49 protein-coding genes and 1 pseudogene (2 of these 50 only partly in view) are annotated in these 57,671 nt (G+C 64.0%); 22 read left to right on the forward strand and 28 right to left on the reverse strand.

The window, feature by feature from the left end:
* The 5 genes from ACSION_RS10680 to ACSION_RS10700 form a co-directional block, all read left to right on the forward strand.
* Positions 1-981: the 3' portion of a PepSY domain-containing protein gene (locus ACSION_RS10680; RefSeq protein ID WP_277726205.1), read on the forward strand. The gene continues 846 nt to the left of window position 1, outside the view; the window shows 981 of its 1,827 coding nt (coding positions 847-1,827); its start codon lies beyond the left edge, outside the window; the stop codon is at positions 979-981.
* A gap of 114 nt (positions 982-1,095) precedes the next feature.
* The gene (locus ACSION_RS10685) at positions 1,096-1,659 is read left to right on the forward strand and encodes an RNA polymerase sigma factor (protein ID WP_277726204.1); all 564 of its coding nucleotides are present in this window, start codon (positions 1,096-1,098) and stop codon (positions 1,657-1,659) included.
* Positions 1,656-2,597, forward strand: a complete 942-nt coding sequence (locus ACSION_RS10690; RefSeq protein WP_054665510.1) for a FecR family protein — start codon at positions 1,656-1,658, stop codon at positions 2,595-2,597. Before ACSION_RS10685 ends, ACSION_RS10690 begins: the two co-directional genes overlap by 4 nt.
* Before the next feature lie 98 nt (positions 2,598-2,695).
* Complete coding sequence (locus ACSION_RS10695; protein ID WP_312771568.1) at positions 2,696-5,734, forward strand: TonB-dependent receptor; 3,039 nt, start codon at positions 2,696-2,698, stop codon at positions 5,732-5,734.
* Between the two features lie 26 nt (positions 5,735-5,760).
* Positions 5,761-6,591: a DUF4198 domain-containing protein gene (locus ACSION_RS10700; RefSeq protein WP_049395152.1), complete on the forward strand. Its 831-nt coding sequence runs from the start codon at positions 5,761-5,763 to the stop codon at positions 6,589-6,591.
* Positions 6,592-6,695: 104 nt separating this feature from the next.
* On the opposite strand, the gene ACSION_RS10705 is transcribed toward ACSION_RS10700, so the two are convergent.
* Genes ACSION_RS10705 through ACSION_RS10720 form a run of 4 tightly spaced genes read right to left on the reverse strand, consistent with a single transcriptional unit; the run spans position 6,696 to position 13,118 of the window.
* Complete coding sequence (locus ACSION_RS10705) at positions 6,696-9,836, reverse strand: efflux RND transporter permease subunit (protein ID WP_312771564.1); 3,141 nt, start codon at positions 9,834-9,836, stop codon at positions 6,696-6,698.
* A complete protein-coding gene (locus tag ACSION_RS10710; RefSeq protein ID WP_312771562.1) occupies positions 9,833-11,347 on the reverse strand; it encodes an efflux RND transporter periplasmic adaptor subunit in 1,515 nt (504 codons plus the stop codon). Before ACSION_RS10710 ends, ACSION_RS10705 begins: the two co-directional genes overlap by 4 nt.
* A complete protein-coding gene (locus tag ACSION_RS10715) occupies positions 11,344-12,702 on the reverse strand; it encodes a TolC family protein (RefSeq protein WP_312771560.1) in 1,359 nt (452 codons plus the stop codon). The genes ACSION_RS10710 and ACSION_RS10715 overlap by 4 nt, the downstream gene beginning before the upstream one ends.
* A 20-nt stretch (positions 12,703-12,722) precedes the next feature.
* Complete coding sequence (locus ACSION_RS10720) at positions 12,723-13,118, reverse strand: hypothetical protein (RefSeq protein ID WP_277726199.1); 396 nt, start codon at positions 13,116-13,118, stop codon at positions 12,723-12,725.
* Between the two features lie 392 nt (positions 13,119-13,510).
* Between ACSION_RS10720 and ACSION_RS10725 the strand changes: the two genes are divergently transcribed.
* Positions 13,511-14,851, forward strand: a complete 1,341-nt coding sequence (locus tag ACSION_RS10725; RefSeq protein ID WP_019183731.1) for an ISL3-like element ISStma11 family transposase — start codon at positions 13,511-13,513, stop codon at positions 14,849-14,851.
* Between the two features lie 82 nt (positions 14,852-14,933).
* On the opposite strand, the gene merA is transcribed toward ACSION_RS10725, so the two are convergent.
* Genes merA through merT form a run of 3 tightly spaced genes read right to left on the reverse strand, consistent with a single transcriptional unit; the run spans position 14,934 to position 17,280 of the window.
* Positions 14,934-16,628: a mercury(II) reductase gene (merA, locus tag ACSION_RS10730; protein WP_435305931.1), complete on the reverse strand. Its 1,695-nt coding sequence runs from the start codon at positions 16,626-16,628 to the stop codon at positions 14,934-14,936.
* 10 nt (positions 16,629-16,638) lie between these two features.
* Positions 16,639-16,917 (reverse strand): mercury resistance system periplasmic binding protein MerP, encoded by a 279-nt coding sequence (gene merP, locus ACSION_RS10735; RefSeq protein WP_012480190.1) that lies wholly within the window; start codon positions 16,915-16,917, stop codon positions 16,639-16,641.
* Between the two features lie 12 nt (positions 16,918-16,929).
* Positions 16,930-17,280 carry a mercuric ion transporter MerT gene (gene merT, locus ACSION_RS10740; RefSeq protein WP_019183730.1) on the reverse strand — a complete coding sequence of 117 codons (351 nt, stop codon included), beginning with the start codon at positions 17,278-17,280 and terminating at the stop codon, positions 16,930-16,932.
* A gap of 74 nt (positions 17,281-17,354) precedes the next feature.
* Between merT and merR the strand changes: the two genes are divergently transcribed.
* On the forward strand, positions 17,355-17,762 hold the full coding sequence (gene merR, locus ACSION_RS10745; RefSeq protein WP_012480188.1) for an Hg(II)-responsive transcriptional regulator: 408 nt from the start codon (positions 17,355-17,357) through the stop codon (positions 17,760-17,762).
* A 290-nt stretch (positions 17,763-18,052) separates the two neighbouring features.
* Here merR and ACSION_RS10750 read toward each other — a convergent pair whose 3' ends face one another.
* Positions 18,053-18,424 (reverse strand): hypothetical protein, encoded by a 372-nt coding sequence (locus tag ACSION_RS10750; RefSeq protein WP_056878756.1) that lies wholly within the window; start codon positions 18,422-18,424, stop codon positions 18,053-18,055.
* A 351-nt stretch (positions 18,425-18,775) separates the two neighbouring features.
* Between ACSION_RS10750 and ACSION_RS10755 the strand changes: the two genes are divergently transcribed.
* Genes ACSION_RS10755 through ACSION_RS10775 form a run of 5 tightly spaced genes read left to right on the forward strand, consistent with a single transcriptional unit; the run spans position 18,776 to position 23,334 of the window.
* Complete coding sequence (locus tag ACSION_RS10755; protein ID WP_277726197.1) at positions 18,776-19,303, forward strand: hypothetical protein; 528 nt, start codon at positions 18,776-18,778, stop codon at positions 19,301-19,303.
* Positions 19,304-19,333: 30 nt separating this feature from the next.
* The gene (locus tag ACSION_RS10760; RefSeq protein ID WP_277726196.1) at positions 19,334-21,451 is read left to right on the forward strand and encodes a 2Fe-2S iron-sulfur cluster-binding protein; all 2,118 of its coding nucleotides are present in this window, start codon (positions 19,334-19,336) and stop codon (positions 21,449-21,451) included.
* Complete coding sequence (locus tag ACSION_RS10765) at positions 21,452-22,138, forward strand: hypothetical protein (RefSeq protein WP_054665526.1); 687 nt, start codon at positions 21,452-21,454, stop codon at positions 22,136-22,138.
* Positions 22,135-22,938 carry a multiheme c-type cytochrome gene (locus ACSION_RS10770; RefSeq protein WP_054665529.1) on the forward strand — a complete coding sequence of 268 codons (804 nt, stop codon included), beginning with the start codon at positions 22,135-22,137 and terminating at the stop codon, positions 22,936-22,938. The genes ACSION_RS10765 and ACSION_RS10770 overlap by 4 nt, the downstream gene beginning before the upstream one ends.
* Before the next feature lie 12 nt (positions 22,939-22,950).
* The gene (locus tag ACSION_RS10775) at positions 22,951-23,334 is read left to right on the forward strand and encodes a DUF1622 domain-containing protein (RefSeq protein ID WP_054665533.1); all 384 of its coding nucleotides are present in this window, start codon (positions 22,951-22,953) and stop codon (positions 23,332-23,334) included.
* A gap of 113 nt (positions 23,335-23,447) precedes the next feature.
* On the opposite strand, the gene ACSION_RS10780 is transcribed toward ACSION_RS10775, so the two are convergent.
* On the reverse strand, positions 23,448-23,651 hold the full coding sequence (locus tag ACSION_RS10780) for a heavy-metal-associated domain-containing protein (RefSeq protein ID WP_162407209.1): 204 nt from the start codon (positions 23,649-23,651) through the stop codon (positions 23,448-23,450).
* 205 nt (positions 23,652-23,856) lie between these two features.
* Here ACSION_RS10780 and ACSION_RS10785 point away from each other — a divergent pair.
* The 5 genes and pseudogenes from ACSION_RS10785 to ACSION_RS10805 form a co-directional block, all read left to right on the forward strand.
* Positions 23,857-26,175: pseudogene (locus ACSION_RS10785) on the forward strand (heavy metal translocating P-type ATPase); the annotation flags it as partial.
* Position 26,176: 1 nt separating this feature from the next.
* The gene (gene cueR, locus ACSION_RS10790) at positions 26,177-26,650 is read left to right on the forward strand and encodes a Cu(I)-responsive transcriptional regulator (RefSeq protein ID WP_284448507.1); all 474 of its coding nucleotides are present in this window, start codon (positions 26,177-26,179) and stop codon (positions 26,648-26,650) included.
* A gap of 338 nt (positions 26,651-26,988) precedes the next feature.
* Positions 26,989-28,869, forward strand: a complete 1,881-nt coding sequence (locus ACSION_RS10795) for a copper resistance system multicopper oxidase (RefSeq protein ID WP_162407212.1) — start codon at positions 26,989-26,991, stop codon at positions 28,867-28,869.
* Between the two features lie 17 nt (positions 28,870-28,886).
* A complete protein-coding gene (locus ACSION_RS10800; RefSeq protein WP_435305932.1) occupies positions 28,887-29,912 on the forward strand; it encodes a copper resistance protein B in 1,026 nt (341 codons plus the stop codon).
* Positions 29,913-30,038: 126 nt separating this feature from the next.
* Positions 30,039-31,619, forward strand: a complete 1,581-nt coding sequence (locus ACSION_RS10805; RefSeq protein ID WP_054665548.1) for an ABC1 kinase family protein — start codon at positions 30,039-30,041, stop codon at positions 31,617-31,619.
* 62 nt (positions 31,620-31,681) lie between these two features.
* On the opposite strand, the gene ACSION_RS10810 is transcribed toward ACSION_RS10805, so the two are convergent.
* The 7 genes from ACSION_RS10810 to ACSION_RS10840 form a co-directional block, all read right to left on the reverse strand.
* Complete coding sequence (locus ACSION_RS10810) at positions 31,682-33,346, reverse strand: DUF3141 domain-containing protein (RefSeq protein ID WP_435305933.1); 1,665 nt, start codon at positions 33,344-33,346, stop codon at positions 31,682-31,684.
* A gap of 180 nt (positions 33,347-33,526) precedes the next feature.
* Entirely contained in the window at positions 33,527-35,053 is a 1,527-nt protein-coding gene (locus ACSION_RS10815; RefSeq protein WP_277726191.1) for a thymidine phosphorylase family protein, read from the reverse strand.
* Positions 35,050-36,405, reverse strand: a complete 1,356-nt coding sequence (locus ACSION_RS10820; RefSeq protein ID WP_081420139.1) for an MBL fold metallo-hydrolase RNA specificity domain-containing protein — start codon at positions 36,403-36,405, stop codon at positions 35,050-35,052. The genes ACSION_RS10815 and ACSION_RS10820 overlap by 4 nt, the downstream gene beginning before the upstream one ends.
* 11 nt (positions 36,406-36,416) lie before the next feature.
* Positions 36,417-37,418 (reverse strand): ribose-phosphate pyrophosphokinase, encoded by a 1,002-nt coding sequence (locus ACSION_RS10825; protein WP_054665556.1) that lies wholly within the window; start codon positions 37,416-37,418, stop codon positions 36,417-36,419.
* Positions 37,415-39,367, reverse strand: a complete 1,953-nt coding sequence (locus tag ACSION_RS10830; RefSeq protein ID WP_164490769.1) for a heavy metal translocating P-type ATPase — start codon at positions 39,365-39,367, stop codon at positions 37,415-37,417. The genes ACSION_RS10825 and ACSION_RS10830 overlap by 4 nt, the downstream gene beginning before the upstream one ends.
* Positions 39,368-39,501: 134 nt before the next feature.
* Positions 39,502-40,167: a methyltransferase family protein gene (locus ACSION_RS10835; protein WP_435305934.1), complete on the reverse strand. Its 666-nt coding sequence runs from the start codon at positions 40,165-40,167 to the stop codon at positions 39,502-39,504.
* On the reverse strand, positions 40,157-40,402 hold the full coding sequence (locus tag ACSION_RS10840; RefSeq protein WP_054665565.1) for a DUF2933 domain-containing protein: 246 nt from the start codon (positions 40,400-40,402) through the stop codon (positions 40,157-40,159). The genes ACSION_RS10835 and ACSION_RS10840 overlap by 11 nt, the downstream gene beginning before the upstream one ends.
* A gap of 219 nt (positions 40,403-40,621) precedes the next feature.
* Here ACSION_RS10840 and ACSION_RS10845 point away from each other — a divergent pair, with 219 nt between their 5' ends.
* The 4 genes from ACSION_RS10845 to ACSION_RS10860 all read left to right on the forward strand — a co-directional run bounded on the left by ACSION_RS10845 (position 40,622) and on the right by ACSION_RS10860 (position 43,674).
* Complete coding sequence (locus ACSION_RS10845; protein ID WP_054665567.1) at positions 40,622-41,056, forward strand: hypothetical protein; 435 nt, start codon at positions 40,622-40,624, stop codon at positions 41,054-41,056.
* 185 nt (positions 41,057-41,241) lie between these two features.
* Entirely contained in the window at positions 41,242-41,922 is a 681-nt protein-coding gene (locus tag ACSION_RS10850; protein ID WP_054665569.1) for a heavy metal response regulator transcription factor, read from the forward strand.
* Positions 41,915-43,327 carry a Cu(+)/Ag(+) sensor histidine kinase gene (locus tag ACSION_RS10855; protein ID WP_162407215.1) on the forward strand — a complete coding sequence of 471 codons (1,413 nt, stop codon included), beginning with the start codon at positions 41,915-41,917 and terminating at the stop codon, positions 43,325-43,327. The genes ACSION_RS10850 and ACSION_RS10855 overlap by 8 nt, the downstream gene beginning before the upstream one ends.
* 146 nt (positions 43,328-43,473) lie before the next feature.
* Positions 43,474-43,674, forward strand: a complete 201-nt coding sequence (locus ACSION_RS10860; protein WP_155944466.1) for a hypothetical protein — start codon at positions 43,474-43,476, stop codon at positions 43,672-43,674.
* 271 nt (positions 43,675-43,945) lie between these two features.
* Here ACSION_RS10860 and ACSION_RS10865 read toward each other — a convergent pair whose 3' ends face one another.
* On the reverse strand, positions 43,946-44,353 hold the full coding sequence (locus tag ACSION_RS10865; RefSeq protein WP_162407216.1) for a MerR family transcriptional regulator: 408 nt from the start codon (positions 44,351-44,353) through the stop codon (positions 43,946-43,948).
* A gap of 100 nt (positions 44,354-44,453) precedes the next feature.
* Between ACSION_RS10865 and ACSION_RS10870 the strand changes: the two genes are divergently transcribed.
* The gene (locus ACSION_RS10870) at positions 44,454-45,092 is read left to right on the forward strand and encodes a cation transporter (RefSeq protein ID WP_162407217.1); all 639 of its coding nucleotides are present in this window, start codon (positions 44,454-44,456) and stop codon (positions 45,090-45,092) included.
* Here the strand turns inward: ACSION_RS10870 and ACSION_RS10875 are convergent.
* The 11 genes from ACSION_RS10875 to ACSION_RS10925 all read right to left on the reverse strand — a co-directional run.
* Positions 45,089-45,454 (reverse strand): lipid-A-disaccharide synthase N-terminal domain-containing protein, encoded by a 366-nt coding sequence (locus ACSION_RS10875; RefSeq protein ID WP_407073747.1) that lies wholly within the window; start codon positions 45,452-45,454, stop codon positions 45,089-45,091. The two genes, ACSION_RS10870 and ACSION_RS10875, sit on opposite strands and share 4 nt — an antisense overlap.
* A 5-nt stretch (positions 45,455-45,459) precedes the next feature.
* Positions 45,460-46,194, reverse strand: coding sequence for a glycosyltransferase family 2 protein (locus tag ACSION_RS10880; protein WP_056881663.1), 735 nt, complete (start codon positions 46,192-46,194; stop codon positions 45,460-45,462).
* A 70-nt stretch (positions 46,195-46,264) separates the two neighbouring features.
* On the reverse strand, positions 46,265-47,968 hold the full coding sequence (locus ACSION_RS10885; protein ID WP_081420486.1) for an ArnT family glycosyltransferase: 1,704 nt from the start codon (positions 47,966-47,968) through the stop codon (positions 46,265-46,267).
* A gap of 63 nt (positions 47,969-48,031) precedes the next feature.
* Positions 48,032-48,772, reverse strand: a complete 741-nt coding sequence (locus ACSION_RS10890; protein WP_155944762.1) for a hypothetical protein — start codon at positions 48,770-48,772, stop codon at positions 48,032-48,034.
* Positions 48,773-48,794: 22 nt separating this feature from the next.
* Positions 48,795-49,166 carry a diacylglycerol kinase gene (locus tag ACSION_RS10895; RefSeq protein WP_056881660.1) on the reverse strand — a complete coding sequence of 124 codons (372 nt, stop codon included), beginning with the start codon at positions 49,164-49,166 and terminating at the stop codon, positions 48,795-48,797.
* 108 nt (positions 49,167-49,274) lie between these two features.
* Complete coding sequence (locus tag ACSION_RS10900; RefSeq protein ID WP_162108749.1) at positions 49,275-50,993, reverse strand: phosphoethanolamine transferase; 1,719 nt, start codon at positions 50,991-50,993, stop codon at positions 49,275-49,277.
* On the reverse strand, positions 50,986-51,882 hold the full coding sequence (locus ACSION_RS10905) for a cation diffusion facilitator family transporter (RefSeq protein ID WP_056881658.1): 897 nt from the start codon (positions 51,880-51,882) through the stop codon (positions 50,986-50,988). Before ACSION_RS10905 ends, ACSION_RS10900 begins: the two co-directional genes overlap by 8 nt.
* 81 nt (positions 51,883-51,963) lie before the next feature.
* Positions 51,964-55,152: an efflux RND transporter permease subunit gene (locus ACSION_RS10910; protein ID WP_056881657.1), complete on the reverse strand. Its 3,189-nt coding sequence runs from the start codon at positions 55,150-55,152 to the stop codon at positions 51,964-51,966.
* A gap of 11 nt (positions 55,153-55,163) precedes the next feature.
* Positions 55,164-56,201, reverse strand: coding sequence for an efflux RND transporter periplasmic adaptor subunit (locus tag ACSION_RS10915; protein WP_056881656.1), 1,038 nt, complete (start codon positions 56,199-56,201; stop codon positions 55,164-55,166).
* Between the two features lie 10 nt (positions 56,202-56,211).
* On the reverse strand, positions 56,212-57,480 hold the full coding sequence (locus ACSION_RS10920; protein WP_056881655.1) for a TolC family protein: 1,269 nt from the start codon (positions 57,478-57,480) through the stop codon (positions 56,212-56,214).
* Positions 57,481-57,534: 54 nt separating this feature from the next.
* Positions 57,535-57,671, reverse strand: the 3' portion of a protein-coding gene (locus ACSION_RS10925; RefSeq protein ID WP_056881654.1) for a hypothetical protein. The gene runs 268 nt beyond the window's last position; the window shows 137 of its 405 coding nt (coding positions 269-405); its start codon lies beyond the right edge, outside the window; the stop codon is at positions 57,535-57,537.

Here is a 57,671-nt window from a genome sequence, read left to right on the forward strand (position 1 = left end):
GTGCGCTTCCGCGGCGCGGCACCCAAAGCCACCGCGGCCGATCGCGCCCACCTAGGCGCGAGCAAGGTCAAGATGGGCTATCGCCTGGCCTGCAACCTGGCCGTGACGGAAGACACCGATGTCGAGGTGGCTGGCGGGGCTAGTCTGTGGACCGAGTATGGCGCCACCGTGGAGCAGGTCACGGCCGTGACGCCTTTCCTGCGCGAGATCGTGCTCAAGCCCGATGAGGCCCCCGGGCCGGAATATCAACCTGGCGCTTACTTGCAGGTGCATGTGCCCAACTACGAGGTACCGGTGAACAAGCTCGTGCGGCCCGAGCACCACCATCAGGAGTGGGCGGGCGTGGACCTGCCCGAGAAGTTGGTCAACCGCGAACCGGTTCGTCGGGCGTATTCGCTCGCCTTGCCTGTCGATCAGGCACAGGGGCGACTGACCTTGCTGGCCCGCTTCAGTCCTGGACGATCGGACAAGAAACGCCATCCTCCTGGCAGGGGCTCAACCTACCTGTACACGCTCTCGCCCGGAGATCGGGTCTGCTTCAGCGGCCCCTTCGGCGACTTTGCGCTCAAGCCTCACGGACGGGAGAAAGTGTTCATCGGTGGCGGCGCCGGCATGGCTCCGTTGCGCGCGATGATTCGGACGCTGTTGGCGGGGCAGGGCTGTGAACGGATCCATTTCTGGTATGGCGCGCGCAGTCTCAAGGAAGCGCCCTACATCGAGGAGATGGAGCGCCTGGCCCAGCAGCACGAGAACTTCAGCTGGCATCTGGTGCTGTCGGATGAAGCGCAGAACGACGATGCGTTATTGCGGGGTCTGGTGCATGAGGTGGCGCATGACCGCCTGCTTAAGGCCCATCAGGCCTTGGCCGATTGCGAGTTCTACTTGTGCGGACCGCCGGCCATGCTTAAGGCCACACGCGAGTTGCTGACCCGGCTGGGTGTACCCGACAGCCAGGTGGCTTTCGACGACTTCAAGATCTGAAGTAGCCCCGCCGGCCGAACGTGCCGGCGGGCGGCGTGTACCGGATTTTTCCCCTGCACTCGTCCCAGTGAGTGGACGTGCTTGAGCCTGCCTGATGAATCAGCGAGTAGCCCGGTGACCACGGCGCTGGATGAGTGGTTCATATCCCATGTCCTGCCGCTGGAAGGCTTGATCCATGCCTTCCTGCGCCGGCATGGACATGAGGACAGCGAGATTCCTGATCTTAGGCAGGACGCTTACGCACGCATCTATGAAGCCGCGCGACGGGGCTTGCCCGCGCAGACCAAGCCCTTTGTCATGACCACCGTACGTAACCTGCTCATCGATCGTATCCGCCGCTCTCGCATTGTGTCCATCGAAGCGATGGCCGATGTGGAGCAAGCGGTCATGCAAAACGATGAGGTCACGCCTGAGCGACATCTAAGTGCCCGTGATGAACTGCGCCGCTTGCAGCAAGGCTTGCAGAAACTGCCCCACAAATGTCGACAGATCGTGGAACTTCGCAAGATCTACGGCCTATCCCAGCGCGAAGTGGCCGGACGGTTAGGGATCGCCGAAGATACGGTGGAGCGTCAGACCCTGTTGGGCATGCGGGCCTTGGCCGACTTCATGCTCGGCGGTACCGGCAAGATTCAGCGTCCGTCACGGCGCTTCAACAAGGAACGTTCGCAGCCATGAGCCCACACAAGGACATCGAACAGGTCGCGGCGCAATGGATCAACCGTGCCGAGTCCCCGCAATGGACTGCACAGGACCAGATGCAGCTGCAAGCCTGGCTGGAACAGGACACCGCCCATCGTGTGGCCTGGCTTCGTTTGAAGTCGGTGTGGACGCGCGCAGACCGGTTGGCGGCGGTACGCGCCGTGCAGCCGCCACGCATACACCGTTGGCGAGAGCCGATGCGCTGGGCCATTGCCGCCAGTGTTGCCATGCTGGCGGTGCTGTTCACCCTCACGGGGTGGGGCCCTGGCACGCGCTACAGCACCGAGGTTGGCGGCCGGGAGGTGATCGCCCTGTCGGACGGTTCCCGCCTGGAGCTCAACACGCACACGCAGCTGCGCGCGCAGGTGGACCCCTCGCTGCGCCACGTGTGGCTGGACAAGGGCGAGGCATTTTTTGATGTGAAGCCCGATCCCGCGCACCCGTTCGTCATCCACGCCGGCGAGCATCGTGTCGTGGTATTGGGAACAAAGTTCTCGGTCAGGCAGGAACGCGAACGCCTGGAAGTGGCCGTGCTGGAAGGCAAGGTGCGCGTTGAGCCGCTGGTGGCCAAACCGGGACGGCCGCCGGTGATCGTGCAGGGCGGGGGGCTGCTGTATAGCAAGCCGGCGGGCACGCTGGTGGCGGTCAACGCCCAGGACAAGGTGCGCCGGTCCTTGAGCTGGCGCCATGGCACCCTGGAGTTCGATCAAACCACGTTGGCGGATGTGGCGGCCCAGTTCAATCGCTACAACGATAAGCAGTTGGTACTGATGGATCCGGAAACGGCCCACATGCGTGTGGGCGGCAGTTTCGATGCCACAGGTGTGGATGCCTTCGCACGTCTGCTGGCCACCGGCTTCAACCTGCGCGTGGAGACGCAGGGTGATCAGATTCGCGTGTCCCAACCGCACTGAGACGCCAGCAGACATAAATCTGAAATATTTCATACCGGAAGCGTGCCGTCCTCTCGTCACAGATATCAGGCCGATTCGCGCCGACCTGGGGAAAATGCATGGCACGTACGAAAGTGGCGAGGACAGCGTTGGCTGTCATGTGTGGTCTGGTCATCGCGGCCTCCGCCGCTGCACAAACGAGCAGTTTTGATATTCCAGAAGGGGATCTGAAAGTCGCGCTGGAAGCCTATGCCCGGCAATCGGGTGTTCGTCTGGTCTACTTGAGCGAAGATGTTCGTGATCGACGCACCGCAGGCGCGCGTGGGGACATGTCCCAGGATGCAGCGCTGAACCGCCTGCTCGCCGGAACCGGACTGACGGTCAAGCGCGATCAAAGCGGCGCGCTGGCGATCGTGCGAGAAGGTGCCAACACGCCGACGCCTACGCGCAACGCACCGACCTCCGGTGTAGGGCAAGCCGGTCCCGATGCCTCCTATAGCGCCTCCCTCTCCGGCGGCGCCGACGCCTCAACGCCGTCGGCCGCTTCACCCACCACCTTTGATGCGGTCCAGGTGACCGGCAGTCACATCAAACGCGCCCAGATGTCTGGAGTGGGCCCCACCACGGTCATTGATGCCGAGACCATCCAGAGCTCCGGTGCCGTCTCGGTCGAGACGCTGCTGCAGCGCTTGCCTGCATCGGCCGGTGCAGCCGGCTCGCAATCCAACAACTTCTGGACGGGTAACGGTAACGGCACCACCCAGATCAACCTGCGTGGCTTGGGCGTCAACCGCACCTTGGTACTGCTCAACGGCCGACGCGTGGTCAACGGTGGTACCGGCGCCAACAATTCGGTGGATCTGAACGTGGTGCCCTTGGCCCTGGTTGATCGCATCGAGATCCTGAAGGACGGCGCATCGGCCATCTACGGCGCCGATGCCGTGGCCGGCGTGGTGAACATCATCACGCGCAAGGAAATGGATGGCGTGGAGCTATCCACCCGCTATGGTCAGACTTTCCAGGGCGATGGCGAGATCGGCTCCTTCAACCTGGCCTTCGGTACCACCGGCGAGCGCAGCTCAATGTCTGGCGCCCTGACCTATGCCGAAAGCGGCACGATCACCATGGCTTCGCGGGCACCGTGTCCGTTGGGTGTGGTGGCCGGCACCCTGCAGTGCGTGGGCAACTCGTCCACCATCGGTGGGCGAGCCCGGCTGGCCGATGGTCGCGTGGTCAACTTCAACCAGGACCCCAACGGGGATCCACGCTCCTACGAGCTCTATGATCCGGCCAAGCACAATTACAACTACAACTTGTTGCTCAATGCGGTCAGCCCGATCAAGCGAGTGGGCTTGAGTGGCTTTGGTCAATTCGACCTGACCGAGAACACCCGTCTGTTCACGGAACTGATGGCGACCAATCGCCAGTCCAATCAGCGCGCTTCGCCCAACACCTTGGGGGTGTATCGCACCATCCGGATCGCCGCCACCAATCCCACCAATCCCACCGGCCAGAACCTGACCCTGGAACGTCGGCGTCTCGAAGAAGCCGGGGCGCGCATCACCGAGCAGGAGGTCGATACGTTCCGCACCGTGCTAGGGCTGGAAGGGCAGTGGGGCGATAACTGGGCATGGAATGTGGCGTTGAACTGGGGGCGCAATTCGGCCACCGACAGCTCGACCAACATTGCCAACCTGGACCGGGTGGAAAACACTCTCAATACCAGCCTGTGCAGCAACACCCCGGGCGCGGCCATTCCTTGCGGCAACTATCTGGGCTACGGCAATCTGACGCCTGAAGTGCTGGACTACATTCTGTTTACCCAGCGTGGCTCGGGTGGCAACAGCCAGCAGGGCTTTAGCGGCACCATTTCCGGCGCCCTGTTCGATCTGCCCGCCGGCAGCGTCGCCTTCGCCTCGGGCGTGGAGTTTCGCAAGGAACGCGGTTGGCTGTATCCGGACCCGCTGGTGGTCAACGGCAGCGCCAACATCGTGCGTCAAGATCCGATCGAAGGCGAGTACTCGGCCAAGGAAGCGTTTGTCGAGTTCGCCGTCCCGCTGTTGCAGGACATTCCGCTGGTGGACTACGCCACCTTGAACCTGGCCGGCCGCTATTCGGACTACGACCTGTTCGGCAGCGACACCAACTACAAGGTGGGGTTGGATTGGCAGGTGGCCGAACCTCTCAAGATCCGTCTCAACTACGCCACGGCTTTTCGCATCCCCAGCATTCCGGAGTTGTTCGGTGGCATCGGCCAAGGCAGCTTGACTACGCTGGATCCGTGCAGCAACTGGAGCACGTTACCGGCCGACTCGGTCATTCGGGCCAACTGCCAAGCCGCGGGCGTGCCGACCAACTTTCGTCAGTTGGGCAACACCATCCTCACCACGACCGGCGGCAATCCCGACCTCAAGCCTGAAGATGCGCGGACCTTCACGGCAGGCTTTGTGTGGACCCCAGGGTTTGCGCCGGGGCTGACGCTCACGGCCGATTACTACCGTATCCGCATCGAGAATGCGATCCGTAGCATTGAAGGCTCGGTCAAGCTGCGTGCGTGCTACACCACACCGAACTTGGCCCATCCGTTCTGCTCACCGGCCAACTTCACCCGTGATTCGGTCACCGGTGAGGTCAACTACCTCTCGTCCCAGCAGGTCAATGCGGCCAGCGAGGAATCCGAAGGTGTTGATATCGGCGTGCTGTATCAGTTCGATGTGGCCGGCTGGCAGGCCAGCGCGAGTCTGGACGCCTCGTATCTGGAGCGTTACGACGTCACTCCCTTCGCCGGTGCCACCACCATTGAGTACGCCGGCAAGATCACCAGCGGCTTGGGTAGCTACACCCAGTGGCGTGGCTTGGGCTCACTGCGCATGGGCAAGAACCGTTGGACTGGCGTCTATTCGGCGCAGTACATCGGCAGTGCGGACGACATCATCGCCGTGCCCGGAACGATCGGCTCGCATGTGTCCAGCGTGGTGTACCACAACCTGCAACTGAGCTACGGCATCAAGAAGAAATGGGACATCTCCGCCGGCGTTGAAAACGTGCTCGATAAGAAGGCGCCGTTCGTGCAGAACAACCCCAACGCCAACACCGACACCATGACGTACGACTTGCTGGGTCGTCGCTGGAATGTCCGCTTTGGTTACCACTGGTAAGCCACGATCCCAAGGAGCTACACATCATGAGAAACACGCAACTATCCGCCGCACTACTGCTGTTCGCGGTGGCCGGCAGCGCCGGCGCGCACGACCTGTTTGTCGCGTTTTCCAAGCCCGGCACCGCAGCGGGCGAGGCGAACACAGCGTTGGTGAACAATGGCACCTTCGATGAAAGTGCAGGTGCAGTCACCCGAGCGCGTCTACAGGACGTTTCGCTGAGTCAGGGCGGCGCTAAGGCTGCACCGGACTTGGCCAGTTGGAAAGAGGTCGGCAAGCAGAGCCAGCTCACCGTGCATCCGGCGGGCGAGGGCACCTATCTGCTGGGGGTCTCGACGATGGCCTCCACCAGCACGCGTACGGCCAGCGAGTTCGGCAAGTACCTGGAGTTGGAAGACTTGCCCGATACCCTGGCCACCTATGATGCGAGCAAGTTTCCCAAAGGGGTCACCTATAGCTATACCAAGCATGCTCGTGCTATTGGACAGGTGGGCACAAAACTGACCGACGATTTCGCTGCCTCGCTGGGCTATCCGCTGGAGATCCGCTTGGCCCGCAATCCTGGAAGCGTGAAGGTCGGCGAACAGCTGTCGTTCCAGGTGCTGCAGCAGGGCACGCCAGTGCCCAACCTACGCGTGTACGTCGGTCATCGTGCTGACGCACCGGTCAAGGGTGGGCACGGTAGCGCTACGCTCCTGCGCACCGATGCCCAAGGCCAAGCCAGTTTCCAGGTGACCACCGCCAAGACCTGGTACATCCACACCAATCACATGGTGCCCTCTACACAAAAGGGTTTGGATTTTGTGTCGGATCGGGCGTCGCTGAGCTTTGAGATTTCCCCGCACGCCGGGCACTGATAAGTAAGCATGTAGGCGGTACTCTCCCCTTTGACGCCAGTCATGACTTCTTCCATGACTGGCGTCTTTTTGTGGGGACTTACCTCAAGTGCTCAGTCTGTCTCTCATTGGTCGCCCCGCGCCGCGCGCAATCCACGTCGCCGCACTAGATAGAACGCTGCGGGAATCACCACCATAGAGAGCACCGGTGCGGTGAGCATGCCACCCAGCATCGGCGCGGCGATACGTTGCATGACCTCCGAGCCGGCACCGGCACCGACGAAAAGCGGAAACAACCCGGCCAGGATGACGGCTACCGTCATCGCCTTCGGGCGCACCCGTTGCACGGCGCCTTCGTAGATAGCCTCTTGCAGGGTAGACACATCTTCCGGCGCACCGCTGGCCAAGCGCTGCTCCCAGGCATGACGCAGGTACAGCAGCATGATGACGCCGAACTCAGCCGCAACGCCGCCCAGGGCGATGAATCCGATCATGCTGGCCACCGAAATCGCATGGCCCAGCCCCCAGATCAACCAGAAACCGCCCACCAACGCCAAGGGCAAGCTGAGCAGGATGATGGATACATCGCTGAGCCGGCGGAACACCATCCAAATGACCAGGAAGATGATCGCCAACGCCGCGGGCACCACCCACTGCAGGCGTGCCAATGCCCGTTGCAGATACTCGTACTGCCCCGACCACGCCACACCATAGCCGGCAGGCAAACTCACCTGGGTCTGCACCGCGGCTTGCAGGTCCTGGACCACCGATCCCAAGTCGCGATCGGCCACATCCACGTAGATGTAGCCCACCAACCGGCCGTTATCGCTCTTGAGCATCGGCGGGCCTGGGCTGATTGACAGCTCCGCCACCTGGCTCAAGGTCAGTTGCACACCGCCTGGCGCGATCAGCGGCAGATCCTGCAAGGCCTGCAACGAGTCACGCTGGTCACGGGGGTAGCGCAAGACGATGGGATAGCGTTCGCGCCCCTCGATCGTTTCCCCGATTGGATCACCGCCAACGACCGTGGCAATCAGTTGCTGGAGTTGGCCTTGAGTGAATCCGTAACGTGCAGCGATTTCCGGGCGCACCTGTACATCGACATAGCGCCCACCCGTGACGCGTTCGGCCAGTGCCGAACTCACGCCGGGCACAGTCTTGGCCACCTGCTCGATCTGCTGGCTCAGGCGCTCGATCTGCTCCACATCCGGTCCGGAAACTTTGATCCCAATCGGGCTTTTGATGCCGGTGGCCAACATGTCGATGCGATTGCGAATGGGCGGGACCCATAGGTTGGTCAGACCGGGAATCTTGACCGCTGCGTCCAACTCCTGGCGTAGCTTCTGAGGGGTCATGCCCGGGCGCCATTGATCCCGCGGCTTGAAGGTCACGGTGGTCTCAAACATTTCGATAGGCGCCGGATCGGTCGCACTCTCGGCACGGCCGGCCTTGCCGAACACGTGTTCGACCTCCGGTACAGTCTTGATCATCCGGCCCGAGAGCTGAAGCAACTGGCGCGCTTTGTCAGCGGACAGGCCTGGCAGGGCCGTGGGCATGTACAACAGGCTGCCTTCTTCCAAGGGCGGCATGAACTCACTGCCCAGCCGGCTGAAGGGGATCAACGTGAGCACCAGCAGCAGGCCGCTGAGCAGTAAGGTGACACCTGGATGTTTGAGGACCCACAGCAGGATGGGCCGGTATCCGGCGATCAGGATGCGATTGATGGGGTTCTGCTGTTCCGGGCGGATGCGGCCGCGGATCAGGTAGCCCATCAGAACGGGGATCAAGGTCACCGACAACCCTGCTGCGGCCGCCATCGCATAGGTCTTGGTGTAGGCCAGGGGCGAGAACAATCGCCCTTCCTGCGCCTGCAGGGCAAAGACCGGCACGAAGGACAGGGTGATGACCAACAAGCTGGCGAACAGGGCCGGCCCAACCTCGGCCGCCGAGCGGGCCATCAACTGCCAGCGCTCCTCACCCTGAGGTTCCCGGCCGTGCGCCTCCCGCCAGTGCTCCAGATGCTTGTGTGCATTTTCGATCATCACCACCGCTGCATCGACCATCGCACCAATGGCGATGGCGATGCCGCCTAATGACAGCAAGTTGGCGGAGATCCCCTGGGCGTGCATCACGATGAAGGCCGCCAGGATACCCAAAGGCAGGGTGATGACGGCCACCAACGCCGAGCGTAGGTGCCACAGGAACAGCAGGCATACCAGCGCTACGACCAGAAACTCTTCGCCAAGCTTGTGGGTGAGGTTGCGTACCGCATCCTGGATCAGCTCGGAGCGGTCGTACACCGGCACCACTTCCACGCCCTCGGGCAAGCTGGATTGCAACGCCTGCAGTCGCGCTTTGACGTTCCGAATGGCCCCCAAGGCATCCTTGCCGGTCCGCAGGACGATCACGCCGCCGGCCACCTCACCTTGACCATCCAACTCTGCGATACCACGACGGAAGACCGGCCCGCGACTGATCGTGGCCACCTCGCCGAGCAGGACGGGGATGCCGTCGTTGCCGGTTACCGGCACCTGTTCGAACGCCTCCTGTGTGCGCAGGTAGCCTTCGCTGCGCACCATCAGTTCGGCTTCGCCTTGTTCGATCACCGAGCCCCCGGTAGCGCCGTTGGCCGCATCCACCGCCTCGATGAGCTCGGCCACCGTCAGTCCACGGGCCGCCAACGCCTGCGGATCGGGCTGGATCTGCCAGGCGCGCACCGCACCGCCCACACTGGCTACTTCAGCCACGTCCGGCACGGTTTTTAGCTCATAACGAAGAAACCAGTCCTGCAACGCACGCAGCTGCCCCACATCACGTTGACCTGTCCGATCCACCAAGGCGTACTGGTAGATCCAGCCCAGTCCTGTCGCATCAGGACCCAGCGCCGGATTCACATTCGGCGGAAGTCGATCGCGTACCTGGCTCAAGTACTCGAGCACTCGAGAGCGCGCCCAGTAAAGATCAGTGGCATCGTCAAACAGGATGTAGACGAACGAATCACCGAAGAAGGAGAAGCCGCGTACCGCCTTCACGCCCGGCACGGACAACATCGTGGTGGCCAACGGGTAGGTGACCTGGTCTTCGATGATGCGCGGGGTTTGCCCCGCCCATTGCGTGCGGATGATGACCTGGGTATCGGACAGGTCCGGCAGCGCATCCAGCGGCGTGTTCTTTACCGACCAGATACCGACCACCGCCAGCAGCGCGGCGGCAACCAGCACCAGCACGCGATTGGCGATGCAAGCATGGATCAGGCGCGCGATCATGGTGTGCCCTCCATCGCTTCGGACATGACCTCGCTTGCCTGGCAATCAGCGGCTGCGGCGGGGCCGAACTTGGGTACCAACTGCATATCCATGAACGGTGACTTGCCCGGCTTGTCGAAATGCTTCTCCGGCACCATCGGGTCATACCAGTACTGCACCGGGCAGCGCGGCGGCGTAGAGGTGGAGGTGTCTGGCGCGACAGGCGCCGGCTGTCTGGACGGTGACGGCACGACAGTGCGTGGTTCGTGCCCGGCGTCATGGCGCTCGTGCACACCTGATGCGCTGGCAGGGCGTGTCGGTTGTGCAGCGCCCAGGCGCTCCAACGCACCGGAGAGACTGGCTTCAGAGTCGAGCAGGAACTGACCCGAGACGACCACGCGTTCACCACCGGCCAGGCCTGCCACGATCTGCGTGCGCCCTTGCACGCTACGTCCGACACTCACCCGCACCGGCCGGAAGCTCCCGTCCGGATCCTGCACGATGACCCGGCTGTCCCGCCCGGTGGCGATCAGCGCCTCCGTGGGAACGACTGGCAGGGCCTGCTCGGCATCGGGCTGCACCAGAACCTCGGCGAACATGCCCGGCACCAGCCGACGCTGCGGGTTGCGCAGCACAATTCGCGCCCGCTGCGTACGACTAGCCATGTCGACCTGGGGAAGCAACGCCTGGATCTGTCCGACAAAGCGCTCTGCCGGCCAGGCACTGACCGTGGCCTGCACTGAGGTCCCCGGCTGCAAGGTGCCCAGCGCTGCCTGGGGCACCGAGGCCTCCAGCCACAGCGTGTCCAGCCCATTGATCTTGAACAGTGGCGTACCGGGCATCACCGTCTGCCCTTCGCGTGCCAGTATCTCGGTCACGACACCACTGTGGTCTGCGCCAAGCACGACGCCACTTCTGGCCGAGGCGCCAGAAGGAACACCCAACGAACGCAACCGTTGTTGCGCCGCACCCTGTAGCTCACGCGCGCCCGCGGACTGAGCTTGGCTCAGGGCATGTGCTTCGGCGATGGCAGCGTTCCATGCCGGGGCCTGCACGGTGGCTAGCGCTTGACCACGACGAACCTCGGTAAACGGCGCCTTTACCTGCACGTGGGTGATCAAGCCTTCCATGCGCGCACTGACCACGGTTTCCTGGGTCAGATCCCACGTCAGCGTGCCCGGCACGCGTACGGCACTTCCTAGTGACTCTACCGCCACTTCTTGAGTGCGTATGCCCACGTTCTGCTGCAGGCGCGGATCGATCTGCGTTCCGCCCCCCATGGCCTCATCTGCGTATTTGGGCAGCAACTCCATATCCATGAACGGAGATTTGCCCGGCTTGTCGAATCGCTGCTCCGGCGCCATGGGGTCGTACCAGTACAGCACCTTGCGTGCTTGATCTGCGCCGCTCGTGCCGGTGGGCGGGGTGGTATCAGAGGTTCGAGTCATCCAGGCGTAGCCGCCGGCAAAGCCGAGCGCCAGCAACCCGAGGGCCACGGCGAGCTGTGTGAGACGCGTTTTGGTCGGGCTCATGGCGTGTTCTCCTCATGGGGCAGCAGATAGGCCAGTGCCGCCCAGGCACGGCCCTGTTCGCCCAGCAGACGGGCGTTCTCCAGTTGCAATTCGATCTCATCGCGCCGCGCTTCCAGCCACGGCTGCAGGTCGGCACCGGCGCCGTAGGCGGCCAACGCCGTGCGTGCGCGATCGCGCGCCAAAGGCAGGCTCTGCGTGTTCTGACGCTCCAACTGGCCGGTTAACCCGCGCCATCGCGCTATCGCGCGTTGCACCGACTCGGCTTGGATGCGTCGGGCCTCATCGCGCTCTGCGGACACCGCCTCTAGCTCGGCCCGCCGTGCCGCGATGCCTCGTGCTTGGCGGTTCTTCTGGAACAGCGGCAGGCCCACACCCACTTCCACCATAAGCATGTCGCTGCGCGCCATGCCGTCGGGTGCGCGCTCGCGACGTCCGTAGGTGAGCTCCACACTCCAATCCGGGCGGGTTTCGGCCACGGCCGCATCCACCTGGGCCTGGGCTAAGCTCTGGCGTGCCTCCCAGCCCAGTAGTGGCGTGTGCTGGTCCAGTTTGGCCAGCAGTTGGGTGGGCTCCAATGGCAACTGCGAAAAATCCGGTGCCACACCACTGGCCAAGATCGCCTCTGGTGCAATACCCAACCAACGCGCCAGGCCGGCCTGCGCGGCGGCGTGCTCCGCATGTACCTGCTCCAGGCGATTGTCCAACTGCAGTAGGGCGGCCTGGGCGGCAAGCACGTCACTGGCCCCGGCCGTGCCACCTGCCAAGCGAGCACGCGCCGCACGCTCGGCTATGCGTGCCGGCTCGCGCAATCCTTCCAACGCATCTACGGCTTGCTGCGTACTCCACAGCTCGATCCAGGCCAGCGCGGCCGCTTGGGCCACCATCTGCTGTTCGGCCATCGACAGTGAGCGCGCTTGCGCCAGCGTCGCTTGCGCCAGCGCGTGCTCGGCACGTCGTTTCGCACGCGCAGGAAACTCCTGCATCAGACCGACCTGCTGGGTGGTCATCTCATCGGCGCGCAGGCTGAAGGCATCGGGTCCGCTGACGGGCCAGTTCGCCAGCCCCACGATCAAACGTGGGTCGGGCAGCGCGCCAGCACGCGCGGCTTCTTCAGTACTGGCATCGATCTGGGATCGGCGCACCTGCAGGGTAGGGGCGTTGGCAAGCGCCCGTTGTAGGGCTTCTGTGTAGCTGATCGGGATAGCGGGCGGTGCTGCCACCACAGGACCACTGAGCGCCAGGGCAAACACGAATCCACACGCCATCCTGCGCCTTGCATGCAAGAAGAAAGACATCTCCATAAGACCTCCGGACAAACGACAACGAGCGCGCTGCAATGCATGCAGCACGAGCACGGGTCAATCCAGGAGGGGGCTTAAATCAGCAGGCTACAGAAGCGCTGCAGGGGAGGCGGATCGGACACGCACACCGGAACATCCCGATAGAACTGCGCGTGTACCGGTGGCAACAGAGCCTGCGCCAGCGCGAAGGCGACCAGCGCCGGCTGGTAAGGCACTTGAGGGGCCTTCGCATCGGCCGTGGTGATGTGATCGCGCAGGCAATGCTGGTCGCACAACGCCGGAGCATCGGGATCCGGCGCGGGCATCTCTTCGCAACCGACCATCAGGGTCGCTTGTCCAGCTTCCACCGATTCCAGCGGACAGGCGTAGGCCACCAGCGCCAGCTGCTGCAACAGCAGCGCCCACAGTCCCAGCCATGCCAGTCGGGCACGAGGGCGGGAACGCCGCCATCGCCTGAGCAGCTTCACCATGACAGCTCACGCACGCCCGAAGCAGCGCCTGCGGACGCTGGGCGGATCAGGGTAGGGGACGTGCCAGCTCTCATGATGGCCAGTCTAGCCCTCTTGGGGCCGACTGGCATTGATCAAGATCAAGCCGCAGCAAGGTTCCAGCGTAAGGCAAGCTGCACAAATAGCGGTATCCGAATGGCCTCCGCGGCCTGCCTGGCTCCGGATCTAACACCATTGGTCCTGACTAGTCGCCTCGCGCTGTAAAAATTGGGTATCCGGAATCTGGTGTGGGTTCTGGCTCCTTGGGTCTTTGTAGCTATCACTTTTCAAAGAATGGATTTTGGTGTTGGACGGCTGAGCGGATGTGCTAGAGTAAAAGTCGGATTTCAGTGTGGGTTCGCCCAAGGTGCTGAGTGACGGACTTTCTCCAGCTGCGAAGCCTGAAGACGCTTGAAATCCTGACCAGCGAGGACAGTTACGTCGTCAAGGCCGAAGGCGTCAATCAGTGGGTGACCTGCCCGCTGTGCAAGACCGGACGCCTGCATGGTCACGGCTCACAGGAACAGTCGTTTCAGGACACACCGACGCACGGCAAACCCGTCGTGATCTTCATCCAGCGCCGTCGCTATCGCTGTACAAGCTGCACCAAGACCTTGTTTGAGCCTGTGGCGGACCTTGATGGAAAACGCCAAGCCACGGCGCGTCTGGTGCGTTATATCCGCGACCAGTCCTTCTCCAAGACCTTTGCGGCCCTTGCCCGGGAAGTAGCCGTGGACGAAAAGACGGTCCGCCACGTCTTCGACGATTTCATCGAGGAGGTCGAGGCCAAGACCCAGTTCCGGACGCCGCGGGTGCTGGGTATCGACGAGCTCAAGATCATCGGCCAGTACCGGGCCATGATCACCAACGTCGAGCGCAAGACCGTGTTCGATATCCGCCCCAGCCGGGCCAAAGCCGAGTTGATGCCCTATTTCCGCGACCTGCGGGACAAGGACTCGGTCGAGTGGGTGGCGATGGACATGTACCACGTATATCGGCAGGTGGTGCGCGCCACGCTGCCACAGGCCCGGATCGTGGTCGATCGATTCCATATCCAGCGCATGGCGAACGACGCGCTGGAGAAGCTGCGCAAGCGCATTCGCAAGGATTTGTCCACCCGGCAGCGCCTCAAACTCAAGGACGAGCGGTTCCTGCTGCTCAAGCGGCAGCACGACCTGACAGGGAGAGATATGGACCGGATGCGGGAATGGTTCCAACAGTTCCCGCTCCTAAGCGAAGCCCACGCGCTCAAGGAAGGATTTCTGTCGATCTGGGATCAGAAGACCCGCCCAGCAGCAGAAGCCGCCTGCGCGAAGTGGCAGGCCAATATTCCGACCGAATTGGCGGCCACGTTCAAGGACCTGACCACCGCCGTGCACAACTGGCACGACGAAATCTTCGCCTACTTCGAGCAGCCGATTACCAATGCCTATACTGAGTCAGTCAACCGAGTGGCCAAAGACATGAACCGCATGGGCAGGGGTTACAGCTTCGAGGTGCTTCGGGCGCGCATGCTCTACGACAAGAAGGCGCGCAAGGATGGCTCGGTTATCGAAACCGTGTTGGTCGATGACGACGACCCAATGACCACGGACTTCGTGTTCCAGCGGATGACCACGGCGGCAACGCGCAAGAAGAAGATCACGCGCGTGGTCGAGTACGGCCCCTATCTCCCGACGCTGGCGCGGCTACTCGAAGAGGGGTATTTCGAATAGTCCTCAGCCCATTGTGCAAGAGGCGGCGCTTCAGCCTGAATTTGTGATTCAGCCGATGAAGCATAGGTAAGAGGCCCAGCCACTACCCCGCGCAACAGGACAGTTGCTTTACGTCCTTGGTGAAGGTTTGTGCCGCGAGTTTCAGCCCCTCGACCATCGTCAGGTAGGGGAATAACTGGTCGGCCAACTCTCGCACCGTCATGCGGTTGCGAATCGCCAGTACTGCGGCTTGGATCAGCTCGCCTGCTTCCGGGGCTACCGCTTGCACGCCGATCAGTCGTCCCGAACCGGCCTCCGAAACCAGCTTGATGAAACCGCGCGTGTCGAAGTTGACCAGCGCCCGGGGCACGTTGTCGAGCGTCAGCGTGCGGCTGTCGGTCTCGATACCGTCGTGGTGCGCTTCGGCTTCGCTGTAGCCCACGGTGGCGACCTGCGGGTCGGTGAACACCACCGCCGGCATCGCCGTCAGATCCAGCGTCGCGTTGCCACCCGTCATGTTGATTGCAGCGCGGGTGCCGGCCGCCGCCGCGACGTAGACGAACTGCGGCTGGTCAGTGCAGTCGCCGGCGGCATAGATGTGCGGCACGGTAGTGCGCATCGCGTGGTCGATGGTGATGGCGCCTTGCGCATTGACCACCACACCGGCCGCGTCGAGGTTGAGCGTGCGGGTGTTTGGGGTGCGGCCGGTGGCGAACAACAGCCGGTCGGCATGCAGTTCGCCGCGTTCGGTGGTGAGCACGAATTCCCCATCCTCATAGGCGACCTGGCTGGCCTGGGTGTGGTCCAGCACTTCGATGCCTTCGGCGCGGAACACGGCCGTGATGGCCTCGCCAATGGCGGGGTCTTCGCGAAAGAACAGTGTGCTGCGCGCCAGCATGGTCACCTTGCTGCCCAGCCGGGCAAAGGCCTGCGCGAGTTCGACGGCCACCACCGACGAGCCGATCACGGCCAGCCGATCGGGGATCGTGTCGCTGGCCAGCGCTTCGGTCGACGTCCAGAAGGGCGTGTCTTTCAAGCCCGGGATCGGTGGAATCGCCGGACTGGCCCCGGTGGCGATGAGGCAGCGGTCGAAACTCACCTCGCGCATCCCGTCGTCAGCGGTTGCCACGGTCAGCGTGTGCGCATCCTTGAATCGGGCATCGCCGCGCAGCACGGTGATGGTCGGGGTGCTCGTCAGGATGCCTTCGTACTTGGCGTGGCGCAGTTCATCGACGCGCCCCTGCTGCTGAGCCAGCAAGCGCTTACGCAGAATCTTCGGCGAGGCGGCGGCAATGCCGTCATCGAACGGACTCTCGCGACGCAGATGCGCAATGTGGGCAGCGCGGATCATGATCTTGGACGGCACACATCCGACGTTGACGCAGGTGCCGCCGAGAGTGCTGCGCTCGATCAGCGTCACACGCGCCCCTTGCTCGACGGCCTTCAACGCCGCCGCCATCGCCGCGCCGCCGCTGCCGATCACGGCCACGTGCAGTGCAGCCTCATCGTCCTCGCGCTTTGGTTCGCCGCCCAGCCGCTCTTGTGCATTGTTCAGCAGGTCGCTGGGTTGCCCCGGCGCATCGGCAAGCTGCGCTCGGTAACCGAGTGCGGATACCGCCGCGACCAGCGAGGTCACGTCCGCGGCGGTACCTACGCTGGCCTCAATCTCGGCCCGGCGCTGTGGGTAGGACACTGAGGCCGAACGCACGCCGGGCACCTTTTCCAAGGTCTGCTTGACGTGCTCGGCGCACGACCCGCAGGTCATGCCATCGATGTGCAGCGTGATCGCCTCGGTCATGAGCGTGTGCTCACTTCTTGACGGTAGACGGGTAGCCGGCGTTCTCGGTGGCTTTGGTCAACGCGGCCGGAGTGGTCTTGGCATCGTCGTAGGTTACCACCGCCTCCTTGGGCTCCCAGGTCACCTTGGCCTCGATGACGCCTTCGACCTTGGTCAGCGCCTTCTTGACCGTGATCGGACAGGTGGCGCAGGTCATGCTCGGCACCGACAGCGTGACGGTTTTGGTGGCGGCCCAGGCGGGAGCGCTGAGGGCAACGGTCAGAGCGAGCAATGCGACGAGTTTCTTCATGGCAATCTCCTTTCAGTAGAACAGGGGCATGAGGTAGGGGAACACGAGCGCGATCAGCACCAGGGCGGTGACGATCCAGAAGATCACCTTGTAGGCCGTCCGCACCTGGGGCACGGCGCATGCGTCGTCCGGCGCGCAGGCGCGAGCCGGCCGGAAGATGCGACGCCACGCGAAGAACAGCGCCACGAGCGCCACGCCAATGAAGATCGGCCGGTACGGTTCCAGCGCGGTCAAGTTGCCGATCCAGGCGCCGGAGAAACCCAGCGTGATCAGCACCAGCGGACCGAGGCAGCAGGTCGAGGCGAGGATGGCGGCGAGGCCACCGGCGGCCAGTGCACCGCGGCCGTTGCTGGGGTCTGCCATGTGAGGGATCTCCTTCCGAGACGTTGCGTGATGCGCTAAGGTTACTTCCGTAGTCAAGTACGGAGTCAAGCGCGATGGTGAACGATCCGCAAACACTGACCATCGGGGCTTTCGCCAAGGCCGCTGGGGTCAACGTGGAGACCATCCGGTTCTATCAGCGCAAGGGGTTATTGCCAGAACCAGGTCGGCCCGTCGGCAGTATTCGCCGCTACGGATCGGCGGACGTGGCGCGGGTGCGTTTCGTGAAATCCGCCCAGCGGCTGGGGTTCAACCTGGACGAAGTCGGCCAACTCCTACAGCTTGAGGACGGCACTCACTGCAGCGAAGCCGCCGAGCTGGCTGCGCTCCAGCTCACCGACGTGCGCACCAAGATGGCGGACCTGACGCGAATCGAAGCGGTGCTGTCACGGTTGGTCAACGAGTGCCATGCGCAGCGAGGCACTGTGTCGTGCCCGCTGATCGATTCTCTGCACGGGAGCTAGGCGCGTGGCTTAACCCGGTTTTCCGTTCCACTGCGCCTCAAACCCCAGTTCGAGCCGGGGGCAAGGTGACCTGCCACTGATTGTTTCCTTGCACCGACATGCGCCAGACAAAGCCCACACTGAAGGCTAAAAGCGCGTAAGCCTTGCGATACCAGAAACCTACCGAACGAGAGCTGTCAGACAAGAAGGGCTAGTGCGGTCTTCCCACACTAAAATCCGGATACCCCAAAAATTCCCCGCTCCAATCAATTCAGAGGAGAGCGGGGTAATGGAAGCTTGCAGTCTGCCATTTACCTCGCTGCCGCCTCGGCTTCGTGGAGCTTTGCAAGCTCCTCGTATTCCGTAGCGGCTTCTTCCTTCAACTTGACCAGCTTATCGCAGTGTCTGGCCAGAGTTTGGTCCGTGGCCGTCCCACTCTTGAAGGCTTGATGATTATGGCGATACGTGTTGCGCATCGTCTTGTGCGTTTCGGCTTCTGCCAGGGCTTCGCGGGCCAGCGTGCGGTAATACGCGGCGATGGCCAGATGGTTCTCCGGCTTGTCCGCGATATCGTTCAGGAGCGTTATGACCGGTTCTTCGGTGGGCTGCTGCGCATAGACCGGAATGGCTACGGCGAACATCGCACACAACATCATGACCCAAGACGCTTTGACAGACTTCATTGAAATCTCCTGATGGGCTGGGGAGGTATGCCCGGTGCCAGCCTAGGAAAGCCCTTCTTTCATCTGAATGACCCATTCATTACATTTCTGCAATGCGCTGGTCACTTCGGGGGCGGCTGAGCGCGTCCACGAGAGGAGCGAATTCAATACGCGCATCACTTGATCCAAAGGTCTTGGTTGAATGACGAGACGATTGCAGCATCGTAATGGCGGGGTCATCCCGTCGACAGCTTGCCGTACGTAGGGTGGAAGCGAACAAGCCGGCCGCAGACGCGGACCGGTTTCTTTTGTGGGTGCGCCGCATCCGCCGGTTCCCGAATGGGGATCGCCGCCAACTTATCGGAGGTTGTCATGAGGCATTATCGTCGGCCCTCGCTGGTGATGGTTTGTTTGCTTGGTGCGACGCTCGCCGGCTCGGCGCTGGCCGATGACGACAAGCACAATCATGGTCAGTCAGGCGCCATGGGGCAGCCGCCCGCCAGCACAAGCGCCCCAGCGGCGCCCCATCCTCCGGCGGCACATGCTTCAGATCCACAGTCTCCTGCTTCCCAGAATTCGCCTGCCTCGCCCGATGCCATGGCTTCGCACATGGAGGAGATGGCAACGATGATGCGTGAACGGGGAAAGGCCATGGAAGCGATGGGCCGCCAGATGCAGGAAGGCAGCATGCAGATGCATCAGCAGGCCATGTCGATGAAGGCAGGAGACACGTCCACGCACAATGACATGGACATGTCCGCCGCGATGCAGCACATGGAACAGATGAAGAAGGATATGGAGAACTGCGAGCGGCAGATGCAGCAAGTCGATTCGACCATGCAGAAGATGGATTCGAGCATGGGCGGCGGCATGGCCAAGAAGAAGATGGGCCATATGTAGGAGGCGGCCGCTGTGTCGACGGAGAGCTTCATGGGGTGGAGGCGAATCGTTGCCCTGACCGTGCTGGCGATGTCGCTGGCGTATGCTGCGGCCGGCGCTCAGACAACTGCCGATCCGCACGCTGTTCATCCACCGAACAAGACCAACAGCACGGCGGCCGCTGGAACGACAGCCGCGCAAGACAGCAGTTCGATGGGTGGCATGCCGATGGAACCCACGCCGTCGGCTGACGCGCCGATGGGCGACGACGATCACGCTGACCAAGCCGCAAACATGGCGGCGCCGCAACCGGCTGTCGGGGGCGCACCGATGCAAGGCAGCAGCCCGATGCAGGGCATGCCGATGGGCACCCCAACCCCGGCTGACGCAGGCATGGGCGATGACGACCATGCCGCGCATCACCCTGACGCGGCTGGTGGCATGCCGGCTGCGGCAGGTGCGTCGATGGGCGGCTCCATGGGCGGCATGATGGACGACATGATGCGTGGCTGCCGCGGAGACGAGTGCGGTCGCGATCGGCGCCTCAACAAGCTGCTGTATCCCCAACTGATGGCGCTGCCGGACCTTCCGCCGGAGCGGCGTGCCAGCGTCGAGCAGCTCGCCCACCATCGGATGCACGAAGGCATCCAGCAGTTGGCGACCCTGTCGTCGGAGGCGTCGCATGCGGTTCAACGCAACGACTACGCCGGCTTGCAGGAGGCGTCTGATCGGATGCGCGTGGCCTGGGGCGAGTTTGACAGCGGCCTGTCGGCCTACCGCGCGCTGGCCGAAGGACAGGCGCCGCGCGGCATCGCGTTGGACTGGTTCCGTCGCGAAATGAATCTGACCGATCCCCTGACCACGGTCCCGGCGCACGGGGTCTTCGGCCTGTCGGGCTTTCACTACTTCACGATGGCGCTGCTGTCGGCTTTTGCCTTGCTGGGTGCGTGGATGTACGTCGCCCGCAACCGGCGTACGAACGCGGTGCTGGCCACGTTGCGCACGGGAGCACCGGCGTCTCCGGCGTCCTCCCCGGCACCGCGTGCCGGCGCATCGCCAGGCCCCGCGGTACAGGCACCTGCCGTTGCTTCGCCCGAAGGCGCCCCGCAGGCGCGCACGCCTGCGTCCACCACGGGCAGTTGGGTCGGCAAGCTGCGGGTCGCGCGCATCTTCCCGGAGACATCCCGGGTCAAGACGTTCCGCCTGGCACCCGTCGAGGGGACAGGTGCCCTGCCTTTCGAGTTCGAGCCCGGCCAGTTCCTCACGCTCTCCGTGCCCTCGGAAGGGAAACAGGTCAAGCGCTCTTATTCGATCGCCTCATCGCCATGCTGCCATGGCTGGTGCGACCTGACCGTCAAGCACGAAAGCGGCGGCATCGTGTCCGGATACCTCCACGAACACGTCCAGGAAGGCGATCTGCTCGATGCGTCCGGCCCGTACGGCCGCTTCACCTTCCGCGGCGTCGAGTCCGACAGCGTCGTGCTCTTGGGGGGCGGTGTCGGCATCACGCCGTTGATGAGCTCGATCCGCTACCTGACCGACCAGAGCTGGAACGGCCGGATCGACCTGGTCTACGCCTGCAAGGACCTGGAGAACGTGATCTTCCACGACGAGCTGAACCAGCTTGCCCGTCGGCATCCGAACCTGCATGTGTCCATCGTGTTGAGTGAGGAGTCATCAGAGGAGTGGACCGGCGCACGCGGGTTCATCACCGCCGAACTGCTGGGGCAGATCCCCGAGATCCGCTCGCGCCGCATCCACCTGTGCGGTCCGCCGGTGATGATGGATGCGGTGCGCAACGAGCTGGGCAAGCTGGGCATCGATCCGGCGTCGATACACTCCGAGCTGTTCCTGAGCCCGCCCAAGCCGGCGACGCCCGAACCGGGCCAAGCCGGCGACACCGCTGCGGCCGTGACATGCCGCTTCGAGCGATCCGGGAAAAGGGCGCCGCTGATCGCCGGCCAGACCGTCCTCGAGGCCGCCGAAGAAGTCGGCGTCCCGATCGAGTACGCGTGCCGGCAGGGCTACTGCGGCATCTGCAAGGTGAAACTGCTCTCGGGCGAGGTCACCATGGCGGTGGACGACAGCCTGACCCCGCTCGACCGCTCGTCGGGGATGATCCTGGCCTGCCAGGCGAAAGCGTCGGCCGACATCTCGGTGGATGCCTAGATGGGCAGGCACGATCGCATCGCCGCGACGATCATCGTGTCGATGCTGGCGGTGCTGTGGCTGGGCTTCCTGGTACACCGCGCTCCGTTCTTCGCCGGTAGCCTGTGGGGTGGCGTGTTCGGCGTCGTGGGCGCCGCGTTCTTGCTGGTGCCGCTCGTCTACACCGTGGTCAAGCGCAGCGCCACGCTACGCCGCGCATTCACCCGCGAGCACAGCTTCGCCGCATTGCTGCAGGCGCACGTGTATTTCGGCCTGATCGGCGCGCTGCTGGCCATCATCCATAGCGGGCACAAGTTCCAGAGCGTGCTCGGGATCGCGCTGACGGCGTCGATGCTGCTGAGCGTGCTCACCGGGTTCATCGGCCAGCATTACCTGCGCTACGTCGCCGAGAACATCCGCGAGAAGAAGACACAGCTCGACGGCCTGTGGCGCCTCCTGGATGGGGCGTACTGGGCCTACGCGCAGGCGCCGGCAGGCGGCGCCGGCACGGCCAAGGCCGGCGCCGAACTGCTGCCGCTGGCGTCCGGCGCCGGCGACCTGCAGTACTCAATCCAGTTCCAGGAGCGGGTGCGCAAGCTGTTCACCGGCTGGCTGTCGGCGCACATCGCGTTCTCGATCGTCTTCTATCTCCTGCTGGCGCTGCACATTTGGGCCGGCATCTACTTCGGGCTGCGCTGGTTCAGATGAGTCGAAAGGGAACGATCATCGTCGCGCTGCTCGCGGTGCTGGCGTCGGTGGCAGCACTCGCGCTGTGGAAGGCGGTGCCGCAGACGCTGCACGTCGCGACGTGGCAGAGCATGGCCTCGCCTGGCCCACTGTCCAGCGCGCATGCGTTCCTGCAGGAGGATTGCGCGGCGTGCCACACGCCGGTCAAGGGGGTGCAGGATGCGACCTGCGTTGCCTGCCATGCCAACGAAACCGCCCTCCTGCAGCGGCAGCCGACGGCGTTCCATGCCGACATCGCCGAGACGAACAACTGCGTGGCCTGCCACAAGGAACATGACGCCGGTCGCAGCCTGCGCGGCATGGACCATGCGGCGCTGACCGACATCATCGTGCGATGGCTCGATCGTGCTCCGGAGCGCCACGAGGGCGCGCTGCTGCTCGCGCACGTGAAGGCGCACAGGCCAGAGGCGCTGCCCGGCAACGTCTCGCTCGCCAGCGGCATGACCTACAAGGAGACGCTGCTGGACTGCGCGAGCTGCCACAAGACCACGGACCCTCACGTCCAGGTGTTCGGAAACGATTGCGCGACATGCCACGGCACCGGCACGTGGTCGATCGCCGGGTTCAGGCATCCCTTGCCCAGTTCCACCGAGTGCGGCCAGTGCCATCTCGCGCCGCTCAGCCACTACAAGGAGCACTTCTCGATGATGTCCAAGCCGATTGCGGGTGTCCGGAATGCGCAGCCCGAGCAATGCTACCTCTGCCACCAGACCACGTCTTGGAACGACATTCGCGGGGTGGGCATCTACGACCACCATTGACCGGACAGGCCGATGAGCGTCGACTTGCCACATGCCGCCATCGGAATCGCGGTGGCTGGATTCGAGTTGTTCGGTGTCGGCGTCATCACGCTGGGAAGCCTGTTGGCGTGTGGGCGGTTCGCCTTCCTTCACACGAAGGTCGGGATGACGGCGCGCTATCACGCCCTGCGGCAGGAGCTCGGCGGCACGATCGTCTTGGGCCTGGAGTTCCTCGTGGCCGCGGACATCATCCGCACCGTCACCATCGATCCCTCGCTCCAGGGCGTGGCGATCCTTGCGCTGATCGTGCTGATCCGCACCTTCCTGAGCGTTGCACTGCAAATCGAGATCGAACGAGGATGGTCGTGGCGGCGCCGTCGACCGGCGGCGCCCGACCACCCGGATGATCCCGGCTGAGCGAACCGGCCCACACGCTCAAGGCACAGCGTCGTGCGACGACCGCGCTGGCGAGAGCCCCTTCGCTGCTTGCAGCCGATCAATGGGACTTGAACGCTCCGCCGGGCGGCGCGTCAGGGATCGACGCCAATCGCCTGGTAGCCCGCCTTGGTCAGGGCGGCTTTCACGATCTCGCTAGGCTGCTCGGACACGACCTGCACCCGTCGGGTATGAACGTCAGCCTGAACCCGGGCATCCGGGTCGACGGACTGGATGGCGCGCGTCACACCTCGGACGCAGCCGCCGCAAGTCATGTTCTGGATGTGAAATGCGTGCATGGGGCACCTCCTGCTGATTTGTGTACGGTTAGGATGGGCCTTGCCATCGTTGGAAGGTCAAGGGTTTTCGCGGGCCATGCAGGGGTTGACCTTCCCACCGTAGGAACCCGCAGACTTGTTTAGTGACCATTGCACCGGCGAGATGAACACCATGGATTCCGTTGCCCCAAGCGCCTCCCTGCGAACGAACGCTGTGCGGAAGACCGAACTCGCCATCGAGGGCATGACCTGCGCGTCCTGTGTCGGACGTGTGGAGCGCGCCTTGCGCGCCGTCCCTGGCGTGATGGCGGCGCGCGTCAATCTGGCGACGGAGCGCGCAGTCGTGGAAGGCGGCGCGGACTCCCCACTGCTGATCCAGGCCATCGACGACGCAGGGTATGCGGCACGGCCGATCGACCGGGCGGCCTTGCGCGAGGCCGATGACGCAGCCCGCAAGGAGGCCGAGCAGGCGGCACTGAAACGCGCGGTGGTCGTGTCCATTGCGCTGACCTTGCCGGTCGTCGCGCTGGAGATGGGCTCGCACCTCGTTCCCGGCCTGCATCACCTGATCGTGCGCACCATCGGCATGCAGTGGAACTGGATCATCCAGTTCGCGCTGACGACGCTGGTGATCCTCGGGCCAGGCCGGCGCTTCTATCAGCAGGGTTTCCCCGCGCTGTTGCGCCTGGCGCCGGACATGAACTCGCTGGTGGCGGTCGGCACCTTGGCCGCTTACGCCTACTCGCTGGTCGCGACCTTCACGCCCGCGCTGTTGCCCGCGCAGGCGGTCAACGTCTACTACGAGGCGGCGGCCGTCATCGTCACCCTGATTCTCATCGGCCGGTCCCTGGAAGCGCGGGCCAGAGGGCGCGCCTCCCAGGCGATCCAGCGGCTGGTCGGGTTGCAGGCGCGGACCGCGCGCGTGCGCCGTGACGGGCAGACGGCCGAGATCGCTCTCGGCGAGGTGGCGCCGGGGGATACCGTCGAAGTGCGGCCCGGCGAACGTGTACCGGTCGACGGCGAGGTGATCGAGGGCGACAGCTACGTCGATGAGTCCATGATCACGGGCGAGCCGGTGCCGGTGGCGAAGACCGCCGGCAGCGCGGTGGTCGGCGGCACGGTCAACCAGAACGGCGCGCTGGCGTTCCGCGCGACCGCAGTGGGCGAGTCCACGGTGCTCTCCCGGATCATCCGCATGGTCGAGGAAGCACAGGGCTCCAAGCTACCCATCCAGGCTCTGGTCGACCAGGTGACGTCGTGGTTCGTCCCGGCCGTGATCGGCGTGGCGCTGCTGACATTCCTGCTCTGGCTCGCCTTCGGCCCCTCACCGGCGCTGACGTTCGCGCTGGTCAACGCCGTCGCCGTGCTGATCATCGCCTGTCCCTGCGCGATGGGGCTGGCCACGCCCACCTCGATCATGGTCGGCACCGGGCGCGGCGCGGAAATGGGCGTGTTGTTCCGCAAGGGCGAGGCCTTGCAGTTGCTCAAGGATGCCAAGGTCGTCGCGCTGGACAAGACCGGTACGCTGACCGAAGGCCGGCCGGTGCTCACCGATCTGGAACTCGCCGAGGGCTTCGACCGGGCGCAGGTGCTGGCGCGGATCGCGGCCGTCGAGGCGATGTCGGAACACCCGGTCGGCCGCGCCATCGTGGAGGCCGCCCAAGCCGAAGGCCTGGTCTTGCCGGAGGTCGCCGGCTTCAGGTCCGAGACCGGGTACGGCGTCGAGGCCAAGGTGGACGGATTGGGTGTCCAGATCGGTGCCGACCGCTACATGGACCGGCTGGGGCTGGATGTGACCGCCTTCGCCGGCAACGCGCAACGGGTGGGCGACGAGGGCAAATCGCCGCTCTACGCAGCGATCGGCGGCAAGCTCGCGGCCGTCATCGCCGTGGCCGATCCGATCAAGGACACAACCCCCGAGGCCATCGCCGCGCTCCACGTGTTGGGTCTCAAGGTGGCCATGATCACCGGCGACAACCGGCGCACGGCCGAGGCCATCGCCCGCCATCTGGGCATCGACGAGGTGGTCGCCGAGGTGCTGCCGGAGGGCAAGGTGGAGTCGGTGCGCAGGCTCAGGGCCTTGCATGGCCATCTGGTGTTCGTGGGCGATGGCATCAACGACGCGCCGGCCTTGGCGGAGGCCGAGGTGGGTATCGCCATCGGCACGGGCACCGATATCGCGATCGAGGCGGCCGACGTGGTGCTGATGTCGGGCAGCCTCAAGGGCGTGCCCAACGCCATCGCGCTGTCGAAGAGGACGATCCGCAACATCCGGCAGAACCTGTTCTGGGCGTTCGCCTACAACGCGGCCCTGATCCCGGTTGCCGCGGGTGTGCTGTATCCGGCGTACGGCGTCTTGCTCTCGCCGGTCTTCGCCGCAGGCGCCATGGCGTTGTCGAGCGTCTTCGTCCTCGGCAACGCACTCAGGTTACGGCGATTCCAACCGCCGACGACGGCCGCGTCGGCTGGCCAACTGCCGGCTTCGAGGGGTGCCGCCGCTTCGGCGAGTTTCGGGGCGGCGGGCTTGGGACCGAAAGGAGAATGAGGTGAACATCGGTGACGCGGCGAAGGCCTCGGGTGTATCGGCCAAGATGATCCGCTACTACGAGCAGATCGGGTTGATTCCACCGGCTGGCCGCACGCACGCAGGCTACCGGGATTACACCGAAAAGGACGTCCACGTGCTGCGCTTCGTCCGGCGCACGAGGGATCTGGGATTCTCCGTCGCCGAGATCGATGGCCTGTTGCAGCTCTGGCGCAACCGCCGCCGGCGCAGCGCCGACGTCAAGCGTATCGCCCTGGACCACATCGAGGATCTGCAACGGCGGATCGCCGACATGCAAGAGATGGCAGCGACACTCCAGCAGCTGGCGACATGCTGCTCGGGGGACGACCGTCCCGATTGCCCGATCCTGGCCGATCTCGAACAGCCGTCTGCGGCGGCGGTGAAAGAACCCAAGCGCCGACGCGGCGCGGTCGACGACCGTGGTGTCGGCAAGCGCAAGGCCCAGCGGGGGTAAGGCGCAACCGCCCAAGCATCGAGGCCTCTGGCAGGGCGAATGACCATGAAATGACGGGAATGTAATGGATGGGTCATCCCGCCGAAAGTGACCCCCTCCTAGGCTGGTCACCATGACGCGAGCACCACGCCCTTGCGTTCAACCCCGACCGTTGCCTGGATCCTGTGCGGCCCATCTGGCAAGCATTCCGGCCACCGTCACGTGGCTTGTCATGCGCACGCTGACCCGCGTTCCTCACCACGCTGGCGCTTTCTCCGGCGCGCGTGGCCGGCACCCAGATCGTGGCGATGGGCCGGGCGGGCTCGATGTCAGCCGATACCGATCATAGGAGGTCATGCATGCGATCCAGACTTTCAGGCACGAACGCCGCCGAGCAGCTGCTGCTGTCTCGAAGGCAGTTCGTTCAAGGATTGGCAGCGGGTGGCGCAGTGCTGGGCCTGGGACTTTGGCCGAAGCAGAGCTGGGCGCTCCGCTCCCCTGGCCAGCTCGAAGTCCTGTCGGGCACGCAGTTCGACCTGACCATAGGCGAGACCCTGGTCAACTACACGGGCAAGACGCGGCCCGCCATCACCGTCAACGGCTCGGTGCCTGCACCGATCCTGCGCTGGCGCGAAGGCACGCGGGTGCAGCTCAGGGCCCGGAATGACCTTCCCCCCGGCTCGATCCACGGCGACGCGACGTCGATCCACTGGCACGGCATCCTGCTGCCCGCCAACATGGATGGGGTTCCCGGCTTCAGCTTCGACGGCATCAACCGCGGCGAGAGCTACCTGTACGAGTTCGATGTCCGCCAGAGCGGAACCTACTGGTACCACAGTCATTCGGGGTTCCAGGAACAGGGCGGCATGTACGGGCCGCTGATCATCGACCCCATCGATCCGCCTCCGTTCTCCTACGATCGAGACTACGTGGTCTTCCTGTCCGATTGGACCGACATGGACCCGGCGCGCCTGTTCGCCCGGCTGAAGAAGCTGTCGGAGTACGACAATTACTACCAGCGTACGGTGGGCGACTTCTTCCGCGACGTGCGCCGGGACGGCTTGAGCGCGACGCTAAGCGATCGCGAGGCATGGGGACGCATGCGCATGACGCCGACGGACCTGTCCGACGTCAACGCGCATACCTACACCTACCTGATAAACGGGACCACGTCGCTGGGCAACTGGACGGGACTTTTCCGTGCCGGTGAGAAGGTGCGCCTGCGTTTCATCAACGGTGCGGCGATGACCTACTTCGACGTCCGCATCCCGGGCCTGAAGATGACGGTCGTCGAGGTCGACGGCCAGTACGTCCACCCGCTGACGGTGGACGAGCTGCGCATCGCCACTGCCGAAACCTTCGACGTGATCGTCGAGCCTACCGGGCAGGACGCCTTCACGATCTTCGCCCAAGACTCCGCGCGCACCGGCTACGTCAGTGGCACGCTTGCGGTCCGCGAGGGCTTGCGTGCTCCGGTACCGGCGGTGGACCCGCGGCCGCTGCTGACCATGGCCGACATGGGGCATGGCGGCCACGGTGCCCATTCCGGACTGGCGGCCGCATCGGCCGATCCGCATGCCGGGCATGGCGCCGCGCCGGCGCCGGACCCCCACGCGGGCCACGGGGCGGGGGCCGTGGCCGCCGATCCGCATGCCGGGCACGGCGTTCCGGCCGCACCAGGCGCGCACTCCGCGCATGAAGGCGGCGGCATGCAGATGCAGACTCATCCGGCCAGCGAAACGGGCAATCCCCTGGTGGACATGCGGACCATGACGCCGGAGCCGCGACTGTCCGATCCTGGGATCGGTCTGCGCGGCAACGACCGCAAGGTGGCGACGTATGCCGACCTGAAGAGCCTGTTCGAAGACCCCGACGGTCGCGAGCCGGGGCGCACGGTGGAGCTGCACCTGACCGGCCACATGGAGCGCTTTGCCTGGTCGTTCGATGGGATCAAGTTCGCCGACGCCGAGCCGCTGCGCCTCAACTACGGCGAACGCATGCGCATCGTGCTGGTGAACGACACCATGATGTCGCATCCGATCCATCTGCATGGCCTGTGGAGCGATCTTGAGGACGAACAGGGCAACTTCCACTTGCGCAAGCACACCATCGACATGCCGCCGGGCACGAAGCGCAGCTACCGGGTGCGCGCCGACGCGCTCGGTCGCTGGGCCTACCACTGCCATCTCTTCTTCCACATGGAATCCGGGATGTTCCGGGAAGTGAGGGTCGAAGAATGACGAGCGTGAGAACATCGATGCGTTGGGCTGCGCTGGCCGCAGCATTGCTGCTCCCTCCTGTCGGCGCCCACGCGCAGCACGCCGGTCATGGCCAGCCTGTCCCGTCGAGTCCGACTGCGAACCAGCAGGAAGAGGACGCGACGACAGCGCAGTCTCCCAATGCCGGCATGGACCACTCGCAGATGGATCATGGACAGCATGGTCGCCCACAGGTCGACCACTCGCAGATGGATCATTCGCAGCATGATCGTCCGCATGTCGACCATTCGCAGGTCGACCATTCGCAGATGGATCATTCCCGGATGGGGGTGTTCGACTCGCCACGCGAACCCATCCCCGCCGTCACGGATGCCGATCGCCTGGCGGCATTTCCGACGCTGAAGGACTACCACAAGCATGGAACCAGCCTGAACTCCTTCTGGCTTATGGATCAGCTGGAAGGGGCGAACACGGATGAAGGCAGGGAGATCGCCTGGGAGGGAATCGGCTGGGTCGGTAGCGACATCAACCGCCTCTGGCTGAGGACCAAGGGGCACGCCCTGGACGAGAACCTGCAGCGCGCGCGGGTGGAGGCGATGTACGGACGCGCGATCCATCCCTGGTGGGATGCCGTGGTGGGCGTGCGCCGGGATTTCGGTGACTTCGGCGGAGGCGGAACGCCGCGCACCTGGGCCGCGTTCGGCGTTCAGGGGCTGGCGCCCTATAAGTTCGAGGTTTCCGCAACGGGTTACGTCGCAGAAGGCGGCAAGACGGCGGCGATCGTCGAGGCCGAGTACGACATGCTGTTCACCAACCGGCTGATCGCAAGCTGGGGTGTCGAAGCCAACTGGTTCGGGCAGTCCGATCCGGCGGAAGTCATCGGGTCAGGCTTGAGCACGGTAGAAGGAGGTGTGCGATTGCGCTACGAGATCACGCGGCAGTTCGCGCCCTATATCGGGTTCGAGCGCGAATGGAGCTTCGGCGAGACGTCCGACCTGCGCAGGCTCAGCGGTCATTCCCGAACCGACAACCGCTGGGTGGTCGGCCTGCGCTTGTGGTTCTGACGTAGATGCGTTTGGGGTTGGGGAGATGGCGGGGTGGTGCCATCGTAGGAGGGCCTGGAATGCAACCCGCATCAGGCCATCGAACACGAAATCGAAGGTCATATGCGTCCACCCCGAATCTCATCGTTGCGTCGTGGCATTCAGATTGTGGTCGCTGCCCTTGGATTCGGTTTGGCATGGTGGCGCCTGCGGAAGACCACGCCATCGGTGCTGGCGGAGCGTTTGCGCGAGACGCTGGAGGGGCTGGGCACGACTTTCGTGAAGCTCGGTCAAGGCTTGAGCTTGCGTCGCGACATGCTGCCCGACGCGTACCGCGTGGTGCTGGAGGACTTGCATAACCGGGTGCCGCCGTTCTCGTCGCAGCTTGCCGAAGCTGCCATCAAAGATGCGTTCGGCCAACCGGCGGCAACGCTGTTCGCACGGTTCGATGCAATTCCCTTTGCTGCAGCGTCCGTGGCCCAGGTTCATCGAGCCCGTACGCACGACGGGCAAGAGGCCGTGGTCAAGGTTCGCCGCCCCGGTGTCGTCTCCCAGGTCAAGACCGATCTTCTGCTGCTGCGCTTGCTGGTGAGGATTTTGCTTCCTGTGTGGCCGCAGCTCAGGCGGCAACAGCCGCTGGCGCTGATCGACGAACTCGGCATGCAGTTGCTTGCAGAAATCGATCTGGATCACGAAGCGCGGAATATGCGGCGTTTGCAGTCAGCAATCGCGGGGCTGCCAGGCGTCATGATGCCCCGCGTCGTCGAGCCCTATGTCTCGCCTAACGTACTAGTTCAGGAATACAGCAGCGGCGGCGTCGTCACCGACTTCGCCGGAAGCGACCGAGGGCGCGCCATTGCCGATCAGTTGTTCAATGCCTATCTGCACCTCTTGTTCGTTCGCGGCGTGTACCACGCCGACCCACATCCAGGAAACCTGTTCGCGATGGCGGATGGGCGACTGTGCCTTCATGACTTCGGCTCGATCGGATACCTAGATCCAAAGGCGCGGCTGGCACTCGCACGCATGATCGCTGCCGTGCCCTATGCGGATGCGGACGAGGTGCTGGATTCGGCGCTTCTTCTGGGTTTCATCGTTGCACCCGTGGACCGTCGCGAGTACACGCGCGCCATCGGCGAGATTCTCGACAAACTGGAGAGCCTGCCCGTCACCGAGTGGTCGCTGGCCGAGATGGTGTGGCGGATCTCACGCCTGGGCGGAGGAGAGCGTTTCCGGCTGCCCCGGCATCTGCTGGTCCTGATCCGAACACTGTTCCTGGTCGAGAACACGATTCGCCAGCTCGATCCGGAGTTCAACCTGCTGGGAAGTTTCGAGCTCCACCGCGAAACCCTTGCCGCTTCGTTGAGCAAGGAGGCGGCCCGCAGCCGGCGGCCGGTGGCCGAGCGTGCTGCGCGCACGGCCGACAGCTTGTCGACGATCGCATCGGAACTGCTCAGGTCGGCGATGGTGGATGATGGCAGGCCGAGCCTGACCATGTACCACCGGGGGCTTGAGGCATTGCAGGCCAACATCAGCCGGACCGGCAACAGACTGTCGGTCGCGTTGATCACGCTGGGGCTTTACCTTGCTGGATCGCTCTTGATGCAGCACAGCATTGGGCCTCGCATCTGGGGCGACATGCCGTTGTTCGCGGTCGTCGCGTATTTGCTGGCCCTATTGCTGTCGCTACGCCTGGTTCTGGCGATCTCGCGCTCCGGTCACTTGTGACGACTGGCGCCTAAGCCTTCATCCGCCGATCCACTACGCAACCAAGCCGCGACCACGAATCGTCAGGCCGCACCGAGCCTTCTCGGCATGGCGCCGAACACAAGCGCGAACCACCATTCCATCGCCTCGTCGCGATGCTTGCGCCCATCTTCGATGGCCTGGGTAACCTGCGCGATCACCGCCTGCTCCTGCGCCGCGAAGGGGTTGTCCGCGGGCAATGGCGTCCGCTCCTTCCTGATCAGGGGCGCCAGGGCCGCGACGGCGTGCATCCAAGGGCTGAAGGCCTCCGAAAGCAGGTAGCGGCTGGTGCGCATCGGATGCAGCCATTCCAGCGCCGAGGCGCTCCAGGGATTGCTCATGGCGCTCAAGACGGGACTCACGAACGTCTTGTAGAACAATTCGTTCGTCTCCGACATCCCTCGCACTTTCTCGAACGCTGCATTAGGGACATCGAACCGCAGGTCCTCGACCTGTCGCTCCTCGAAACGGACGGTGTACTGCGACCGCGCGCAATCCGAGTCGCCGGTGGGGCTGTCGATCTTCATCTCGTAGAGGCCCGGGGCCAATGCCTCGACGTCCGCCAGGGTCTCCAGGATGGCCCGATGCTCGAAGCGGGCGACCTTCGCGGAGACGAAGATCCCCAGATGACCAACATGCGGGTTGGTCAGGTAGACGATGCGCTGATCCGCCTGCTTGAGCGCGTTCGTGTCGGGATAGACCACGGGAATCCAGCCCAGTGCCTGGTGAGGCGGCGTGATGTTGTCACCGTAGGAGGCGAAGACCACCAGCGGGTTGCGGATGCGCTTCAGGTCGACGGCGCAGTGCTCGTCGATCCGCAGTTTGCCTTCCTCAAGACGGTTGCCGATGAACAGGTTCTCGACAATGGCGACGATCTCTTCGCGGCTCATGAAGTACCAGGCATTCCACCAGCGCTCGAACTGGAGGAAGCGATCACGCTCGGTATCCACATGAGCGAAGAGGTTGGCGTACTTCTCCCACACGCCTTCCGGCTTGAGATTCTCGAAGTTCTGGATGAGCCAGGCGCCGTCGAAACGACCATTGCCCAGATCCGCGAGCAGATGGGTCATCCACACGCCGCCCACGAATCCTCCGGCGAGCCGCATCGGGTTCATACCCGCGGCGCCCGCCCAGTAGGACAGCGGCGATCCGTTGAGCACGACTGGCCCGCTCAGCCCCTGGCAGTCCGCCGCGAGCAGCGTGAGCGCCCAACCCGCCTGGCAGTTGCCGTACAGCACAGGAGGCAGGCCGGGATGGCGCCTCGCCACTTCCTCCACGAAGCGCCGCAGCGCCTGCAACACGTCCGCGAGCGTCTGGCCGGGACATGGTTCAGGATAAAACGAGACGAAGTAAACGGCATGGCCGCGATGCAGCGCGATACCGACTTCGGAGTCGGTCTTGAAGCCGCCGATGCCTGGGCCATGTCCGGCACGCGGATCGACGACCACCACGGGCGGCCTGGAGGCATCCAGGCAGTCTTCGATGCAGTGGTCCCCGGCCCGCGTGATGCGAAGGAGCGCGTAGTTGGCCGGACGCTCGAAGCGCCGGGCATCGAGGAGGGTTTCGTAGTCGAAGTCCAGCAGCGGAGGCTTGCCCGCGCGCTCGTGGGCGATCATGTCGTCGGCCCGCTGGCGCAGCGTGTCCCAGAACAGCACCGCGCGCTCGAACACGTCACGCGAGTAGCCCACTGCCTGAGCGAAGTCGTACACGGCAGAACCTGCAAGCGCTTGTTCGGCGGAATGATCTGTCGACACCGACGGCACGGCTGCCACGGGTGATGCGTGAACAGCCCTTTCGCTTCTGGATCTGCCCGCAGCGCGCTTCGCTGAACGAGTCAGAGTTTCACGTGGGCGCATCTTGGCCTCCAATGGAGATACTGCCGCGACGTCTCAAGTCGCGATTTCGATGATGTCCGGGTTCCGGGACGCATATTCCATGGCATAGGCCAGTTCACCCGCGGTGTCGGCGTACAACTGAAGCAGCGGCTGTCCGATGCCGACGTCAGCTCCCAGCATGACCTCCATGGTGACGCCGGCGGCCTTGGCCTCGGGCGCACCGGCCAACTTAGCGAGCTGGGCAATCTTGCGGTTGTTGATCTGGACGATCCTCCCAGCACGCGCCGCAGTCAGGGGCCGGATGTGCAAGGCCCTGGGCGGCTCGCGCATGCCGCCCTGCGCCTGGCAGATCCGCTGGAACTTCGTCCAGGCCTGACCGTCAGCCAAGGTGGCCAAGGCCAGCGCATAGCCTGCTCCTGGCTCTGCCGCGCCGCCGATTTCGAGCGCGGCGCCGGCGAGCACTGCGGCCCGGTGCCGCAGATCGCCGGGCGCATCGGGTTTGTTCTGAAGGACGGCGAGAATATCGTGCGCTTCGAGGGCGGGGCCGATCCCTCGGCCCACCGGCTGGCTGCCGTCGGTGCGGATGCACGTCGCGGCCAACCCGAAGTGCGCGGCGACCGCGATCAGGCGGTCGCCCAGCCGATCTGCGGCTTCCTCCGTGCGGACCTTGGCGGTCGGCCCGACCGGGATATCGAGCACGACGTGATTGGAGCCCGCCGCGATCTTCTTGGACAGCACGGAGGCGATCAATTGCCCCTCGGTGTCCACGTCCAGTTCCCGTTCCACGCGAACGAAGATGTCGTCGGCGGGACTGAGATGCACAGCACCGCCCCAGGCGATGCAGCCGCCTTCCTGATCCACGACGCGCCGCATGGTGGCCAGGTCAAGATCCACAGGCGCCAATGTTTCCATGGTGTCGGCGGTGCCCGCCGGCGACGTGATCGCGCGCGATGAGGTCTTGGGCATCACCAGGCCGTGGGCTGCCACGATGGCGACGACGATCGGCGTGGTCCGGTTGCCTGGCAGTCCGCCGATGCAGTGCTTGTCCACCACCACCGGAGCGTTCCACGTCAGGCGCTCCCCGGCATCGATCATCGCGGCGGTCAGATCGACCGTTTCCTGTTCGTCCAGCGGCAGGGCCGCACTGGCCGTCAGGAACGCGGCTAGATGCACGTCCGTGTAGCGTCCCGCCGTCACGTCCGCGACGACGGCTTGCAGCGCGGCCGCATCGAGCCGATGGCCATAGATCCGCCGTCGAACGCTGGCCAAGGAGTCCAGGGCGGGGGCATGGGAGACCTCAATGGGGGCGCCCTCGGCGACGCCCAGCCGTTCCCAGGCGGATTCGGAGAGTGCGGCTTCGCCTGGCGCAACCAGATCGCCATCGGCCTGATAGAGCACTGCCTGCACCTGTCGCCCACCGGCCGAAAGCAACACCTGCGATCGTGAGGCGAGTCCCTCGGCGCGGCACACGTGGCAATCCGTGCGCATGACCGCAATCGACTGGTGTTGGGCATAAAGCCCCAGGCGCCGAGCGCGTAGCGTCGGCGGCGAATCGGCCACCTGGGCATCACGCGCGTTCATAGTTCGAACACCTGCCCGAAGCGCGGCACCGAGACAGGCCAGCCGTTCTCCTTGTCGATGCGTACGCGCAGTGCCTCGGAGGCCTCCGGTTCGCCATGCACGACGAAGATCCGCGAAGGCGCGTGCCGAAAACCGGAGAGCCAGCGCATCAGCTCGTTGGCATCGGCGTGCGCGGACAATTCCGGCAGGTTGGCGACCTGCGCATTGACCGGCACCCATTGACCGTGAATCCTGATTTCGCGTGTGCCTTGCAGCATCGCCTGGCCGCGCGTTCCTGCGGCCTGGTAGCCGGAGAACAGGATCGTGTTCTCGCGCTTGGGCGCGAACGCCGCGAGGTGGTGCAGCACGCGGCCGCCGGTCGCCATGCCGCTGGCCGAGATGACGACCTTGGGGAATCGGCTGGCGGTGATCTGCTTGGATTCCTCGACCTCGCGGGTATACGTGGCGATCCCGCAGGCGGCATGACAGATCTCGGCGGGCAGGCGGTGGTCGGCGAGGTGATCGCAGAGCAGCTCGCTGGCGTTGATCGCCATCGGACTGTCCAGATAGATGGGCACCGAACCCAGGCGCCCGGCCTGGCGCAGCTTCCAGAGGTAATAGAGCAGCAATTGTGCGCGGCCCACCGCGAACGCGGGAATGACAACCGTGCCGCCGCGGCCGACCGTTGTCTCGATGACGGCCCCGAGTGCTTCGGCGGCATCGCTCGGGGCATGGGTCCGGTTGCCGTAGGTGGACTCGATCACCACATAATCGGCTTCGGTCACGGGCTGCGGATCGAACAGCATCGGGTCGTCGTAGCGGCCGAGGTCACCCGAGAACACGATGCGCTTGCCGCCCCAGTCGATCTCCGCCGTAGCGGCACCCAGGATATGCCCGGCGTAGCGGAACGTCAGCGTCGCACCGTCGGGAAGCGGGGCCGGCTTGCCGAACGGCACATTGGAGAACTGCTTGAGCGCGCGCTCGGCATCCTGCACGGTATACAGCGGCAGGGCGGGCTTGTGCTTGCTGAAACCCTTGCGATTGGCGTACTCGGCATCCTTTTCCTGCAGATGGCCGCTGTCCTTGAGGATCAATTCGGCCACGTCGCGGGTTGCGGCGGTGGCGTAGATGCGTCCGCGAAAGCCATCGCGCACGAGTCTTGGCAGATAACCGGAGTGGTCGAGATGCGCATGCGTCAACACCACCGCGTCGAGTTCCTTCGGCGCGATCGGCAACGGCTCCCAGTTCAGCTCGCGCAGATTCTTGAGGCCTTGGAACAGGCCACAGTCGACCAGGATGTGTTTCCCGTTGTGGCTCAGCAGGTGCTTGGAGCCGGTGACGGTGCCAGCACCGCCGAACGAGGTGAGCTTCAAGAGAGGAATCCTCAGAGTGTGGAAGTCGCGGTGAAGGAGTCGGCACCCGTCGTCGGGTCGATGTCATCGAGAGGTTCGGGTGGACGGCGATGGCGCACGAGGCTGGTCGCTGCCTCCGTGTCGGTGGCAAGGGCCTGTGCGATCAGCGGGGCCAGTGCAATCGCATTGCTCTGATGACGCACGGCATCGGTGGAGACGATGCGGCTGCATAGCTGCGCGAGTTGTGGATAGGCATCCTCGGCGAAGATGGCATGCACCACAGCGACCACGGGCAGCGCGAAGCCTTGCTGAGGCAGCTGCCGCGCGGCCTCGATCAGCGTGCGTCCGGAGGACGCAATGTCATCGACCAGCACGGGCTGGCGATCGCGCCAGGCGGACAGGTCGGACAATGCGACCTCGACATTGCGGTCGCCGTGGCGGATCTTGCGCAGGACTGCATGGGGTGCGCCGATGCGCTGGGCGATGGCCGCCACCCACTGCTCACTTTCCTCGTCCGGACCGATCACCAACGGCCTTTCCACCTCGCCGGTGATCCAGTCGGCCAGCAGCGGAGCGGCATGAAGGGTGTCGGCGGGCACGGTGTAGAGCGCCGACAGCGCCGGGTAACGGTGCAGATGGGGATCGACCGTTACCAGGCGGTCGAAGCTCGACGACACGAGACGGGCAAAGCTCCGGGAGGTGATCGCTTCTCCGGGGTGGAAGCGGCGATCCTGCCGCATGTAGGCCAGGTAAGGTGCGACCAGGATCACGTCGCGGGCACCGAGGTCGCGGGCGGCGTCGGCGGCGAAGACAAGCGACAGGAAGCCGGGATCGGGCTGGGCCAGGGTCTGCACGAGGACGACCGACTTGTCCGCCACCTCCGCGGCGATGCGCACGTAGCTTTCGCCGTCGGGGAATCGCCGGGTTTCCAGCTCTCCCAGCTCCCACCTTCCAGCGACCGCCAACTGGCGGGCGAATGCTTCGTTGCCGGGAAGGGGAAGGATCACTCGGCTGGAGGAATCTGTCGTAGTCATGTTTGTCGCCTGTAGAAACGGAGAAGCTGGGCATTGATGGCGACGATCACCGTGCTGGCCGACATGAAGACGGCGGCGATGGCAGGCGTCATCAGGAAGCCCGTACCGAAGGTGATGCCCGCCGCCATGGGCACCGCAATCGTGTTGTAGCCGGTCGCCCAGATCAGGTTCTGCACCATCTTGCGGTAAGTGGCGCGAGACAGGCCAAGGATGGCGCCGACATCGCGCGGATCGCTGCGCACGAGCACGACGTCGGCCGACTCCACGGCGACGTCGGTGCCCGCGCCGATGGCCACGCCCAGGTCGGCCTGGACCAGCGCCGGGGCGTCGTTTACGCCATCGCCCACCATGGCGACCGATAGCCCGCGGGCCTGAAGCTCCTGGATCTTCTGCGACTTCTGATCCGGGAGCACCTCGGCGAAGTACTCCGAGATCCCAAGTTCCTTGGACACCGATTCGGCCACGCCTCGGGCATCACCTGTCAGCATCACCGAGCGAATCCCCAGCCGGGTCAATTCGGCGATGGCATCCCGGGATTCGGACCGAACGATATCGGCAAGCGCGAACAGTGCGCGCGGCTGACCATCGCGTTCGAGTACGACGACGGTCTTGCCTGCCGATTCGAGCTGTCCCAGCCGCTCGTGGGTAATGGCGTTGCCCTGGCGGGCCAGATGACCTGGGCTGACGATGCGCACGCGCTCGTCGCCCACGTTGGCTACGATGCCTTCGCCGGTGATGTTGCGCACGTCGCTGGCCTTGGGGATGGCGATGTCGCGGCGCTTTGCCTCGGCCACGATGCCATGGGCGATGGGATGTTCCGACTGGCTCTCGGCCGCCGCGGCGAAGGCCAACTCCTGGCGCTCATCGCCCTCCTGCAGCATCACGATGTCGCTGACCCCGAATCGTCCCTCGGTCAGCGTGCCCGTCTTGTCGAACACGACCGCATCCAGTCGGCGCGCTCGCTCAAACGCCGCCCTGTCACGGATCAGCAGGCCGTTGCTCGCGCTCAGCGACGTGCTGACCGCGACCACCAGGGGCACAGCCAGTCCGAGCGCGTGCGGGCAGGCGACGACCATGACGGTGACCATGCGCTCGATGGCGAAGTTGAGCGGCGCGTCGAGCACCAGCCACCAGACCAGCAGCGTGCCGACGCCCACGGCCAAGGCGATGTAGGTCAGCCAGGCGGCAGCGCGGTTGGCGATGTCCTGCGTGCGCGAGCGGGTCTGCTGCGCCTTCTTGACCAGGTCGATCACCTGCGACAGATACGTGGCATCGCCAGTTGCGGTGACGCGTATGATGACGGCGTTCGCGCCGTTGATGGCCCCGCCGATCGCGGTGGCACCGACTCCTTTGGCGACCGGGCGGGATTCGCCGGTGAGCATGGCTTCGTTGAAGTCCGAGGAGCCCTCGGTGATCTCCCCGTCCACCGGCACCTTGGCGCCGGGACGGACGATCACGCGGTCGCCTGGCTGTAACGCACTGATCGGCACGTCGTGCAGGCTGCCATCGGCATCGATGCGGGTGGCACTGTCGGGCAACAGCTTGACCAGTTCCTCCAGGGCACGCGACGCCCCCATGACCGAGCGCATCTCGACCCAGTGGCCCAGCAGCATGATCGCGATCAGCGTCACCAGTTCCCAGTAGAACTCCTGCCCGGGAAAGCCGAAGGTCACTGCCACCGAGAAGATGTAGGCGGCCGAAATGGCCAACGCGATCAGCGTCATCATCCCGGGCTGACGCTTGCGCAGTTCGGAGACGACGCCGACCAGGAAGGGCCAGCCGCCGTAGAGATAGGCGACGGTCGACAGGGCGAACAGGAGGTAACGATCGCCTGTGAATGCCAACGCCTCGCCCAGGCCGAGCGCGTGCTGGATCATGGGCGACAGCGCGAGGACAAACGGGGTCAGCAGCAGCGTGACCCAGAAGCGTCTGCGGAAGTCGGCGACCATGGCGCCATGGTCATGGCCGGCATGGCCTGCGTGACTCGAACCGGCGGCGCTTACGACGGCGCCGGTGCCGGGTGGAGACGCATGGACGTGTGCGCCGTGATCGTGCTGGTGGTGTGCGTGCGGGTCATGGTGACTCATTCGATCTGGCCTTCTTTATTGTTGAACAAGCGCCCAAGCCGCGGCACGAATGCAGGCACGTCGCTCGCGTAGCGTCGATACTGATCCCCGAACGTCGCTTCGACCTCGCGCTCCTCCCGCTTGGCGAGCCGCCAGTACATGACCAGCAGAATCGGCAGCATCACGCCCGTCACGAGTGTGGGCCAATGCAGGAAGAATCCGATCAGCACCAGGATGAAGCCCACGTACTGCGGATGCCGCACATGGGCGTACGGCCCGGTGGTGGCAAGCGATCCGGCGCGTTGAGCCTCGTGCAACACCCGCCAGCCCGCGGCGATCAGCCAGAACCCGCTGCCGATCAGCACGTAACTGGCCAGGTGGAACGGATTGAGATGAGGATCTCCCGACCAACCGAAGAGTGCGGGCCAGATGTGGCCGGCGTCGTGGGACAGCGGGTCCAGTCCCGGGAAACGATTGCCCACCCAACCCGCCAACAGGTAGAGCGTCAGCGGAAAGCCGTACATTTCCACGAACAGGGCGACGATGAAGGCGGAAAACGCGCCCAGCGAGCGCCAGTCGCGCGCCGTCGTCGGCTTGAAGAAGCTCAGGGCGAACAGAATGAAGATGCCGGCGTTCACCAGCGCCAGAAACCAGAGGCCGTAGGCGGGCGGGTTACCGGTCATCGCGGTCGCCCTCCTCCCGATGCGTCTGGTGGCCACCGTGACCGCCGTGACCGCGGTGCAGGAAGAAGTGCATGCCGATGCAGATCACCAGGGGCAGCAAGAGGGGGAGCGCACCGAGTACGTGCGCCCGATGCTCCAGCCACAGGAAGAGTCCCGCGATAGAGAGAAAGACGCACACGGTCAGGACGGCGGGGCTGCGCCAACCGCCTCGCTTCCGATCAGGAATTTCGCTCATCTCGATGCTCCAGGGCGCCAGTTAAGAATGGACGGGACAATTGGCGACGATGCCTCCTGAGCGTAGAAAGGCGTCGCTGTCGGGTCAGTTACGCGTTGATTACATTCATGTAATCACCACGTCATCGTTGTGGCAGATGGCGTCTTGCAGTGTCAGTAGCAGCCTGGCTTGCCGACCTGGTCGGGTCGGCGCTCGAAGCGGTCGTGGAGATTGGACGCGATGAAGCAGCACATTGTCGATCGGAGGGACGCGCTGAGCGGCATCCTGCTCCTGGTGCTCGGCCTCCTCACCATGGGGACTGCGGTGTTCTTCCTAGTGTTGCGCCCCGCGCTTCTGCCCGAGGATATCCGGCACACCGGTATCGACCCAGGCACGTTGCCCCCGGCGTTCCTGGAATGGCTCGGCACCGTGTTCCGCACCTGGGGTGGTTTCATTGCCGGATTTGGCGTCCTGCTGCTGGGGATTGGAGGCTTCCTGCTCTCCGGCCGGGCGCGATGCCTGTACTGGGCCACGGCCATCGGTGCCGTCGTCGCGTTTGGGCGCTTCCTGTTCAGCAACATCCTCCTGGATTCGGATTTCCTCTGGTTCATTTCGGCCCTGTTCGCGCTGGCCGCCGCAACCGCGATCAGCCTGCTGCTGAGGCGCGGACGCTGACACGATCGTTTGGCATTCACTCGTTCAACGCCGCTCCGGCCCAAATGGTGACGAAATGATTACTGATATGTAATCTTTGCGTCATCCTTATGGCAGCTTCGCCTCGGTAGATTCCAGTGACCCATCATGATCCATCCGTCGTGGCGGGAGCCGGAAGCACGAACGAGTGCGGGCATAGGGCTGACATGAAACTTCTGGTTGTCGAAGACGAGCACAAGACGGCGGACTACGTCCGTCAAGGGCTGATGGAGGCCGGGTTCGTCGTCGACTTGGCGCGCGATGGGCCCGACGGCCTGCACATGGCCACGACCGAGCATTACGACCTGATCGTGCTCGACGTCATGTTGCCGGGCATGGATGGGCGGAAAATCCTGCAAACCATCCGGGCGGCAGGCAACCAGGTGCCGGTGCTGTTCCTGACCGCTCGCAGCAGCGTCGACGATCGCGTCCAGGGATTGGAGTTGGGCGCCGACGACTACTTGGTCAAGCCGTTCGTGTTCTCGGAACTGCTCGCGCGCGTCCGGACGTTGTTGCGCAGAGGGGGTTCGCCTATTCCGCACGATCGCATCCAGATTGCGGATCTGGAGTTGGATCTGGCGCGCCGTCGTGCCACGAGGGCCGGGCAGCGTATCAACCTGACCAGCAAGGAGTTCGCCTTGCTCGAACTGCTGGCGCGTCGCCAAGGCGAGGTGCTGCCGCGTTCGCTGATCGCCTCGCAGGTCTGGGACATGAATTTCGACAGCGACACCAACGTCATCGACGTCGCGATCCGGCGGCTGCGCGCCAAGATCGACGACAGCTTCGAGCCCAAGCTCATCCAGACCGTACGTGGCATGGGCTACACGTTGGACCTGCCGGATGCCTGACCGGTTTGCCTTTCTGCGGCGTCCGGCTTCGCTCTCCGCACGGGTCACCGGCCTCGTCGGCATCGCAATGATGGTGGTGCTCCTGCTGTTCAGCTGGGTCAGCGTGGGATCCCTCGACCGGCATTTCGCCGAAATGGATGAGGAAGAGTTGGGCGTGATCGCCAGTTCGGTCATCCGGGCACTGGGCGAGGTGCAGGACGGAAGCGATACGCAGGCCTTGCGCCGTGCGGTTCGGGGGCATCACGGGGTCTACTACTATGTCGCTGATGCCGGCGGAAAGACGCTGTACGCGCCGAAGGACGGTCCGGACCTGGCGAGCTTCGCCCGGCGCACACCTCCCGTCCCTCTGGCGGACAGGCAAAGCATGACGATATGGGAAGAGAACGGGAAGTCCTATCGAGGTGGCGTCATCCAGGTCGGGGGCGACACCAGTCTGAGCGGTACCTACACGATCGCCGTGGCGATGAACATCGGCGGCCATCTCGAATTCATCCGGAGCTTCAAGCGCATCCAGTGGTGGACCATCTGCGTGGTCATGTGCATCGCGATCCTTGTCGCCTGGTTCGCGGTTCGCTGGGGGCACATTCCGATCCACAGGGCGAACGAGAAGATTCGCGCGATCACCTCGTCCAAGCTGTATCTGCGATTGGATCCCAAGGCTGTACCGGTCGAGCTGGAAGAAACCATCGCGTCCTTCAACGACATGCTCGGGCGCATCGAGGATGGGTTCGAGCAACTGGCGAACTTCTCGGCCGACATCGCCCACGAGTTGCGCACGCCGGTCACGAACCTGACCACGCAGACGGAAGTGGCGCTCGGTCAGGCCCGCTCGGCCGACGAGTATCGGGAGATTCTCTATTCCAACCTGGAAGAGTTCGGGCGCCTGAACCGCATGATCAACGACATGCTGTTCCTGGCTCAGACCGAGAACGATCCGGGCAATCTGAATCTGGAGAGCGTGGTCCTTGAGGACGCCGTCCGGGGGCTGTTCGAGTACTTCGAGGCCTTGGTGGAAGAGCGAGGCGTGAAGCTCGAACTTCGCGGCCGCACGACACCGATCCGCGGTGATCGGGAAATGCTTCGCCGGGCGCTCAGCAATCTGATCTCCAATGCGATCCGGTACACGCCCAGTGGCGAAACCATCACCGTGAGGTTCTCGCAGAAGGATCGGGACGTCATCATCAGCGTGGAGAATCCCGGCGAGAAGATTCCACCCGAGGAGCTCTCGCGCATCTTCAACCGCTTCTACCGGGTGGGGCACGCCGCCCACCGAAAGGGCGAAGGCGCCGGGCTGGGACTGGCCATCGTCAAATCCATCGTCGAGGCGCATGGCGGGTCGGTCAGCGCGCTGTCCGACGAGAAGCTGACCAAGTTCTACATCCTCTTGCCGTTGACCGAGAGCTGAAAACACGTTCTTCATCGCCGCGCGCAGGCGGGTGATGGGGCATCGAGAGCTGCGGACTTCTGCCGTGCCGCGAGGTTCAGGGACGGGGACAATCGGGGGAGCCAGCGCCGCGCTGGGGCCAGAGCCGTGAAAGGCTGAGCGTCAGCATGAGCGAAGCCGCGGCCAGCCCCCAGGCAACGACAAACTGCCCATCCGTGCTGATGGCGGCGACGGCGATCGGCGCCAGAATCGGCCCGATGCTGGTCGCCGATTGCTGCGGACCGAGCCTCGATGCAGAAGGCGTGCCTTCACCGCCGATCCACAGGCTGGCGACCAGCCTGCCATCGCAACGAGAACCGCCAGAGTGATCGGGCTCCTTGCCAGCGGAAACAGGAGCATAGGCGTGCCGAACAGCATCAGCATCAGGAAGGCGAGCATCGCCGGTCGCGCAATCAGCCAGGGAAGATAGATGTGGAAGAGCTGAGCGGCGAGCATCGCAAAGCCGCACAGGGCGAGGGTGAATCTACGTATCTCTCCACGCATCGTGGCGGCGTCAGTGGGTTCTGAACAATTTCCTTGATATGGGATTGCTAACATAAGCGCAGCGCTTTTGGCCGATAGTAAAAAAACGCTACACAGTTACACCTCAAAACTTTGCGTTGGCTGACGTAGCGTCGAAAGAATCGTGCACTCGGCCCGCTGTCCCCCGTGGCAACTGATGATGACACGCTCAAGTTCATCGGCCATCCGGCGAAGATCTTCCTGGCGCGCACGAATATCGGTCAGATGTGTACGCGCCAGGCGATCGACGTCGTCGCAGGACAAACGCTCATCGCTGGCCAGTTGCAGGAGGCTGCGGATCTCTTCCAGACTGAAGCCCAGATCCCGCCCTCGCGCGATGAACCGCAGGCGCTCGATATCGGCGCTCGTATAAGCCCTATAACCACTGTCCGTGCGAGTGGGGTGGGGCAGCAGCCCGATCTTCTCGTAGTAGCGGATGGTTTCAAGGTGGCATCCGCTGGCTTCGGCAGCCTGACTGATCTTCATGGAAGGATCGCTTGACTCTGTAGTTACTACAGACTTTACGCTAGCCGGGCCCAAACTGTGATTTTCCGGTTGCAGGAGTGGCCCCTCAACGGAGCGCGTGATGTCTGAATGCTGTGGCTGCGGCAAGGTAGTCGATGTAGCGGGTATGCAAGCCAAGCAGCGCAAGGTGCTGGTGATCGTGCTGCTGATCAACCTGGCGACCTTCGTCATGATGGCCCTCGCCGCGTGGCACTCCCACTCTTCGTCCCTGTTGTCCGGAAGCCTGGACAACCTCGGGGATGCGCTGACCTATGCGGTGAGCCTGGCGGTGGTGGGCGCATCGGCACACCTGAAGGGCCGGGTGGCCCTGCTCAAAGGCTTCTTGATCCTAGGGGCCGCGATCGCGGTAGGCGTACAGATCGTCTGGCGCTTGGCCCATCCGGGTGTTCCGATCTTTGAGAGCATGGGGGTGGCTGCGTTGCTTAACTTGGCGGCCAATGCGGTCTGCCTGTGGTTGCTGAACCCCTATCGCGCCGGCGATATCAACATGGCCTCGGCGTGGGAGTGTTCGCGCAATGATATCTACGAGGGCGTCGCCGTCATCCTGGCCGCGGCGCTGGTGTGGGCCTTCGGCGCGGGGTGGCCCGACCTAGTGATTGCTGCAGCGTTGCTGGTTCTGTTCCTGCGCTCGGCGGTGCGCGTGTTGCGGGCTGCGTGGCGCGAAAGTCGACCAAGCGCGCAGCCCAGTGCCACGATCTAGCAGGAGTGATCGTCCTCGGAAGGGGACGAGGCGGGTTTGGCTACGGCGCTCGTACCAATGCTACGGTGATGGCGTATGTCCAGATACAGGCTATACGCGGCGGTGAAGGCCGGCAGCAGGTTCTGCACGACGCCCACGGCATCCTGCTTGGACGAGAACAGGAAGTAGCTCAAAGCCATCAGGCTGCCGCACAAACTCATGTACCAGAACAGGCGCGGGATCACCGGCCGGCCGGCGCGTTTGGACGCCACGAACTGGATCAGCCAGCGCACGCCGAAGAAGGCCGCACCGGTCAGGCCAATGAGCTTCCAGGGCGTTGTATGTAGGCCCGTCCAGCTCAACCATAGGATTTCCTGATCCATTACGTTCATGACTTGGAGCCAGCACTGAGCTCGCTGGTGGCGGTTACATGGCTGCGCTGGATCAGCCAGGCCACGCCCATCAGGTCGCGGATGCCCACCAGGGCACGGCCTAGGTTGGTGTACTTGGACTGGCCCGATCCCCGCGATCGGTGGGAGACCGGCACACTGAGGGTCTTCCAGCCGGCGCGCTGCATCAGTGCCGGCAGGTAGCGGTGCATGTGGTCGAAGTAGGGCAGGTCCAAGAAGGCAGCGCGGTCGAACAGCTTGATGCCACAGCCGGTATCGGGCGTGTCATCCCGCAGCAGCGATTGCCGGATGCGATTAGCCCATCGCGAAGCCCAGCGCTTGCTGGCCGTGTCCTTGCGCTCGGTGCGCCAGCCGGCGAACAGCCGCACCTGCGGTGACGCGGCTTGGCGAGCCGCTAGCAGTTTGAGGATATCGGCTGGATCGTTCTGGCCATCGCCATCGAGCGTGGCGATCCAGGGCGAGAACGCGTGCTTGACGCCATTGCGGATGGCGGTGCTTTGCCCACTGCGTTGATGGTGCAGCAACACCCGCAGTTCGGGCACCTCGGCTTTTAGCCAGCCGAGCACCTCGCGTGTGTCATCGTCGGAGCGATCGTCCACACAGATGATGTCGAAGGCGATCTTGCCGCGCAGGTGGTGCACCACCTCCTGCACGAGCGGGCCGATGTTGCCGCGTTCATTGAAGACGGGAATGACGACCGACAGACTGGGCATCCGGGGCAGCGACGGGCTTTGCATGGCGAAGGACTCAGTAGAAGGGCGTGCGGGAAAGGAGAAGGAGGACTCAGTCTTCACTGACATCGGCTGACCACGTGGCCGGAACCTCGCAGTCCGGGATCCAGGCCGTACCCGGTGCCAGAATCCAGGCGCGTCGATTGGAGGCGCCGATGTCGATGACCTGCGTTGGATCCAGGCAAGGCCCGATGGCTTCCTTGCGCAGGAACAGCCAGCGTCGTGTGGGGTCCTGCAGGAGCCAGGCGTGCGCCTGCTGCCACTGCTCCACCCAGGGCTTCTTGAAGCCGAACTCGGTAACCGATCGCTCGGCCTGGAGCAGGTGCTGTTCGCGCCAGCCGAGCATGGCCAGCTCGGCATCCAGATCGATGGTCGTTTCCACGCGCTGCATCAGTGCTTTGGCAGAACTGTCCGGACTGAGCGCCGGCATGAGCCCCACGCCATAGGTGATCCACAGCGAGGCGGTGACGGCCACCAGCGCAAGCACCACGCACCGGCGTGCGGCGAGCATCACAACCAGGCTCACGACGGTGAAGCCCAGCAGCCATCCACTGACCTGCTTGACCGTGCCCATGTCCATGCCGCGGCCGTCGAGCAGGCCATGCACGCGCTCGGGTGAGGCGGTCAGCAACCACAGCCCCAGGGCAGCGGTAACGGTGACCACTACCGACAAGTAGGACCACAGCACGGCGCGAACGCCGCGACGACGCAGCAAACCCGCCAACAAGGGAGCGGCCGCGATGGCCAGGGCGGGCAGCATCGGGAAGATGTAGACCTCGCGCTTGCCCGGGCTGGCACTGAAGAAGACCAGCACCAGCAGCGCCCAACCGAGCAGTAGCGCGTAACGCGGGTCCACGCGACGCACACGCCGCCACCACGCCGGCAGCAACCACGGCGCGAGCAGCACGCCTGGCAGCCACAGCGTGAGCATGGTCTGTAGGTAGTACCAAGCGGGTTTTACGTGGTGCCAGGCATTGGCGTAGCGGGTGCCGGTCTGCTTGAACAGCATTTCCCGCGCGTAGGTGTGCAGGGCCGGATCCGATGAGGCCGCCACCGTGGCCAGCATCGGTACCAGCCACACACCCGCGCCCAGCACAAAACCCGCAATGCCGGCCAGCACATGCACCCCTCGGTGCGAGGGCAGGAGGTGGGGCGACTTCCACCGCACCCACAGCCAAGGCACGAACACCAACAACGGCAGAAAGCCCACGCCCTTGGTGACCGTGCCCAAGCCAGCGGCGAAGGTGCCCACCATCAGCAGCCAGGGGCTGGGCTTTTCAAGCAGGTAGCGCACCAGCGCCCATAGCGAGAGCGTGGTCATGCCCACCAGCACCATGTCGATCTGCGCGCGCTTGGCTTGCAGCACGAACTGCAGGCAGACGAACAGGCCCAACACGGTGTAGTCGGTCGTGCGCTTGCCCCACAGGCGCCGGGCAATGTCGCCCGTCAGCCACAACGTCAGCAGCGCCGCCAGCAGGGAGGGCAGCAGGAACGCCACATCCCAGCTGCGCACCAAGACATAACTGGCCGCCTGCAGCCACATGAAGGTGGGCGGCTTCTCGGCGTAGAGCTCAATACCTCGGTAGGGGAACAGCCATTGGCCGGTTTCCACCATGGTCTTGGCCGCCAGCACAAAGCGGGGCTCATCCGCGGGCATCGGCTCGCGTAGCCCCAGGCCCGCCAACAGCGCCGTGATGACCAGCAGGATCAAGAGCCAGGTTTGGCCGGGAGAAAGGTCGCTAAGGGAATGACGCATCGGCGTATCGCTCGTGCAAACAGATGAAAAGGACTCAAGAACTTCAGTGCGGGATCGCGCGATCTAGAAGCGGCGTCGACGCTTTCGCCCGCCATGCGGCGGGGACGGACCTTTGCGCAAACGCGACGATGGGCTGTCGGGAGAGGACGGCCCGTTCTGATGACTGGGAAAGGGATTGCCGAGGCTCTCGATCACCGGCGATGACAGAGCGCGTGCCTGCTCGATCGAGGATCTGAACTTGGCCGCCGACACAAAGGCCGCGATCGCGGCCAGGGCCGACGTCACCCCCAGCCACGGCGCGGCGCCCTGCATGCCCGTACGGGTGGCCACGACTGATTGCAAGACAGCCGTGATCGCGAACAGGGCGCCGTAAATCACGCTCAGCACGATGCCCGTGCGTCGCCGACGCACGGGCGTGGCCTGCAGGGGTCTGGCCATCAGCGCCGACGCGATGGCGAGCGCGTAGAACGGCGCCTCCAAAGCGGCGACCACGGTGCCGGCGGTGCCCACGGATCGATAGGCGATGAGCAAGCCGAGCAACATCACCGGCGTTGCCACCAGCAACTCACGCAGTCGTGGCCGCATCGCCGCAGCGAACTCAGACAGGTACCGGCGATCGTCGCGTCTGAACGCCACCAGCAGATCCAGCGCGTGCAGCGTCACTACTACCCAGAACAGCGAGCCCACCAGCACGACGGTGCTGCTGAGGATGACGGTCAGGCCATCAGGGTGTGGAACCGACATCGCCGATTTCAGGCCCCAGCCCACAGCAAAGAGCAGTGCTCCAAAAAGTATGTACGCCATATCAACCTCCAGCCCGGTGACATCAGCTGGCCAAGATGGCCAGCCATGTCAGGGCGGTAACCGCCAACGTCATGAAAACCGCAGCCGAGCCCATGTCTTTGGCGCGGCCGGCCAGTTCGTGGTGCTCGGGGCCGTAGCGCTCGATGACTGCTTCGATCGCTGAGTTAAGTAGTTCGACCGGTAGCACCAGCAAGACCGTGGTGGCCAGCAGTGCACGCTCTACACCGGTCTCGCCCAGCAGCAGGCCCAAAGGCGCAAGCACCAGGGCGAGCACTACCTCGAGACGAAAAGAAGACTCATGCAGCCAAGCCGCACGCAGTCCTTGAGCAGACCAACGTGCCGCCATCATCAAACGCTTGGGGCCACGCGGCAGGTGGCCATAACCGTCAGCCATGGGAGACTCCTTGAGAAGAAGTGAGTGACTGCTTCAAGCGCGTGGTTCGAAGCGGCCGAAGGCCTGGCAACAGGTGCCGGGCGAGAGGTGAGGGGCAATACGGGAGCCTCATGGCGAGGCTCCTGCCGTGGTCTGGCATCCCGAAAACACATCGAGCTTCGGGTCGTAAGCCGTAGTGCTGACCTGCATCAGACCGAGCACGGAATGGAACAGGTTGTCGTGACTGATCGGCTGGCTTGCCCGACTACGCACGCACGCGGTGTTGACGCCTTTACCGCTGGCCATGCCCGGTGAAAGCCAGGCCACCATCGGCACCTTGATCTGGGTGTCCGGCGCAATGGAGTAGGGCAAGCCGTGCAGATAGACGTTGCCTTCGCCCAGCGACTCGCCGTGATCGGAGACATAGATCATCGCCGTGTCGTGCGTGGTGTCTTGCGAGAGCATCTGGATCGTCTTGGACAGGAAGTCATCCGTTTCCAGGATGGCGTTGTCGTAGGCGTTGACGATCTCTTGCCGCGTGCAGCTGCCCAGATCCGAGGAACGACAGTCAGGCCGAAACTGACGGAGTGCTTCCGGATAGCGTTTGAAGTACGCCGGCCCGTGATTGCCCAGTTGATGCAGAACCACCACCGTGTCGCCGGGGTTGTCATCGATCACATCGTGCAAACCTTGCAGCATCACCGCATCACGGCAGGCCTGGTCATCGCACAGCGAGCTCTCCGGCGGCTTGCGGTAGGACTCGAAGGACAAACCATCGCAGACGCCCTTGCAGCCGGTCTGGTTGTCCCGCCACAACGTCTTGACGCCGGCCCGCTCCAGCACGTGTAGCAGCGACTCGGAACCCACGATGTTCTCGCGGTCGTAGTTGCGCCGGCCAGCAAGGGAGAACATGCAGGGCACGGAGACTTCCGTGTTGGACCCGCACGCAGTGACGTCGCTGAAGTTGATGACGTTCAACTTCGACAGCTGAGGCGTGGTCTGCCGTTCGTAGCCGTTTAAGCCCCAGTTCTGGGCGCGCACGGTCTCGCCAACCACGACCACCAACAGGTGGGACTTGGTCGAGGGCGCGTGCGCCTGCTGCCGGGCATCGGCCGCCACGACCTGGCGCGGCAGCTTTGGGCTCCCGGCCTCTTGGCTGAGCACGCGCGTGATGGACGCCAGGTAGTTGCCCGGCGCGATCAGGTAGCGCAGCGCTTTGTCATTGCGCATCAGCGATGACAGATCCTGGAACGTCGCCATCACCCCGACGCATGCAATCAGAAACATCGCGCCCAGGAACAACGTCCGCCGCAACAACGCTCGCTTGATCGACACCCGAGGAAAGTGCACCAGCCACAACGCGGCAGCAGGCAGCACGCCCATCAACAGGACGGTTCCCAGCATGTCCCACGTCAGTAACTCGCGCGCCTCCTGCGTATCGGTTCTGATCACGTTCCGGACCATGCTCGGATCCAGATAGACCGCATACGTGCTAGCGAAGTAGGCCGCCGAAGCGGTGGCCACCAGCAGGACCGCCAGAACAGGTCGGGCAATCCAACGGTTGAGCACCAAGCCGAACAGCAACGCATGCAAGCCGACCAGGGCGGCGGTCACCCCGATGTAGAAACGCAGTTCTCTCGCGCCGCTCAGGACGCCTGATTCTTTGACACTGGCCCAGAAGGCGCCGTTTGCGGTGAACGCAAAGAAGACGGCAACCATCAGGATGACCAGCTCCAGGCTCAGCGCCACCCGCCAACGCGGACGGTGTGCGCTTGTTGAACCTCGGAGCGATGTGTCTTGGAATCGGGCGAACACCTTGCGGAAACTCGCTCGATTCCGGTCAGGCATGGCCCACCTCGCTTCTGCACGAAGTGCGTTCCACCTGCAAAGTCACATCATGGATATCGAACTGCTGCTCGATCACCCGGGAGAGTTCGACTTGGATCGTGTCCGGATCGGGCACTCCCGCCGCCAGAACGATGTGAGCCGTCAGCACGACCTGCCCAGTCCCCAGCGACCACACGTGCAGATCATGGACCTCCTGCACGGCCGGCATCTCGATAAGCCGCTTACGGATGGCCGCTACGTCCATGCCTTCCGGCACACCCTGCATCAGGATATGGCCGGCCTGCTTGAGCAGGGTCCAGGTACGGGGTAGCACCCACAGGCCGATCAACACCGCAATGATCGGATCGACCAGCGTCCAGCCCGTGACCTTGATGACAATCGCACCAATGATCACACCCACCGATCCGAGCATGTCGCTCCAGACCTCCAGGTAGGCACCCTTCACATTCAGGCTGGTGCCACTGCCGGCCCGTAGCAGACGCATAGAGATCAGGTTGACGATCAGACCCAGGGTGGCGATGACCAACATGCCCGTGGACGCAACTTCAGGCGGCTCACGAAAGCGCCCGACCGCCTCCCACAGGATGTAACCGGCAACCACGAACAACAGACCGCCGTTGATGATCGCGCCGATGGCTTCCATACGGGCATAGCCATAGGTGCGGCGAGCATCAGCCGGACGTCGACTCATACGCACCGCGATCAGCGACACGGTGAGGGCGATGACATCGGTCATCATGTGCGCCGCATCGGATAGCAGCGCCAAGCTATTTGTTACCAGACCGCCGATGATCTCGGCGATGAGGAACGTGGAAGTCAGGCCGAGCGCCCACCATAGGGGCTTCTCGTACCGGATCTCGGACGTTCCATGATCATGCCCTGTGCTCATGCGTGTTCTCCTAAGAACAGATGCAAAAGAGCGGCTAGGAACGGGGTATGGCGGCGGTGCGTACACCGCCGCCGTGCCCTGTCACGATTTCATGTGCGCCGGGGTGCGATTGAAGCGGGTGTGCACCCACCGGTAGAACACCGGCAGTACCACCAGCGTCAGCAACGTGGAGGAGATGATTCCGCCAATGACCACGGTGGCCAGCGGACGCTGCACTTCCGAACCCGCACCGACATTGAGCGCCATCGGGACGAAGCCCAACGATGCGACCAATGCCGTCATCAGGACGGGGCGCAGACGTGTGAGCGCACCTTCCCGAATGGCTTCGGCCATGGGTTGTCCGCTCTCGCGCAAGCTTCGGATGAAGCTGATCATCACTAGGCCGTTGAGCACCGCCACACCGGACAGGGCGATAAAGCCCACGCCTGCCGAGATCGACAGCGGAATTCCGCGCAGTGCCAGCGCCAGTACGCCACCGGTCAAGGCCAGCGGGACCCCGCTGAAGACGATGAGCGCGTCCTTGGCCGAACCAAAGGCCATGAACAGCAAGGCGAAGATCAGCACCAGGGTCACCGGCACGACGATGGACAGACGCTTACTGGCCGAGATCAACTGCTCGAAGCTGCCGCCGTACTCGATCCAGTACCCGGTCGGTACCGTGACCTGCTTGTCGATAGTCGACTGCAGTTCCGAGACGAAGCTACCCAGGTCTCGATCGCGAACGTTGGCGGTCACGATGATGCGTCGCTTGCCGTTTTCGCGGTTGATCTGGTTGGCGCCCTCGGAGATCTCTACGCGCGCCACTGAACTCAGCGGGACGACCTGCGCCTGCGCGGCGTTGGCCTGCGTACCCACCGACTCATCAGCCTGGTTGGCCGCGATGGCCGCCGTCAGCGAGATGGGCAATGCCGAGAGCGCGGTGGGATCCAGGCGCTGCTGTTCCGGCAGACGCACGACAATGTCGAAGCGTCGATCGCCTTCAAACAGCTGGCCCGCCACCTCACCACCGATGGCCGTGGCCACGTTGCGCTGCACGTCAGCCGGATTCAGGCCATAGCGTGCCAAGGCATCCCGATCGGGCAGCACCGAGAGCATGGGCAGGCCAGCAGCCTGTTCCAGGCGAACGTCAGCTGCACCGGGTACCTTGCGGGCGGCGGCCTCGATCTTCTGGCCCACTTCCAGCAACGTATCCAGGTCATCGCCGTACAGGTTGATCGCCACGTCCGCGCGCACGCCCGAAATCAGCTCGTTGGTACGCATTTGGATCGGCTGGGTGAACTCGTAGTTGTTGCCGGGGATCTTCTTCATCTCCGCCTCAACTTCCGCCACCAGGTCCGCCTTGAGCTTGCGCGGGTTGGGCCACTGATCACGCGGCTTGACCATCACGAAGGTGTCAGCCACCGACGGCGGCATCGGGTCGGAGGCGACCTCAGCCGTACCAATCTTCGACCACACTCGCTCCACTTCTGGGAACTGCAGCAAACGTTCTTCCACGATGCGTTGCATGCCCAAGGACTGGGTCATGCTGGTGCCGGGAATACGCATGGCCTGAAGCGCGAAGTCGCCCTCATCCAAGCTGGGAACAAACTCGCTACCCATGCGAGAGGCGAGCAGCCCACTGCCAACCAGCAGGGCGATCGCACCGATGGCCACCAGCTTGCCGCTACGCAGGCTCAGATCCAGCAAAGGTTCGTAGCGCCCACGGAACCAGCGCATCAGCCAGTTCTCTTTCTCTTCGACCTTGCCACCGAGCAACATCGCCACGGCAGCGGGCACGAAGGTCAGGGACAGGATCATCGCGCCCGTCAGCGCCAGCACCACGGTGATGGCCATCGGGTGGAACATCTTTCCTTCCACACCGGTCAGGGCAAAGATCGGCAGGTAGACGGCGGTGATGATGCCCAGACCGAACAAGCTCGGTCGGATCACTTCGGCCGATGCGCTGGAGGCCACTTCAAAACGCTCTTCCAGCGTCATCTCACGCCCGAGTTCATGCTGACGTTCGCCAAAGCGACGCAGGCAGTTCTCGATGATGATGACCGCGCCGTCGACGATCAGACCGAAGTCCAGTGCGCCCAGGCTCATCAGGTTGGCCGACACGCCACCGCGCTCCATACCGGTCAAGGTGAACAGCATCGACAGTGGAATCACCGCAGCCGTGATCAGAGCAGCTCGGAAGTTGCCTAGCAGCAGGAACAGGATGACGATGACCAGCAACGCGCCTTCGATCAGGTTCTTGGCGACCGTGGTAATCGTGCGATCCACCAGCGAGGTACGGTCGTACACCGGCGTGGCAGTAACGCCCTTGGGCAGACTCTTGGCCGCTTCCTGAAGCTTGGCGGCCGCGGCTTGGGAGACGTCACGGCTGTTGGAGCCCACGAGCATGACCACCGAGCCGAGCACGACCTCGTGGCCGTTCTGGGTTGCCGCACCAGTACGCAGTTCTTCACCGTCGGCCACATTGGCCAGATCACGAACCCGAATGGGCACACCGTCACGACGGGTGACGACGATCTTCTGAATGGCAGGAATGTCCGAGACCTGTGCCGGCACACGCACCAGGAACTGCTGGCCGTTACGTTCGATGTAGCCGGCGCCCACGTTCTGGTTGTTGGCCTGCAGGGCCGTCACTACATCTTCAAAGGTCAGGTCCAGCGAGCGCAGCTTGGCAGGATCAGGCGTGACGTGAACCTCACGCTTGAAGCCGCCCATGGTGTTGACTTCGGTCACACCCGGAACGTTGCGTAGTTGCGGACGAATCACCCAGTCTTGCAGCGTACGCAGATCGGTGGCGGTGTAGGGCGTGCCATCGGGTTTGCGGGCTTTGGGATCGGCATCGATGGTGTAGGAGAAGATCTCGCCCATACCGGTGGCAATCGGACCCAGGGTGGGTTCGATACCTTCGGGCATTTGCGCCTTCACTTGCGCCACGCGCTCGGAGACCTGCTGACGCGCAAAGTAAATGTCCGTCCCGTCCTTGAACACGACGGTGACCTGGGACAGCCCGTAGCGGGAGATCGAGCGGAAGTACTCCATCTTCGGCAGACCGGCCATGGCCGTCTCGATGGGGAACGTGACGCGTTGCTCGGCCTCCAGTGGCGAGTAACCGGCCGCTTCGGTGTTGATCTGAACCTGGACGTTGGTGATGTCGGGGGTGACATCGATAGGGATCTGACGGGCACTCCAGATGCCGATGGCGATCAAGGCCACCGTCAACGTCATGACCAGCCAGCGATGATTAATCGCGACTTTTATGATTTTTTCGAGCATGACGGTCTCCTTTAGTGCGCGTGTGTCGCGCCGGACTTTTCGATGTCCGCCTTGACCAGGTAGCTCTGGGTCACCACGATGTCCTCGCCGGCCTTCACGCCTTCCAGCACGGCCACTTGCGTGGAGTCACGATCACCCAGCTTCACCGGCCGCGCCGTGTAGGTATCGCCGTCACGCACAAACACCACGTCCTTGCCGTCCATGCTCTGGATGGCCGACTGCGGAATCACGACGCCCGCATCGCTGGTGGACATCGTGATTTGCGCCTTGACCGCGGTGCCTGGACGCCAGAAGCCATCCTCGTTGGGCAGTGCGGCACGGGCGACCAGGCTCTGGCTCGCCGTTGACGTGCTGGGCAGCACGCGTTCGATGGTCGTCGTAGCGCTGACGTTGTCGTACAGGCGACTGACCGTGACGGCCACGCCCGGACGCAGGTACTGCGCATCGGCCCCGAACACATGCAGGTCGACCCACACCTTGGACAGATCGCCGATCTCAAACAGCGGCTGGCCTTCGGCGGCTACGCCACCGACACTTCCTTGTCGACTGAGGACGACGCCGCTGATCGGTGCGGTGATGGTGTAGGTGGTGAGGCTGAGATTGCTGTGAACCACGGCCAGCGCTTGGCCTTGACGCACGGTATCGCCCACATTGGCGCGCAGGGCACGCACCACACCGGGATAGCGCGCAGTGACCTGGGCCACGCCGCCTTCCATCGGCGTCAGCACGCCTTGGACTTCCAACTCGTTCTTGATGGCACCCTCACTGACCTTGGCCACTTTCACGCCACTCTTGTCAGCTTCTTCCTGCGGGATCGTGGTCTTCTCGGCACCTTCTTCTGCATGACCGCCGGCTTCCTCACCGTGGCCAGCTTCCCCTTCCTCGTGCCCGGCTTCGCCTTCGGCGCCGTGATCATCACCCTCTGCGCTGGCCTCTTTGGCAGGCGCCGTTTTCTCTTCCGCGGCGTCCTTGGAACCACCGCAAGCGGCCAGCATCAGGACAGCGCCCAGCAGCAACGTCGGAGCTGCAATCTTTGCAACGTTCTTCATTTGGAAATCCTTATGGGGTGGTGGTGCCGCTGGCGACGATCGGCTGCCCGGTCAGGCGCTGGATCTCGATCAGGGCAGCTTGTGCGTCGACGGCCACTTGCAGTTGGCGCACGCTGGCTTCCACGCGTTGCGCCTGCAGCTGCGACCACTCCAGATAGCTGATCGCACCGGCTTTCCACGCGTACTCGGCGGCCTTCTCAGCCTTCTCCAAGCGTGGAATCACGTCGGTACGCAGGCGGCCGACTTCCAACCGTGCCGTGGAGTAATTGCCGTAGGCGTTGGTGAGCGCGGAGTACAGATCGATGCGCAGGGACTCGCGTTCGATCGGCGTCATCGCCAGTTCGGCTTCAGCAGCACGGATGCCCGGTGCGGCGCGGCGTGCCGACCCCAGCGGAATGCTGATGCCGGCCATGAACCCCACATCGCTCGTAGCACGGTTGTAGCGTCCACCGGCCTGCCACTGCAGATCAGGCGTAGCTTGCGTACGAGCCAGACGTAGTTGGGCTTCACGTACACGCTCCACGCCCGCCAACTCAGCAAGCTCGGGTGTGTTCTGCAGATACTCACTCAGTGCATCGAAGCTCTGCAGTTCCGGCAGCACCAAGGGATTGCCCGCCGCCACGGTGAAGCTGGGCGTACGCTCATTCCACAGGGCCGCCAGGTTCTGGCGCGTGGCCGCTTCATCGGCAATGGCACGATCCCGATCCAGCTCGGCCGTGGCCAAGGCCGCCTGTGCGGTGAGCACGACGGACTCAGGTGACGCACCTGCGGTCAGGCGGGTACGTGCTGCATCGACAGCGCGCCTACGTTGAACAATGTCCAACTCGGCGATGCTCTTGCGCTTGGTCGCCGCGGTGACCGCCAGATAACGCTGCGCCGTCTCGGCCAGCAGGTCCAGCCTTGCCATCTCACGCTGCGGCGCCAACGTATCAATGTTGGCCAGCGCCAGGGCTTGCCGGGCGTTGAGCTTGCCGCCGCGCTCGATCACCCCAGCCAGGGTGACCGTGAGCTCGGCCTCGCTGAAACCGCGATAGTTGCCGGTGCCGAGCGTGTTTTCGATGGTTGCGCCGAGGGTCATCGGGGGCTTGAGGGCCGCCGATGCCAGATTGGCATCCAGGACCTGACGACGTCCGTCGAAGATGCGCAGGTCAGGGTGTGTCGTGGCAACGCGCGCAATGGCGTCGTCCAACGAAAGGGTAGAAGAGGGCGCCGTCCCCGTCTGCGCGTACGCAACGGGCACGACCAAAAAGGCAGCGCACGCTGCCAGTCGCAACCACATGAGGTATCTCCGATTAGGCGAAAGAACGATGCACCGGCAAGCCGGCGTGCAGCGTTAGGCCGTAATCGGGGGACGGGTTAGGGACAGCGGCTGCAGGGAATCCAGCGGCTGGATCTCGTGCACAGGCGCGATCGCCTGAGGAGCGAGCGGATCGACCACAAGGGCGGGCGAGGGAATAGCCACCGGGTGGC

The sequence above is a fragment of the Pseudoxanthomonas sp. LjRoot125 genome, from assembly GCF_964252705.1.
GTDB lineage: Bacteria > Pseudomonadota > Gammaproteobacteria > Xanthomonadales > Xanthomonadaceae > Pseudoxanthomonas_A.

Coding starts and splice junctions, on each gene's coding strand:
- ACSION_RS10690 (WP_054665510.1), top strand. CDS start 1,656: ATGAGCCCACACAAGGACATCGAACAGGTCGCGGCGCAATGGATCAAC.
- ACSION_RS10695 (WP_312771568.1), top strand. CDS start 2,696: ATGGCACGTACGAAAGTGGCGAGGACAGCGTTGGCTGTCATGTGTGGT.
- ACSION_RS10700 (WP_049395152.1), top strand. CDS start 5,761: ATGAGAAACACGCAACTATCCGCCGCACTACTGCTGTTCGCGGTGGCC.
- ACSION_RS10705 (WP_312771564.1), bottom strand. CDS start 9,836: ATGATCGCGCGCCTGATCCATGCTTGCATCGCCAATCGCGTGCTGGTG.
- ACSION_RS10710 (WP_312771562.1), bottom strand. CDS start 11,347: ATGAGCCCGACCAAAACGCGTCTCACACAGCTCGCCGTGGCCCTCGGG.
- ACSION_RS10720 (WP_277726199.1), bottom strand. CDS start 13,118: ATGGTGAAGCTGCTCAGGCGATGGCGGCGTTCCCGCCCTCGTGCCCGA.
- merA (WP_435305931.1), bottom strand. CDS start 16,628: ATGACCGAGGCGATCACGCTGCACATCGATGGCATGACCTGCGGGTCG.
- merP (WP_012480190.1), bottom strand. CDS start 16,917: ATGAAGAAACTCGTCGCATTGCTCGCTCTGACCGTTGCCCTCAGCGCT.
- merT (WP_019183730.1), bottom strand. CDS start 17,280: ATGGCAGACCCCAGCAACGGCCGCGGTGCACTGGCCGCCGGTGGCCTC.
- merR (WP_012480188.1), top strand. CDS start 17,355: ATGGTGAACGATCCGCAAACACTGACCATCGGGGCTTTCGCCAAGGCC.
- ACSION_RS10750 (WP_056878756.1), bottom strand. CDS start 18,424: ATGAAGTCTGTCAAAGCGTCTTGGGTCATGATGTTGTGTGCGATGTTC.
- ACSION_RS10755 (WP_277726197.1), top strand. CDS start 18,776: ATGAGGCATTATCGTCGGCCCTCGCTGGTGATGGTTTGTTTGCTTGGT.
- ACSION_RS10760 (WP_277726196.1), top strand. CDS start 19,334: ATGGGGTGGAGGCGAATCGTTGCCCTGACCGTGCTGGCGATGTCGCTG.
- ACSION_RS10765 (WP_054665526.1), top strand. CDS start 21,452: ATGGGCAGGCACGATCGCATCGCCGCGACGATCATCGTGTCGATGCTG.
- ACSION_RS10770 (WP_054665529.1), top strand. CDS start 22,135: ATGAGTCGAAAGGGAACGATCATCGTCGCGCTGCTCGCGGTGCTGGCG.
- ACSION_RS10775 (WP_054665533.1), top strand. CDS start 22,951: ATGAGCGTCGACTTGCCACATGCCGCCATCGGAATCGCGGTGGCTGGA.
- ACSION_RS10780 (WP_162407209.1), bottom strand. CDS start 23,651: ATGCACGCATTTCACATCCAGAACATGACTTGCGGCGGCTGCGTCCGA.
- ACSION_RS10795 (WP_162407212.1), top strand. CDS start 26,989: ATGCGATCCAGACTTTCAGGCACGAACGCCGCCGAGCAGCTGCTGCTG.
- ACSION_RS10800 (WP_435305932.1), top strand. CDS start 28,887: ATGCGTTGGGCTGCGCTGGCCGCAGCATTGCTGCTCCCTCCTGTCGGC.
- ACSION_RS10815 (WP_277726191.1), bottom strand. CDS start 35,053: ATGAACGCGCGTGATGCCCAGGTGGCCGATTCGCCGCCGACGCTACGC.
- ACSION_RS10825 (WP_054665556.1), bottom strand. CDS start 37,418: ATGACTACGACAGATTCCTCCAGCCGAGTGATCCTTCCCCTTCCCGGC.
- ACSION_RS10830 (WP_164490769.1), bottom strand. CDS start 39,367: ATGGTCGCCGACTTCCGCAGACGCTTCTGGGTCACGCTGCTGCTGACC.
- ACSION_RS10835 (WP_435305934.1), bottom strand. CDS start 40,167: ATGACCGGTAACCCGCCCGCCTACGGCCTCTGGTTTCTGGCGCTGGTG.
- ACSION_RS10840 (WP_054665565.1), bottom strand. CDS start 40,402: ATGAGCGAAATTCCTGATCGGAAGCGAGGCGGTTGGCGCAGCCCCGCC.
- ACSION_RS10845 (WP_054665567.1), top strand. CDS start 40,622: ATGAAGCAGCACATTGTCGATCGGAGGGACGCGCTGAGCGGCATCCTG.
- ACSION_RS10850 (WP_054665569.1), top strand. CDS start 41,242: ATGAAACTTCTGGTTGTCGAAGACGAGCACAAGACGGCGGACTACGTC.
- ACSION_RS10855 (WP_162407215.1), top strand. CDS start 41,915: ATGCCTGACCGGTTTGCCTTTCTGCGGCGTCCGGCTTCGCTCTCCGCA.
- ACSION_RS10860 (WP_155944466.1), top strand. CDS start 43,474: ATGAGCGAAGCCGCGGCCAGCCCCCAGGCAACGACAAACTGCCCATCC.
- ACSION_RS10865 (WP_162407216.1), bottom strand. CDS start 44,353: ATGAAGATCAGTCAGGCTGCCGAAGCCAGCGGATGCCACCTTGAAACC.
- ACSION_RS10870 (WP_162407217.1), top strand. CDS start 44,454: ATGTCTGAATGCTGTGGCTGCGGCAAGGTAGTCGATGTAGCGGGTATG.
- ACSION_RS10875 (WP_407073747.1), bottom strand. CDS start 45,454: ATGGATCAGGAAATCCTATGGTTGAGCTGGACGGGCCTACATACAACG.
- ACSION_RS10880 (WP_056881663.1), bottom strand. CDS start 46,194: ATGCCCAGTCTGTCGGTCGTCATTCCCGTCTTCAATGAACGCGGCAAC.
- ACSION_RS10885 (WP_081420486.1), bottom strand. CDS start 47,968: ATGCGTCATTCCCTTAGCGACCTTTCTCCCGGCCAAACCTGGCTCTTG.
- ACSION_RS10890 (WP_155944762.1), bottom strand. CDS start 48,772: ATGGCGTACATACTTTTTGGAGCACTGCTCTTTGCTGTGGGCTGGGGC.
- ACSION_RS10895 (WP_056881660.1), bottom strand. CDS start 49,166: ATGGCTGACGGTTATGGCCACCTGCCGCGTGGCCCCAAGCGTTTGATG.
- ACSION_RS10900 (WP_162108749.1), bottom strand. CDS start 50,993: ATGCCTGACCGGAATCGAGCGAGTTTCCGCAAGGTGTTCGCCCGATTC.
- ACSION_RS10905 (WP_056881658.1), bottom strand. CDS start 51,882: ATGAGCACAGGGCATGATCATGGAACGTCCGAGATCCGGTACGAGAAG.
- ACSION_RS10910 (WP_056881657.1), bottom strand. CDS start 55,152: ATGCTCGAAAAAATCATAAAAGTCGCGATTAATCATCGCTGGCTGGTC.
- ACSION_RS10915 (WP_056881656.1), bottom strand. CDS start 56,201: ATGAAGAACGTTGCAAAGATTGCAGCTCCGACGTTGCTGCTGGGCGCT.
- ACSION_RS10920 (WP_056881655.1), bottom strand. CDS start 57,480: ATGTGGTTGCGACTGGCAGCGTGCGCTGCCTTTTTGGTCGTGCCCGTT.